Annotated in this window: 50 protein-coding genes (2 of these 50 cut by a window edge); 22 read left to right on the top strand and 28 right to left on the bottom strand. The window is 63.1% G+C overall.

Features of this window, described 5'->3' with window-relative positions; genetic code table 11:
• From AB0N65_RS00525 to AB0N65_RS00500, 6 genes are all read right to left on the bottom strand, one after another.
• Positions 1-542, bottom strand: the 5' portion of a protein-coding gene (locus tag AB0N65_RS00525; RefSeq protein WP_364156202.1) for a sugar phosphate isomerase/epimerase. 235 nt of this gene lie to the left of the window's left edge; only the first 542 of its 777 coding nucleotides appear in the window; its start codon is at positions 540-542; its stop codon lies beyond the left edge, outside the window.
• A gap of 75 nt (positions 543-617) precedes the next feature.
• Entirely contained in the window at positions 618-1457 is an 840-nt protein-coding gene (locus AB0N65_RS00520; protein ID WP_364156200.1) for a carbohydrate ABC transporter permease, read from the bottom strand.
• A complete protein-coding gene (locus tag AB0N65_RS00515; RefSeq protein ID WP_364156197.1) occupies positions 1450-2478 on the bottom strand; it encodes a sugar ABC transporter permease in 1029 nt (342 codons plus the stop codon). Before AB0N65_RS00515 ends, AB0N65_RS00520 begins: the two co-directional genes overlap by 8 nt.
• A gap of 63 nt (positions 2479-2541) precedes the next feature.
• Positions 2542-3867, bottom strand: coding sequence for a sugar ABC transporter substrate-binding protein (locus AB0N65_RS00510; protein WP_364156194.1), 1326 nt, complete (start codon positions 3865-3867; stop codon positions 2542-2544).
• Between the two features lie 45 nt (positions 3868-3912).
• Positions 3913-5052: a Gfo/Idh/MocA family oxidoreductase gene (locus AB0N65_RS00505; protein WP_364156192.1), complete on the bottom strand. Its 1140-nt coding sequence runs from the start codon at positions 5050-5052 to the stop codon at positions 3913-3915.
• Positions 5049-5789: a sugar phosphate isomerase/epimerase gene (locus tag AB0N65_RS00500; protein WP_364156190.1), complete on the bottom strand. Its 741-nt coding sequence runs from the start codon at positions 5787-5789 to the stop codon at positions 5049-5051. The genes AB0N65_RS00505 and AB0N65_RS00500 overlap by 4 nt, the downstream gene beginning before the upstream one ends.
• A 183-nt stretch (positions 5790-5972) precedes the next feature.
• Between AB0N65_RS00500 and AB0N65_RS00495 the strand changes: the two genes are divergently transcribed.
• Entirely contained in the window at positions 5973-7193 is a 1221-nt protein-coding gene (locus tag AB0N65_RS00495; protein ID WP_364156188.1) for an ROK family transcriptional regulator, read from the top strand.
• Between the two features lie 85 nt (positions 7194-7278).
• Positions 7279-8475 carry an MFS transporter gene (locus AB0N65_RS00490; protein WP_364156186.1) on the top strand — a complete coding sequence of 399 codons (1197 nt, stop codon included), beginning with the start codon at positions 7279-7281 and terminating at the stop codon, positions 8473-8475.
• Positions 8476-8768: 293 nt separating this feature from the next.
• Here AB0N65_RS00490 and aceB read toward each other — a convergent pair whose 3' ends face one another.
• Together aceB and aceA are read right to left on the bottom strand one after the other, a co-directional pair.
• Entirely contained in the window at positions 8769-10421 is a 1653-nt protein-coding gene (aceB, locus tag AB0N65_RS00485) for a malate synthase A (RefSeq protein WP_364156184.1), read from the bottom strand.
• A gap of 250 nt (positions 10422-10671) precedes the next feature.
• A complete protein-coding gene (gene aceA, locus AB0N65_RS00480) occupies positions 10672-11988 on the bottom strand; it encodes an isocitrate lyase (RefSeq protein ID WP_364156182.1) in 1317 nt (438 codons plus the stop codon).
• A gap of 154 nt (positions 11989-12142) precedes the next feature.
• Here aceA and AB0N65_RS00475 point away from each other — a divergent pair, with 154 nt between their 5' ends.
• Positions 12143-13657 carry a helix-turn-helix domain-containing protein gene (locus tag AB0N65_RS00475; protein ID WP_364156180.1) on the top strand — a complete coding sequence of 505 codons (1515 nt, stop codon included), beginning with the start codon at positions 12143-12145 and terminating at the stop codon, positions 13655-13657.
• A 154-nt stretch (positions 13658-13811) separates the two neighbouring features.
• Positions 13812-15113, top strand: coding sequence for a serpin family protein (locus tag AB0N65_RS00470; RefSeq protein ID WP_364156177.1), 1302 nt, complete (start codon positions 13812-13814; stop codon positions 15111-15113).
• Positions 15114-15129: 16 nt separating this feature from the next.
• Here AB0N65_RS00470 and AB0N65_RS00465 read toward each other — a convergent pair whose 3' ends face one another.
• Positions 15130-15744: a TetR/AcrR family transcriptional regulator gene (locus tag AB0N65_RS00465; protein WP_364156175.1), complete on the bottom strand. Its 615-nt coding sequence runs from the start codon at positions 15742-15744 to the stop codon at positions 15130-15132.
• Positions 15745-16054: 310 nt separating this feature from the next.
• On the opposite strand from AB0N65_RS00465, the gene AB0N65_RS00460 reads away from it, so the two are divergent.
• On the top strand, positions 16055-16987 hold the full coding sequence (locus AB0N65_RS00460) for a cytochrome b/b6 domain-containing protein (protein WP_364156173.1): 933 nt from the start codon (positions 16055-16057) through the stop codon (positions 16985-16987).
• 62 nt (positions 16988-17049) lie between these two features.
• Here the strand turns inward: AB0N65_RS00460 and AB0N65_RS00455 are convergent, their stop codons facing one another.
• From AB0N65_RS00455 to AB0N65_RS00435, 5 genes are all read right to left on the bottom strand, one after another.
• Entirely contained in the window at positions 17050-17886 is an 837-nt protein-coding gene (locus AB0N65_RS00455; RefSeq protein ID WP_364156170.1) for a hydroxymethylpyrimidine/phosphomethylpyrimidine kinase, read from the bottom strand.
• Between the two features lie 40 nt (positions 17887-17926).
• A complete protein-coding gene (locus AB0N65_RS00450; RefSeq protein WP_364156167.1) occupies positions 17927-18898 on the bottom strand; it encodes a TAXI family TRAP transporter solute-binding subunit in 972 nt (323 codons plus the stop codon).
• Entirely contained in the window at positions 18891-20303 is a 1413-nt protein-coding gene (locus AB0N65_RS00445) for a HAMP domain-containing sensor histidine kinase (RefSeq protein ID WP_364156165.1), read from the bottom strand. Before AB0N65_RS00445 ends, AB0N65_RS00450 begins: the two co-directional genes overlap by 8 nt.
• Positions 20300-20962, bottom strand: coding sequence for a response regulator transcription factor (locus AB0N65_RS00440; RefSeq protein ID WP_364156163.1), 663 nt, complete (start codon positions 20960-20962; stop codon positions 20300-20302). The genes AB0N65_RS00445 and AB0N65_RS00440 overlap by 4 nt, the downstream gene beginning before the upstream one ends.
• 207 nt (positions 20963-21169) lie before the next feature.
• Entirely contained in the window at positions 21170-22567 is a 1398-nt protein-coding gene (locus AB0N65_RS00435; RefSeq protein ID WP_364156160.1) for an MFS transporter, read from the bottom strand.
• A gap of 484 nt (positions 22568-23051) precedes the next feature.
• Here AB0N65_RS00435 and AB0N65_RS00430 point away from each other — a divergent pair, with 484 nt between their 5' ends.
• Both AB0N65_RS00430 and AB0N65_RS00425 read left to right on the top strand, forming a co-directional pair.
• Entirely contained in the window at positions 23052-23558 is a 507-nt protein-coding gene (locus tag AB0N65_RS00430) for an isoprenylcysteine carboxylmethyltransferase family protein (protein ID WP_364156157.1), read from the top strand.
• Between the two features lie 238 nt (positions 23559-23796).
• Positions 23797-24507 carry a queuosine precursor transporter gene (locus tag AB0N65_RS00425; protein WP_364156154.1) on the top strand — a complete coding sequence of 237 codons (711 nt, stop codon included), beginning with the start codon at positions 23797-23799 and terminating at the stop codon, positions 24505-24507.
• A gap of 90 nt (positions 24508-24597) precedes the next feature.
• Here the strand turns inward: AB0N65_RS00425 and tgt are convergent, their stop codons facing one another.
• The 8 genes from tgt to AB0N65_RS00385 form a co-directional block, all read right to left on the bottom strand.
• Positions 24598-25902, bottom strand: a complete 1305-nt coding sequence (gene tgt / locus AB0N65_RS00420) for a tRNA guanosine(34) transglycosylase Tgt (RefSeq protein WP_364156975.1) — start codon at positions 25900-25902, stop codon at positions 24598-24600.
• Between the two features lie 65 nt (positions 25903-25967).
• Positions 25968-26678 (bottom strand): SRPBCC domain-containing protein, encoded by a 711-nt coding sequence (locus AB0N65_RS00415; protein ID WP_364156151.1) that lies wholly within the window; start codon positions 26676-26678, stop codon positions 25968-25970.
• A 62-nt stretch (positions 26679-26740) separates the two neighbouring features.
• The gene (locus tag AB0N65_RS00410) at positions 26741-27730 is read right to left on the bottom strand and encodes a DUF6707 family protein (protein WP_364156149.1); all 990 of its coding nucleotides are present in this window, start codon (positions 27728-27730) and stop codon (positions 26741-26743) included.
• Between the two features lie 74 nt (positions 27731-27804).
• Complete coding sequence (locus AB0N65_RS00405; protein WP_364156146.1) at positions 27805-28344, bottom strand: NUDIX hydrolase family protein; 540 nt, start codon at positions 28342-28344, stop codon at positions 27805-27807.
• A 79-nt stretch (positions 28345-28423) separates the two neighbouring features.
• Positions 28424-29032 carry an RraA family protein gene (locus AB0N65_RS00400; RefSeq protein ID WP_364156143.1) on the bottom strand — a complete coding sequence of 203 codons (609 nt, stop codon included), beginning with the start codon at positions 29030-29032 and terminating at the stop codon, positions 28424-28426.
• Entirely contained in the window at positions 29029-29427 is a 399-nt protein-coding gene (locus AB0N65_RS00395) for a RidA family protein (protein ID WP_364156140.1), read from the bottom strand. Before AB0N65_RS00395 ends, AB0N65_RS00400 begins: the two co-directional genes overlap by 4 nt.
• Positions 29424-30809: an MFS transporter gene (locus AB0N65_RS00390; RefSeq protein ID WP_364156137.1), complete on the bottom strand. Its 1386-nt coding sequence runs from the start codon at positions 30807-30809 to the stop codon at positions 29424-29426. The genes AB0N65_RS00395 and AB0N65_RS00390 overlap by 4 nt, the downstream gene beginning before the upstream one ends.
• A gap of 144 nt (positions 30810-30953) precedes the next feature.
• Entirely contained in the window at positions 30954-32165 is a 1212-nt protein-coding gene (locus tag AB0N65_RS00385; protein ID WP_364156134.1) for a helix-turn-helix domain-containing protein, read from the bottom strand.
• 165 nt (positions 32166-32330) lie between these two features.
• Here AB0N65_RS00385 and AB0N65_RS00380 point away from each other — a divergent pair, with 165 nt between their 5' ends.
• Genes AB0N65_RS00380 through AB0N65_RS00360 form a run of 5 tightly spaced genes read left to right on the top strand, consistent with a single transcriptional unit; the run spans position 32331 to position 39709 of the window.
• Complete coding sequence (locus AB0N65_RS00380; protein ID WP_364156131.1) at positions 32331-33665, top strand: MFS transporter; 1335 nt, start codon at positions 32331-32333, stop codon at positions 33663-33665.
• Entirely contained in the window at positions 33662-35281 is a 1620-nt protein-coding gene (locus AB0N65_RS00375; RefSeq protein WP_364156128.1) for a thiamine pyrophosphate-dependent enzyme, read from the top strand. Before AB0N65_RS00380 ends, AB0N65_RS00375 begins: the two co-directional genes overlap by 4 nt.
• A gap of 17 nt (positions 35282-35298) precedes the next feature.
• Complete coding sequence (locus AB0N65_RS00370) at positions 35299-36696, top strand: gamma-aminobutyraldehyde dehydrogenase (RefSeq protein ID WP_364156125.1); 1398 nt, start codon at positions 35299-35301, stop codon at positions 36694-36696.
• Between the two features lie 8 nt (positions 36697-36704).
• On the top strand, positions 36705-38444 hold the full coding sequence (locus AB0N65_RS00365) for an amidohydrolase (protein ID WP_364156122.1): 1740 nt from the start codon (positions 36705-36707) through the stop codon (positions 38442-38444).
• A gap of 8 nt (positions 38445-38452) precedes the next feature.
• Positions 38453-39709, top strand: a complete 1257-nt coding sequence (locus AB0N65_RS00360) for a M20 family metallo-hydrolase (protein ID WP_364156119.1) — start codon at positions 38453-38455, stop codon at positions 39707-39709.
• A 77-nt stretch (positions 39710-39786) separates the two neighbouring features.
• On the opposite strand, the gene AB0N65_RS00355 is transcribed toward AB0N65_RS00360, so the two are convergent.
• On the bottom strand, positions 39787-41445 hold the full coding sequence (locus AB0N65_RS00355) for a prealbumin-like fold domain-containing protein (RefSeq protein WP_364156116.1): 1659 nt from the start codon (positions 41443-41445) through the stop codon (positions 39787-39789).
• 368 nt (positions 41446-41813) lie between these two features.
• Positions 41814-42527 carry a hypothetical protein gene (locus AB0N65_RS00350; RefSeq protein ID WP_364156113.1) on the bottom strand — a complete coding sequence of 238 codons (714 nt, stop codon included), beginning with the start codon at positions 42525-42527 and terminating at the stop codon, positions 41814-41816.
• Positions 42528-42604: 77 nt separating this feature from the next.
• Between AB0N65_RS00350 and AB0N65_RS00345 the strand changes: the two genes are divergently transcribed.
• Complete coding sequence (locus AB0N65_RS00345; RefSeq protein ID WP_364156110.1) at positions 42605-43210, top strand: YdeI/OmpD-associated family protein; 606 nt, start codon at positions 42605-42607, stop codon at positions 43208-43210.
• 64 nt (positions 43211-43274) lie between these two features.
• Here the strand turns inward: AB0N65_RS00345 and AB0N65_RS00340 are convergent, their stop codons facing one another.
• Entirely contained in the window at positions 43275-44456 is a 1182-nt protein-coding gene (locus AB0N65_RS00340) for a glycoside hydrolase family 76 protein (RefSeq protein WP_364156107.1), read from the bottom strand.
• A gap of 91 nt (positions 44457-44547) precedes the next feature.
• On the opposite strand from AB0N65_RS00340, the gene AB0N65_RS00335 reads away from it, so the two are divergent.
• Positions 44548-45354, top strand: a complete 807-nt coding sequence (locus tag AB0N65_RS00335; protein ID WP_364156104.1) for an SDR family NAD(P)-dependent oxidoreductase — start codon at positions 44548-44550, stop codon at positions 45352-45354.
• Entirely contained in the window at positions 45351-46652 is a 1302-nt protein-coding gene (locus AB0N65_RS00330) for an acyl-CoA dehydrogenase family protein (RefSeq protein ID WP_364156101.1), read from the top strand. Before AB0N65_RS00335 ends, AB0N65_RS00330 begins: the two co-directional genes overlap by 4 nt.
• Positions 46653-46677: 25 nt before the next feature.
• Here AB0N65_RS00330 and AB0N65_RS00325 read toward each other — a convergent pair whose 3' ends face one another.
• The 3 genes from AB0N65_RS00325 to AB0N65_RS00315 all read right to left on the bottom strand — a co-directional run bounded on the left by AB0N65_RS00325 (position 46678) and on the right by AB0N65_RS00315 (position 49928).
• Positions 46678-47505, bottom strand: coding sequence for a DUF1684 domain-containing protein (locus AB0N65_RS00325; protein ID WP_364156098.1), 828 nt, complete (start codon positions 47503-47505; stop codon positions 46678-46680).
• A gap of 245 nt (positions 47506-47750) precedes the next feature.
• The gene (locus tag AB0N65_RS00320; protein WP_364156095.1) at positions 47751-49139 is read right to left on the bottom strand and encodes an Ig-like domain-containing protein; all 1389 of its coding nucleotides are present in this window, start codon (positions 49137-49139) and stop codon (positions 47751-47753) included.
• A gap of 90 nt (positions 49140-49229) precedes the next feature.
• Positions 49230-49928 carry a hypothetical protein gene (locus AB0N65_RS00315; RefSeq protein ID WP_364156092.1) on the bottom strand — a complete coding sequence of 233 codons (699 nt, stop codon included), beginning with the start codon at positions 49926-49928 and terminating at the stop codon, positions 49230-49232.
• Between the two features lie 206 nt (positions 49929-50134).
• Between AB0N65_RS00315 and AB0N65_RS00310 the strand changes: the two genes are divergently transcribed.
• From AB0N65_RS00310 to ppc, 7 genes are all read left to right on the top strand, one after another.
• The gene (locus tag AB0N65_RS00310) at positions 50135-51718 is read left to right on the top strand and encodes a sigma-70 family RNA polymerase sigma factor (protein ID WP_364156089.1); all 1584 of its coding nucleotides are present in this window, start codon (positions 50135-50137) and stop codon (positions 51716-51718) included.
• A gap of 112 nt (positions 51719-51830) precedes the next feature.
• Positions 51831-52745, top strand: a complete 915-nt coding sequence (locus AB0N65_RS00305; protein ID WP_364156086.1) for a PIG-L deacetylase family protein — start codon at positions 51831-51833, stop codon at positions 52743-52745.
• On the top strand, positions 52745-53668 hold the full coding sequence (locus AB0N65_RS00300; RefSeq protein ID WP_364156083.1) for an ATP-grasp domain-containing protein: 924 nt from the start codon (positions 52745-52747) through the stop codon (positions 53666-53668). The genes AB0N65_RS00305 and AB0N65_RS00300 overlap by 1 nt, the downstream gene beginning before the upstream one ends.
• Positions 53665-54936: a glycosyltransferase family 2 protein gene (locus AB0N65_RS00295; RefSeq protein ID WP_364156080.1), complete on the top strand. Its 1272-nt coding sequence runs from the start codon at positions 53665-53667 to the stop codon at positions 54934-54936. The genes AB0N65_RS00300 and AB0N65_RS00295 overlap by 4 nt, the downstream gene beginning before the upstream one ends.
• The gene (locus AB0N65_RS00290) at positions 54933-56060 is read left to right on the top strand and encodes a hypothetical protein (protein ID WP_364156077.1); all 1128 of its coding nucleotides are present in this window, start codon (positions 54933-54935) and stop codon (positions 56058-56060) included. The genes AB0N65_RS00295 and AB0N65_RS00290 overlap by 4 nt, the downstream gene beginning before the upstream one ends.
• A gap of 53 nt (positions 56061-56113) precedes the next feature.
• Positions 56114-56443, top strand: a complete 330-nt coding sequence (locus AB0N65_RS00285; protein ID WP_364156074.1) for a hypothetical protein — start codon at positions 56114-56116, stop codon at positions 56441-56443.
• Positions 56444-56560: 117 nt separating this feature from the next.
• Positions 56561-57149, top strand: partial view of a phosphoenolpyruvate carboxylase gene (gene ppc, locus AB0N65_RS00280; RefSeq protein ID WP_364156071.1) — the 5' end (the start) only. The gene runs 2210 nt beyond the window's last position; the window shows 589 of its 2799 coding nt (coding positions 1-589); it begins with the start codon at positions 56561-56563; its stop codon lies beyond the right edge, outside the window.

Below are 57149 nucleotides of genomic sequence, written 5' to 3'. Positions count from 1 at the left end.
TGGATGAGCTTTACGCGGCCACCCAGGCGTTCCAGCAACTCCACGGGGTCCTGCCCGCCAAAAGCCGCCCAATAGGTGTCCACTTCCAGGACCAGCTCAGGGTCCAAGAGGGACTCGAGGTACTCCAAGGCCGTGGTGCCCTCGATAGTGGACTCCAGTTCCCACGCGTGGTTGTGGTAACCCACACGAATGCCATACTCGGCGCCCTTCTTTGCCGCGGCGTTAAGCTTGGCTGCCGTGGCCCGGATGTCCTCGGCGGACTGCCAATGCTCTGCAGGGAGATAGGGATCAATGACGGTTGCGATGCCCAGTTCCTTGGCCGCAGCGAAGATCTGGTCCTGATCGGCGGACAACAGGGGGGCATGCCCTGAAGGGGCCGCGAGCCCGTTCTCCTTCAATGCTGCGCCGAGCTCGGAAGCCGTGGCTACGAAGTTGTACGGCTCAACCTGGCTGAAGCCTATATCGGCGACCTTCTTGATGGTTCCCGGCAGGTCTTCCTGCAAGGCGTTTCGGACGGTGTAGAGCTGGAGTGAATACGTCATTGCTTTCCTTTGCGGTGGTGGCCGTCAGCAGGACAGTGGTGCTTGTACTTATGGTGCTTGTACTTAACAGTGAACCTACTTGACCGCCCCTGAGGACAGGCCTGCCACCAAATGTTTTTGGACCAGGATGAACCCGATGAGCACGGGCAGGCTGACCACCACGGATGCAGCCATGAGTTGGTTCCAGAAGACGTCCGACTCACTGGCGTAGGCCTTTAAGCCCAAGGACAACGTCTTGGTGGCCTCGTTGGTGAGGACGGAAGCGAACAGAACTTCACCCCAGGCAGAGATGAAGGAGTAGACAGCAACGGCGATGATGCCGGGCTTGGCAACGGGAAGGATCACCCGGAACAGGGCTCCCATCCGGCCGGTGCCGTCAATCATCGAGGCCTCTTCCAGTTCCTTCGGGATGGAGGCGAAGTAGCCGCTCAACATCCAGATCGCGAAAGGCAGCGTGAAGGTCATGTAGGTGATGATGAGGCCCAGGTAGGAGCCCTGTAGCTGGAGGCCGGTCATGTTCCGGATCTGCGTGAAGATGAGGTAGAGCGGCAGGAGGAACAGGATGCCCGGGAACATCTGGGTGGATAGGACCGTCAGGCTGAAGGCACGCTTGCCCTTGAACGGTAGCCGGGCGATCGCATAGGCCGCCAGGACGGCTACTGTCACGGAACAGACAGTGGCGCACACGGTGATGATGAGGCTGTTCTGGAAGTACTTGGCCAAGGGAACCGTTGTCCAGATGTCCACGTAGGGGGAGAGCGTGATTTCGCGGGGAATCCATTGGAACAGCCCGGAGACGTCCTTGAGCGGTTTCAACGATGTTGAGACCACCACGAAGAGCGGAATCGCTACCCAGAGCGACAGGACTGTCAGGACGATGTTCCGCAGAATCCGGAAGTTGCGGGTCTCAATCATTGTCGGCTCCCTTGGGCAGCACCATGCGGATGTAGAAGACGGAGGCTATGAACAGTGCGATCAGGAGCAGGACGCTCATGGCGCCACCGAGGCCGAAGTTCCAGCTTCCGAACGAGTTTTGGTAGATCAGCGGGGAAATGAGGGTGGCTTCCTTCGGGGACGACGCTCCGAAAAGGACAAAGGGAACGTTGAACTGGTTGAAGGTCCAGAGCGACATCACCATGAGCAGCACGCCGTTTGCCGGGCGGACCATCGGCAGGGTGATACTTCTGAACTGCTGCCAGAGGGTTGCGCCGTCGATGGCTGCGGCCTCGTAGACATCGTTGGGAACGTTCTGCAGGGCTGCCATCAGCATGAGGAAAGCGAAGGGCCAGAGTTGCCAGACGTTCACCACGACCATCGCGCCAAAGGAGTTCTCGCCCAGCAGCCAGAACGGCCGCTCGTCGCCGAAGAGCCGGAACGTGTCCACCAGGATCTGGTTCACGGCACCATCGCGCTGGTTGAACATGAAGGCCCAGGCGATGGTTCCGACGTAGGCCGGAAGGGCATACGGAACAAGGAAGAACGTGCGGAGGAGCGCCCGGCCCTTGAAATTGGAGGACAGGAAGACGGCACCGGCCATGCCAAGCACCCAGGAAAACCCGACAACCAGGACGGTATAGCCAAGGGTCCTGCCAACGGTGCTGAAGAAAGCCTGTCCGATGGTGCTGTCCGGGTTGAGGCCGTTGATAAAGTTCTGCAATCCGACGAACGGGGCGTTGAGCCAGTTGGTCAGGTTGAGCTGCGTCAGGGAGATGAAGGCGATCCAGACGCCGAGCACCATGGGCCCGATGTGAATCAGTAGTTCAAGGACGGCGGCGGGGGCGATCAGGCCGTAGGGAAGGAACGAACGGCGACGTTTGCGGACCGGTGGTGCGGAGGCGGCCTTCGGATGGCCGGGGCCGGGATCCACCGCAGGGGTGCTGGCGGCGGGGCCGCTTTCCACTGCTGAATGCGACCTGTCCAGTGCTGAATGTGACATGGAAACTCCTTTGCCGGAGTGGGGGCGTCGCTTTGACGTGGCGCCCCCACTCTCAGGGCCTGGTTACTGGGCCGCGGCCATCTGGTTGTTGGCGTCCTTGAGGGCCGCCCGGATGTCGTCTTCGGAAACAGTTCCGGTGGCTGCCTTGGCAAAGAGGTTCTTGATGGCCGTACCCGTGAGGGTTTCCATCTGTCCTTCCTTGGCGATCAGCGGCATGGGCAGGGAGTGGTTGGCCAATGCGTCATTCTTGGCTTTGACCTCTTCCGTCTGGAACGCAGCATCGCTGGACGCCGCGGTCACTACCGGGAGGGAGGAGTACGCCTTGTTGAGGGCGACCTGTTCTTCGTCACTGGTCAGGAAAGCTGCCAGCTTGATGGCATTCGCCTTGTTGTCGCTGTTCTTGAAGACGCTGAGGTTGATGCCGGCCACGTGGCTTTGCGTGGCCTTATCTCCGGTTGCGTCCGCCGTCATCATGGGGATGGGGGCCACGCCCCAGTCCTTGAAGTCGCGGGCGGCGAAGTTCTTCAGCGGGCTTTGGTCGAACATCATGGCCGCCTTGCCGTTGATGACGTTATCCACCTTCTGGCTTCCCTGGCTAAGTTCAGCGTCCGACGGCGACATCACCTTGTGCGTGGCCATCAGGTCGACGAACTGCTTGACGCCCTCCACTTGGGGATCGCTGTCAAAGGTCGGCTTTCCATCGGCGTCGAACAGCGTGCCACCGTTTTGGAGGCCACGGACGAACGCCTGGTGGGAGTTGGCTGAAACGGAGGCTCCTGCGGCGGTGAAGCCCCACTGGTCCGGCTTGCCGTCACCGTTGGTGTCCTTGGTGAGCTTTTTGGCCGCGGCGACGAACTCGTCCCAGGTTGCGGGTGCCTTCTCGATCCCGGCTTCCTGGAACATCTTGGTGTTGTAATACATGTTGTACGCCAGGCCGTAGAGCGGGATGGATGTGGGGGTCTTGCCCTCTGCTCCACCCGTGGACCAGCTGGTCTGCAGGAAGCGATCCTTGCCGCCAACCGCTTCCAGCAGCTCCCCTTCCACCGGTTCAAAGGCGCCGGTTTCCTGGAGGGTGACAGCCCATGTGTTTCCGATATTCAGGACATCGGGTCCATCTCCGCTGGTGACGGCGGTGAGGATGCGGTTGTAGAGGTCAGTCCAGCTGATGACTTCCAGCTGCACTTTCACGCCGGTCTTTTCGGTGAAGCGGTCCAGCGTAGGCTTCAACTTGGCGGCTGTGTCATCCAGGCTGTTCCCTTGGTCGGAAGCCCAGTAGGTAATGGTGTCGCTGGATGCCTGGGGGCTGCCCCCGCCTCCACACGCGCTGAGGCTAAGGGCTACTGCTGCCGTGGCGGCAAATGCTGAAAATGCTTTCAGTGGATTTTTCATGGTGCTCCGGTTTCCTCGTCGTCGAGCTGGCACTGTTGCCGGGGGCTAGGACAGGGTTGCTGCCGTGGGGTCCCAGTCCTCGGGCAGTGCCGGGACCTTGGACGCTGAACTTTCGACATCCACAAAGGCACGGTTGTCGATGGACTCCGAGATCGAAGCCATGGTGTCAAGGATGTGGAACGCCAACTCACCCTGTGCGCGGTGTGGGCGGCCCTCGCGGATCGCCCGCGCCATCTCGAGGACTCCCGCGCCGCGGCTGGCTGTAGACCCTACCGACGGGACAACCGTCCAATCGTCCGAGCCGAGGGCGCAAATGCGGATATCGCCGTCGAAGTTGTTCGGATCCGGCAAAGCGATGGTGGCGTCGGTTCCGGTGATCTCCACAAAGCCCGCGCGCTTGAGCGGCGAGTCAAAGCTGAAGATGCTTTGGGCCGATTCGCCGTTCTCGAACTGCAGGATGGAACTCACATGGGTGGGGACCGTGACGTCGAAACTTTCCCCTGCCTTGGGGCCGGAGCCGATGATGCGGCTCTCACGCGACTTTGAACCGAACGCAGCCACGCGCCGGATGCTGCCGAACGTCTGTACCAGCGTGGTGAGGTAGTACGGGCCGATGTCGAAGAGCGGGCCGGCACCGTCCTGGAAGAGGAACGCCGGATTGGGGTGCCACGACTCCGGGCCCGGCGACTGCAGCAGGGTCAAAGCGGTCAGCGGGGTACCGATGTCGCCGCGCTCGATCATGCGGCGGGCAGTTTGCAGGCCCGCTCCGAGAAACGTGTCCGGCGCACAGCCAAGACGCACGCCGGCGGCATCTGCCGCTTTGAGCAGGCCAAGGCCGCTTTCCCGATCCAAGGAGAACGGCTTTTCGCTCCAGACGTGCTTGCCTGCGTTCACTGCCTGGGTGGCAACTTCAACATGTGCTGCCGGGATGGTGAGGTTGATGACAATTTCGACGTCGGGGTTCCCGAGGACGGCGTCGACGCCACCATGGTTGGCGATTCCATACTCTGCGGCCCGCGCGGCCGCGGCCTCCTCGAAGAGGTCACCGATTGCGACGACGCGCACGTCCGGAAAGCTTGTGAGGTTGTCCAGGTATTGCTTGCTGATGACGCCTGCGCCGATGATGCCGACCCCGACAGGTCCCGATCCCAGAGGCCCAAAGACGTTGTCTGCTGCGTGGCTCATGCGGTGACCTTTCCGGCGGTGAGGAACTTGTAGCTGTCTTTCACGGCGTCGAACATGTCGCCCTGGAAGTCGTCCAGTTCGACGACGGCTGCTTCGAGGGAGCGGGCGGCGCCCAGCACGTCCCAGATGGGCATGCTGCCGTCGCCGACAGCCAGTTGGCTGGATGGATCCGGGGTGACGGGACCGTCCTTGATGTGGATGAACTTCACCCGGTCGCCGAGGCGGGCGAGGAGTTCGGCAGGGTTCTGGCCGCCAACGGCTGCCCAATACGTGTCGAGTTCCAGGACCACTTCGCGATCGAGGTGGTCGGCAAGGTGCTCGATCGCCGTCTTGCCCTCAATCACTGACTCAACTTCCCACCAGTGGTTGTGGTAGCCGACCTTCACGCCGTAGGTGGAGCCTTTCGCGGCTGCAGCATTCAGCTGTTCGGCGGTTGCCCTGATGTCTTCGATGGTGTTCCAGCGGTCAATCGGAACATGGGGGTCGATGACGGTGCCGATGCCCAGCTCCTGCGCCGCGGCAAAGATGGCGTCCTGGTCGTCGCTGAGCAGGGGAGCGTGACCTGAAGGGGCAGTGAGGTTGTTCTCGGCCAGAGCCTGCTTGAGCTCGGCGGCCTTGGCGACAAAGCGGTAGGGCTCCACCATGGTGAAGCCGATGTCCGCTAGTCGCTGGATTGTCCCTGGAAGGTCCTGTTCGAGGGCCTTTCGGACTGTGTAGAGCTGGATCGAGTATGACACTGTCTCTCCTCGTCATTGGCGGTAGAGGGGTGATTTACGCGGTTGATACATCGCATCGAGCGGCCTGATGTGCTGCTCATCACAACCTAAGGGGACTTTTGTCGATCGTCAAGCAAAAGTTGGAATGTTGCCGACAAACTTCTGCCGCATGACAGGCATAACCAATCGTGCTTCACTAATGACATGAGTTCAGGACCCGGAAACCAGGCTGCCAACGAGGCCTCCCAACAGGAGGCCGGGAGCCTCTCGCGTGCCGGCGACCTCTTTCAGCTTCTCCGGGATGGGCAGGCGCGCACGCGCGCTGAACTGGCCGTGACCACGGGACTCGCACGCTCCACGGTCGCCTCCCGCATCGACGCGCTCATCAGTTCCGGGCTGGTGGGGCCCGCCGGTGAGGCGAGCTCCAGTGGCGGCAGGCCGCCGTCGCGCTTTGCCTTCAACCCGGCCGCGCGCGTGGTGCTGGCGGTCGACGTCGGCGCGACCCACGTGATTGTTGCCGTCACCGACCTTGGCGGCAGTATCCTCGCCGAGCGCCGCCTCGCGCAGGAAGTCGCCGACGGGCCGGACGTTGTGCTGGGGCGCGTGATCGCTGCCGGCAAAGAATTGCTCAAGGAAGCCGGCCGCGAAATCGGCGACCTCGCAGGCATGGGCATCGGCCTCCCCGGACCCGTTGAACACGTCAGTGGCCGGCCCGTCAAGCCGCCGATCATGCCCGGCTGGGACGGATTCGACGTCGTGCCATACGTCCAGCGGTCATTGCCGGTTCCGGTCCTGGTGGACAACGACGTCAACATCATGGCGCTCGGCGAACGGACCGCGTATTGGCCGGAGCACGACAATTTTCTCTTCGTCAAAGTCGCCACCGGCATTGGCGCGGGCATCATCAGCAGCGGCGAACTCCAACGAGGCGCCAATGGCACGGCCGGCGACCTCGGGCACGTCCGTGTGCCCCGCGGCGACGACGTCCTCTGCCGTTGCGGCAACCATGGGTGCCTTGAAGCGCTCGCCTCAGGTCCCGCCGTCGCGCGGCAACTCAAAGCGCAAGGGCTGGAAGCCAGCACAGGAGCGGACGTCCTGCGGCTCGTAGGCGAGGGAAACCTGCAGGCCATCCAGGCGCTGCGGCAGGCAGGCCGCGACGTTGGCGACGTGCTGGCCACAGTGGTCAACCTGCTCAACCCGTCCATGATCATCATCGGCGGAAGCGTGGGCGAAGCGGGCGAGCACCTCGTGGCCGGTATACGCGAGGTGGTTTACCGGCGCTCGCTGCCGTTGGCTACCACGCACTTGCGCATCGGAATCTCCATGGCGGGCGACCGCGCCGCGATCCTGGGTGCCAGCCAGATGGTTACCCAGCATGTTCTTTCGCCGGCAGTGATCGAAGCCACGCTCCAAGCGACCGGCTAAGACCGACTTATGGCTCGTGGCGGGTCGGTGGCGTGATAGCAATGAAAGTGATGAAAACGCTTCCTGCCACGTCCCGTCCCACCCCATGAGCCAGTTCCTCGCGAAAGTTCCCCGCGGCTGGCTGATCCTCGCATGCATTGGGCTCATCGCACTCAACATGCGGGGGCCGTTCGTGGCCGTGGCGCCGGTGGTGGATTCCTTGCAGCAGGACCTCGGCTTCTCCGCAGTTGAGCTTGGGCTGCTGACTGGGATTCCGGTGCTGTGCTTCTCGCTCGCCTCACCCCTTGCGTCCTTCGCCGGTCGCAGGTTGGGCGCCGAGTTCGCCGTGATGCTCACGCTGCTTGGCGTGCTCTTGGGCGTGATAATCCGCTCCAGTGGAGGCGGTGTGCCGGTCATGGCGGGCACCGTCCTGATCGGTGTTGCCATCACCATCGGCAACATCGCGGTGCCCTTGATCATCCGGCGGGATTTCGCGCCGAGGCGGCAAGCTACGGCAATGGGCGTGTACACCGCCGCCCTGAACATCGGTTCCTTCCTCACCTCCGTGGCCACCGCTCCGCTCGCAGAGCTCGTGGGATGGCGCCTCTCCCTTGCTGCCAGTGCCGTGCTGGCAATGGCCGCGATCCTGTTCTGGGTCCCGACGGTGGGAGCTCGTCAAGCCTTCGTTCCTGCAGCCGTACCTGCTGTTGATCGCTCCGCAGCAGGGAAGTCCGCGGGCGTGGGTTGGCTGACTGCCGGGCTCACGCTCGGTTTCGCCGGGCAAGCCTTCTCGTACTACGGCGTTACCGCTTGGCTGCCGAGCTTCCTTTCCGACGAACTCGCCATGGGAACCGCCGAAGCCGGTGCCGGGTCCTCGCTTTTCCAGATCTTCGCGATCATGGGCGGCTTGGGCGTGCCGCTCCTGGCACGCTTTTCAGGTACGACGACGGTGGCGGTCACCTTGAGCGCGTTGTGGTTGACGGTTCCCGTCGGCTTGTTGTTGGCCCCTGACTTCTGGTGGCTATGGTCATCCTTGGGCGGGATCGCGCAGGGTGGTGGCATCACGGTCATCTTCATCGCCGTCATCAAGTTCGCGCGGGATCAGGCATCGGCAGGCAAAATGTCGGCCGTGGTGCAGGGCGTGGGCTACTGTTTCGCTGCTTTGGCCCCGACGATCGTCGGCTACGTGCACGACGTCTCCCTTGGCTGGACCGTGCCGCTGCTGGTGATCCTCGGTTCTGTGCTTACGTTCTGTGTGTGCACTACGTTGTCCGTGCGCTGGGTGGCCCGCCAAGGAAGGTAGCTGCGCGGGAAGGTGAGCCGTGGGGAAGGTGAGCCGTGGGGGAGATGCGCCGTGGGGGAGGTGCGCCGCCGGCGTTGGTGACTGCCGCCGTCGTGCCTACCCAACTGGGTCGCATTTAAGCGCGTTATGAACGGTGTAAACGCGCTTAAGTGCGACTCAGTTGGGTGCGGAAAAGCCCCGGTGCCGGGCTGCCTCCCCGGCCTTCGGGGTCACTTGTTGCGAAGAGTGCAGGCAGCCCAGCGTCGGGGCTATGTGTCCGCGGCGTGGTGTCGCGGGGCTTGACGTGCCGCGGGTCAGGCGGCCACGAGTTCTTCTTCGGTTGCCTCTTCCTTGGCTTCGGTGAGGAAGCGGGCGTAGGCAGGGATGGTCAGGAACGTCGGGAACTCCTCCGTGAGGGTGACTTCCTCAAAGATGCTGCGGGCATCGGCGAAGCGGTCACCGTCGAAGCGCTCCAGACGGGCGAATTCCTCGTCCAGCATGTCTTCGACCCATGCACGGGTGATGATATCGCCGTGCTCGGTGATCGCGTGGGAGTGGATCCACTGCCACAGCTGGGAACGGGAGATCTCCGCGGTGGCGGCGTCTTCCATGAGGTTGTGGATGGCCACTGCGCCGTTGCCCCGGAGCCAGGACTCGATGTAGCGGATACCGACTTCGATGTTCAGGCGGATGCCGGCCTCGGTGATCGAGCCTTCCGTGCTGGCGATGTCGATCAGGGCGCGGTCGTCCGGGGTGACGTCCTCGCGGCTGCGGTCCAACTGGTTCGGCTTGTCACCGAGTACTGAGTCGAAGACTTCGCGGCACACCGGCACCAGGTCCGGGTGGGCCACCCAGGAGCCGTCGAATCCGTCGTTGGCTTCGCGGGTCTTGTCGGCCCGGACCTTCTCGAAGGATGCGGCGTTGGCTGCCTCGTCCTTGCGGTTGGGGACGGCGGCTGCCATCCCGCCGATGGCCATGGCACCACGGCGGTGGCAGGCACGGACCAGTTGCTCGGTGTAGGCGCGCATGAACGGCTGGGTCATTGTCACCTGGCCGCGGTCCGGCAGGACGAAACGCGGCCCGCGGGTGCGGAAGTTCTTGATCAGGGAGAAGATGTAGTCCCAGCGTCCTGCGTTCAGGCCGGAAGCGTGGTCGCGCAGTTCGTAGAGGATCTCTTCCATCTCGAACGCGGCCGTGATGGTTTCGATCAGCACGGTTGCACGGATGGTGCCCTGCGGGATGCCGAGCAGGTCCTGGGCGAGGATGAAGATGTCGTTCCAGAGCCGGGCTTCGAGGTGATTCTCGATCTTGGGCAGGTAGAAGTATGGTCCCTTGCCCTGGGCCAGCAGGCGGCGGGCGTTGTGGAAGAAGTAGAGGCCGAAGTCCACGACGCCGCCGGCGATCGGCTTGCCGTCGATCAGCATGTGCTTCTCCGGCAGATGCCAGCCACGGGGACGGACCACGATGGTGGGCAGTTCCTCGGCGGCCTTGAGCTTGTACTCCTTGCCCTCCGGGGAGGTGAAGTCGATCCGGCGCTCCAGGGCATCGGTCAGGTTCAGCTGGCCTTGGATCACGTTGCGCCACGTCGGCGTGGACGAGTCTTCCATGTCCGCCAGCCACACCTTCGCACCGGAGTTCAGGGCGTTGATGGTCATCTTCTTATCAACCGGACCGGTGATCTCCACGCGGCGATCCTCCAAACCCGGGGCCGGGGGAGCCACCCGCCACGACGGGTCATTCCGGATGCCCTCGGTCTCCGGCAGGAAGCGCGGGTCCTGGCCACTGGAGATCTGGTTGCGCCGGGCGTGCCGCGCCTGCATCAGCTCCTGCCGCCGATCGGCGACCGCCCGGTGCAGCTTCCCGACGAACTCGAGGGCGTCGGGAGTGAGGACCTCGTTCTGCCGCGAAATGGGCTGCGCGGTCAACGTGATGCCGTTAATAGTGAAGTTGTCGGTGAAGCTGTTCATTTCAATCTCTCCTATGAGAAGTAAATGTTCGACGGCGGCACTCGGCTGAGTCGGTTGGGCTTGGAGGGGAAACCCTCCGCGTGCTATTCGCCATCCCGGCCGCTTGGCCTCGCTGGGCTCGGCCGGCGACCGGGACAGGGCCCCTTTTACGCACGCTTCCGGGTTCCCCCTCCAAGCCGCTGCGGTCATGCTCGGGTGAGTCCCGCCGTCGTGCCTTCCGGTGAGCGGAAACTCACTGGGGGCGTGTTGGTTAGTGGAATTGGCCTTCTTCGGTCGATCCGACCAAGGCGAGGGTGGACGCGTTCGGGTTGAGCGCGGTGGCGATGTCGTCGAAGTAGCCGGTGCCGACTTCGCGTTGGTGCTTGGTGGCGGTGTAGCCGCGTGATTCGGAGGCGAATTCCTTTTCCTGGAGCTCGACGTAGGCGCTCATGCCTTCACGGGCGTATCCGTGGGCGAGGTCGAACATCGAGTAGTTCAGGGCGTGGAATCCGGCCAGGGTGATGAACTGGAACGTGAAGCCCATGGCGCCGAGTTCGCGCTGGAACTTGGCGATGGTGGCGTCGTCCAGGTGCTTGCGCCAGTTGAAGGACGGCGAGCAGTTGTAGGAAAGCATCTGGTCCGGGAACTCGGCCTTGACGGCTTCGGCGAACTTGCGGGCCAGTTCCAGGTCCGGGGTGCCCGTTTCCATCCAGATGAGGTCCGAGTAGGGTGCGTAGGCCTTGGCGCGGGCGATGCAGGGTTCGATGCCGTTGCGGACCTTGTAGAAGCCCTCGGCGGTACGTTCGCCTGTGATGAATTCCTGGTCGCGCTCGTCAACGTCGGAGGTGATCAGCGTTGCTGCCTCGGCGTCGGTGCGGGCGATGACGACGGTGGGGGTGCCGGCGACGTCGGCTGCCAGGCGGGCGGCGTTGAGAGTCCGGATGTGCTGCTGGGTGGGGATCAGGACCTTGCCTCCGAGGTGGCCGCACTTCTTTTCGGAGGCGAGCTGGTCTTCCCAGTGAACGCCCGAGGCGCCGGCGGTGATCATGGACTTCATGAGTTCGTAGGCGTTCAGCGGACCACCAAAGCCGGCTTCGGCGTCGGCGACGATCGGGACCAGCCAGTCCTCAACGGTCTTGACGCCCTCGGCGTACTCGATCTGGTCGGCACGGAGCAGGGCGTTGTTGATGCGGCGGACAACCTGGGGGACCGAGTTGGCCGGGTACAGCGACTGGTCCGGGTACGTGTGGCCGGAAAGGTTCGCGTCAGCGGCAACCTGCCAACCGGAGAGGTAGATGGCGCGGAGCCCGGCCTTGACCTGCTGCACGGCCTGGTTGCCGGTCAGGGCACCGAGGGCGTTGGTGTAGCCGCCGTTGGGTGCTTCTTCGGTGAGCTGCTTCCAGAGCTTTTCCGAACCGCGGCGGGCCAGGGTGTGCTCTTCGGAGACGCGGCCGCGGAGGCGGACGACGTCGGTGGCCGAGTAATCGCGGGTGACGCCCTCCCAGCGCGGGTTGGCGGACCATTCAAGTTCCAGCGCTGCGGCCTGCTGCTCGGCGGTCAACTCTGCTGGTTCAAACGAGGCGGTCATTGCATGTCTCCTAATATCCTGGCGGGGCTCCCCGGGGCCGGCCTCCGCTGCGCCTTTGCTGCTTCGGCCGGCTAATCCGGGTCTGTATTTCTTTTCGTGAGAACTACTTTTCTGCACTTTCAAGGGTCTTTCTAGAGGAAAACTATGGAAAGAAATGCAGTTCTTCGCGTATTCTCAAGAAATGTCGCCTGTGAGCTGGAGCCGCGAAGTCGCGTCGCCGTCGTCGTCCCCTGCGTCCCCTGAACTGGACGTGATCAGCCTTGGCCGCCGCGTGCGCCATCTGCGCAAGCAAGCCGGACTGACGCTCGATGACTTAAGCGCCGCCGTCGGGACCGCGCCGAGCCAGTTGAGCCTGATCGAAAACGGTAAGCGGGAGCCCAAGTTGGGGCTGCTCCAGCAGCTTGCAGCGTCGCTGAACGTCAGCATCGATCAACTCCTCGGCGCCGAGCCTCCCAGCCGCCGGGCGGCGCTCGAAATCGAGTTGGAGCGCTACCAGCGGGGGCCGCTGTATGAATCGCTGAACCTGCCGAAAATCCGTATCAGTTCGCGCCTTCCGCTCGATGTCCTGGAGTCCCAGGTTGGACTGCTCCAGGAGCTTGAACGCAAACTTAATGAGCAGGTCGCGACGCCGGAAGAAGCCCGCCGCGCGAACGGCGAGTTGCGTGCCATGATGCGCGAGCGCGGTAACTATTTTCCCGAGTATGAGGCGGAGGCGCAGAAGGTCCTGAAGGGCGTTGGCTACACCTCCGGTCCTTTGAGCCAGCACGTCATTGCCGATATCGCGGAGAACCTCGGTTTCAGCCTCCACCACGTGGGTGATTTGCCGCATTCAACGCGGTCCGTGACCGATTTGAAGAACCGCAGAATTTATCTGACGCAGAACCAGCGCCAGGACCACGACCCCCGTTCCGTGCTCCTTCAGGCTCTCGGCCACTACGTCCTGGGGCATGAGACACCCCGCAACTACGGAGATTTCCTGGCGCAGCGTGTCGCTACCAACTACTTCGCGGCCGCGCTGCTGTTGCCGGAGCACGCCACGGTGGAGTTCCTGCAGAAGGCGAAAGCTGCCAAGGAGATCGCGGTGGAAGACATCCGCGATGCCTTCGCGGTGTCCTACGAAACCGCGGCCCACCGCTTCACCAACCTGGCCACCAAGCACCTGGGCATCACCACGCACTTCCAGAAGACGCACCAGTCCGGCATCATCTACAAGGCCTATGAGAACGATGGCGTGACCTTCCCCCAGGATCACACCGGTGCCATTGAGGGGCAGCCCTCCTGCAAGGCTTGGACATCGCGGGCCGTGTTCGACGTGCCGGACAAGTTCAGCGCCTACAGCCAATACACGGACACGCCCTCCGGCACATATTGGTGCACAGCCCGCACCGAGCGTTCAGCCTCCGGGGAGTTTTCGCTGAGCATCGGCGTTCCGTACCAACACGTGAAGTGGTTCCGCGGACGGGAAACCACGGCGCGGGCTACCTCGAACTGCCCGGACCCGAACTGCTGCAAGCGCCCGCCTGCCGCGTTGGCGAACGAGTGGGCCGGGAATGCCTGGCCGTCCGCCCGCGCGCACTCCCACCTTCTCGCCGCGATGCCCCCAGGCGCGTTCCCCGGCGTGGATGAAACCGAGGTGTACTCCTTCCTCGCGGCGCACTCCGCCCGCTAAGCCCCTGGTCCCAACGCTCTATCACGGATGGGCCACTTTTGACGATCGCTCTCTCACGTTCGGGCAACAATCCGGCATCCCGCTCCCACTTCACGTGAATTTGGGCCGAAACTGGAGCACCATGAAGCCATCACGGTAGCGAGGGGGATGCATCATGGTTCGGGTTCGAAGATTAGTGGCGCTTGCCGCGGCAGCGGCTTTGGTGAGTGGCTCGGCGATGGTCAGTGCCTGTGCGCCCCAACCAGCCGACGTCGGGCTTCTCAAAGCCGACGGCGTCACGCGGCTTTCGGTCCAAAAAGCGGACTACGCTGCCCAACTTGAGACGCTCAAGGCGTCATCGCGCAAACTCGGCGCGGCGTTGTTGGCTGACGGTGGTGATGCCGCCAACGGCAATGTTGTCTCATCGCCGGCGAGCCTGTTGATCGCGCTCAGTATGCTGCGCGCGGGAACGTCCGGTGCCACCGCAGCGGAGCTGGACTCCGTTCTTGGCTTGCCTGCCGAGGGGCGCGACGAAGCGGTGAACGCCCTCCTTGCCGCTTTGGAAAAGTACGACGGCGACCCCGGCTCCGTGGACGAGGACAACCCGCCGCAAGAACCGGTCATGCACGCGGCCAACGGGCTGTTCGTGGACAAGGACGTTCCCACTGGAGAGGAGTACCTCGGGACGCTTGCCAGGCATTACGGGACTGGCGTGTACCCGGTCTCCTTCCGTGACGAGTCGGTCACCAAGCCGGTCATTGACCAGTGGGTCAACAGAAATACGGGTGGACGGATCAAGGAAGCCCCTGCCGGGTACGACCCCGACAACACTTTCAGTCTGCTCAATGCGATCTTCTTCGCCGCGGCGTGGCAAGCGCCCTTCGATCCGTCCGACACGCGCGACGCGCCGTTCACCAAGGCCGGCGGCGAGGTCATCTCCGTACCAACCATGGCCGCTACGGTCAGCATGAAGTACGCTGCGGCCCCCGGCTGGAAAGCAGTTGACCTCCCGTACGCAGAAGGTTTCGTGATGCGTCTGATACTGCCCGACGGCGACACCTCGGGTCCGGCGGGCGCAGTTGCGGTTTCGCCTGAGGTGCTTACCGAGGTTGCCCGGCGCCTGGACGACGCTCCGTTGGAGATGGTGACGATCAGCCTGCCCAAGTGGGACCACAGCACGATGTTCGAACTCAGGAAAGTTCTTCAAGCGATGGGTCTCAGGGAAACGTTGGCCACGGAGAAGGACTTCAACGCCATCCAATCGGGAATGAAGCTCACACAAGCGGCACAAGCGGCCAACATCACGGTGGCGGAGAAAGGGACGGTCGCGGCTGCGGTCACGCAGATCAATGCCGAAGCTGTTGCGGGTACTGTTTCCGAACGTCAGATCATCTTCGACCGCCCGTTCCAGTACGAGATCGTGCACATCGAAACCGGCATGCCGTTGTTCACGGGGTGGGTGGCGGATCCGCGGTGAGGCGGCCCGGTTTCGGCTAGCGCGCCAGCCGCGCCACCAGCACTGCCGCAGCGTTGACGACGTCGTCCGCCTCCCGCTTTGTGGCACTCAAGGCGACCTCGTGTCCGGCAACCGTGATGATATCCGTGATCACGGCGACGGTGAGCCGGCCCAGGGTATCCTCGCTGGTTCCGAGGAGGACTGAGTTCTGCCGTATCCACTCGCGTCCACGCTGGCGTCGGAGGACCTCGAAACCCGGGGGAGTGTCCCCCTCGATGAACACGCGTTCCAGGTCGCGGTGCTTCCAGGTGTAGTCGAAGTAGGTCCGGCTCCCGACATTGAACAGCGTCAGGGGATCATCCTCACCGTTCTTCCGTGCTTTCGCTACTGCTGCCGCCACGAGCCTCTCGTGTTCGTTCTGGTAGTCATCCCACAGCGCCAGGAACAGCTCGGTCTTGCCGCCGAAGTGGTGGTAGAGGCTGCCAACGCTGGAGCCGGAACGGGCCACGATGTCAGAAATCCCGGCGTCGGTGAATCCATGTTCTATGAAGACCGAGGACGCCGCGTCCAGGATGTTACGACGGGTGGAGGCGGTTCGCGTCCACTGCCAAGAGCCTGAAGCCGGTGCTATTTGGGATGTTTTGCGAACCACGGACGCCTTCCTCTCGCAGACGCCCGAAGCGGCGCAGGTACGGCGCGTCGCCGAGCGGTATTTTGGAATCGTACTCCCCACTTTATCCACAACCCTCGTCTCAAGCCTTGACGATGCCTTCTGGGCGCGGAATAATTTTAGAAGTTTGTTCTAGAAATATGTGTTGCAGTATGTATCCAAATGCTGCGATTTTTGACGTCCAACGCACCAAAACCCCGGTGTCGTTTTCACCGTCGGGGAGCAACTGGTTGAATCACTATGAGAGCGCCAACTGGTCGCACGCCAACAAGCCAGAGAGGAACGCGGCCTGATGTCCGTTTCAAGCAAGTCGTCCGGGATCACATCACGCAGGTGGTTCAAACCAGCGGTCATCACCGCGGGGGCCCTTGTTGTGGCGTTGATTCTGGTCCTGGTTGCGCAATGGTTGAGGAGCCTGGCGCCTGTCCAGCAGTTCCTCACGGATTACCCGGGGCACTCTGCCGTCCCCGAAGGCTCACCCACGGGCTTCCCGGCATGGCTCGGTTGGCAGCACTTCCTCAACATGTTCTTCCTCGTCCTGATCATCCGTTCGGGATGGCAGGTCCGCACCACCACTCGTCCACCGGCTTATTGGACGCGGAACAACAAGGGCTTTATCAAGACCAAGAACCCGCCCACCAAAATCAGCCTCGACCTCTGGTTCCACCTCACTTTGGATGCCTTGTGGGTGCTCAATGGCATCATCTTCATCGTGCTTTTGTTCGCGACAGGCCAGTGGCTGCGGATCGTGCCCACCAGTTGGGACGTCTTCCCCAACGCGGTCTCGGCCGGCCTGCAGTACGCGTCCCTGAACTGGCCGGTGGAAAACGGCTGGAACAACTACAACTCCCTGCAATTGCTGACCTACTTCACCACCGTTTTCATCGCGGCCCCGCTGGCCATCATCACGGGTATCCGCATGTCCGGTGCCTGGCCCAAGAAGGCCGCAATCAACAAGTTCTACCCGATCGAGCTCGCCCGCAAGATCCACTTCCCGGTGATGATCTACTTCGTGGCGTTTGTGATCGTCCACGTCACCTTGGTCCTCGCAACGGGAGCGCTCCGGAACCTCAACCACATGTACGCCTCAACGGACGACGCCAACAGTTGGTGGGGCTTCGCCATTTTTGCGGCTTCCATCGTGTTTACGGCCGCCGCGTGGTTCCTGGCACGCCCCCTGTTCCTGCGCCCCATAGCCTCGCTGATGGGCAAGGTCTCGCGCTAGCCCTGAAACAAGACAGCCGCTCCGAAACCCACGGTTTCAGAGCGGCTGTTCTACTTGGGGAGCTAGCTCAGTGCGCCGCCCTGCCACAGGGCATCGAACGGGGCGCCCGACGCCACGCGGTTCCTGATGCCCGCAGTGACGAAAGCCTTGGCTGTGCGTGCAGCCTCCAACGGCGACGCACCCTTCGCCAACTCGGCCGTTATCGCGGCAGCAAGCGAGCAGCCCGCACCGGACACGGCAACCTCGCCCACCTTGGGTGCGCGCAGGACTTCCAGCGTTTCGCCGTCGTAGTAGACGTCGACGGCGTCTGGGCCTTCCAGCCGCACCCCGCCTTTGGCGAGGACCGCTGCGCCGCTAAGTTCGTGGATGCGGATGGCGGCGGCCTTCAGGGACTCTTCGTCCGTGATGGTGACACCGGAGAGGGACTCGGCTTCGAAGTGGTTCGGCGTGACGAACGTGGCCAGCGGGAGGATCTGCGCCTTCAACGCCTGGTCGGTGTCCAGTGCATGCCCGGGTTCCTGTCCCTTGCAGATCAGCACGGGGTCCAGAACGATGTTCGCGAAGGAACCGCCGCCCAGGGCTGCCTCAACCGTGCTGATGGTCGCAGGGCTTCCGAGCATCCCGATCTTCACCGTGTCCAAAACGGAAGGTGCGCCGGAAGCGGCACCATATGCCGCCGTCGTTGCTTCCAATTGGTCGGCGATGACCTGCTGGTCCACCGGTACAAAGCGGTGGGTCCAGTTGTCCTGGGGATCGAAGGAAACGATGCAGGTGAGGTTGACGATGCCAAAGACTCCCAGTTGCTGGAAGGTTTTGAGGTCGGCTTGCGCACCGGCGCCGCCGGTCGCTTCCGAGCCGGCGATGGTCAGTGCAATGGCAGGGGAAACGGCTGAAGTCATGGCTTCCATTTTGCCAGTTCCCTGACGATGCCTTGGTTTCTCAGCCGTGCAACGCCCTGTAGGCACCCTCGGCCGACGGATGCAGCGGAACGTTTGCGGTGTTGATGAGGGTCTCAGGACTGAGGAACTGCACGCCCGTGCTGGAGGCCGGAACAAGATTCTGCGCGTGCTCCACCAGCAGCTCAACCGTCTTTTCCACGATCTCATCGGACAGGTCCCGGCGGCACAGCAGCAGGTTGGCCACCCCCACCGTCCACACAGCCGGTGCGTCGCCGTAGCTGTTGGCCGGGATCAGCACCCGGTCGTAGAAGAATCCGGACTGCGCGCGGGTCTCGGGAATCAGGCCCGAGAGGTCCAACAGCCTCAGTCGCATGTCCTTGGCGGCCGTCACAACGGGAGCCGTGGGGACACCGCCGGACTGGATCATCACGTCGATGGATCCGTTCTTCAAGGCCGTCAGGGCCTCATTCAGGCCCAGGTTCACTTGTTTCACTGCGCGTTCGACGGGGACCTGGTCCGGCGCCAGTCCTGCCGCGGCGATGATCCGGCCTGCGGTGAGGGTGGTCCCGGAACCAACCTCGCCCACGGCTGCGGTTTTGCCCGCCAAATCCGCGAAGGTGTTGATTCGGCTGTCGTCCCGCACAATGCAGTGGACATAGTTTTCATACACCTTGCCGAGGGCAACCAGCTGGCCGCCAGCCTGCCCCGCGGACGTTTCGGTGAGGGCCGTATCGGCCAGCGCGACGGCGAAAGTCGCCTCGCCGGAAAGAACCCGCCTCACGTTGTCCAAGCTTCCGCCGGTCACCACGGGCGACGCGGTTGCCGCTACGCCTTCGCGCTCAAGCAGGTCAGCCAGGAGCGTTGCGAACTCCAGGTAGAAGCCGCCCGGTTCCCCGCCGGCTACGGTCAGCTGCTGCGGCCTGGATCCGGGGGTGCAGGACGCCGAAGGTATCAACACGCCAAGCGCCAGCCCGGCTTTGAGGACAGTACGGCGGGCCATCAGCTCAGCCATCCGAACCACCCTTGAACTCGAGCCGGGCAATCAATCCGTGCGGTTCCTGCGTTTCAAGGATCAGCCGCCCGCCGTTTGCCTGCGCAAGCCTCTGCACAATCGTCATGCCCAAGCCGTTTCCAGGAATCGCGCTATGCTCCGGTGCACGCCAAAACCGAGTGGTGGAGGCGGTGCGCTGCTCAGCTGTGAGGCCCGGGCCGTCGTCGGAAACTACCACGGCGGCACCCTCCCGGGTGGGCTTGGCCGTCACAGCGATGTGGCCGCCGGGAGCATACTTGACGGCGTTGGCGAGGAGTTCGCCCACCATATGCGCTAGTTCCTCGGGGTTGCACTCCAGCTCCAGCGGCGTGTCCGGCTGGTTGAGGGTGATTGTCGATCCCGCCAACCGGACTGCGGGAGCCACACGTTCCACTTCGCCTTGCAGGACAGGGAAGGGATCGATGACGGTCGGTCGACTGTGCTCAGACGCGGGCCGGGTTCCAGCAGCCCCCTCGAAGGCGCGGTGTTCCGCGGCCGCCAGCTTCAGCACGCCGTCGAGGATTTCCTCCACGCGCTCCAACTCAGCCACCACGCCGTCCGCTGCCTCCTTTTCCTTTGCGGTCTGAAGCTCAAGCCGCAGCAGGTCGATCCGCAACCGAAGCGCACCCACAGGGTTCCGCAGCTGGTGTGAGGTGTCCGCGATGAGCTGGCGTTGCGACTCGATGCTCTGACTGACAGTGGTGGCCATCGTGGAGAATGCACGGCTCAACTCCCGGAGTTCGGGCGGCCCGGCCTCGGGGAGTTGGCTGGTCTTGCCGGTGGCTTCCAGCTGGTGGACTGCCCTGCTGAGCCGATGGACCGGCCGCAGGACCCAGCCGCTGACGCGCGCCGCTGCAACCAGCAGCAATGCACCCATCGCCACAGCTGCCACTCCGACGGCGATCCAGCGCTCCCGCAGTTTCGTCCGGGCTGCGCCGAGGTCTACTTCCAGGACGACCTCGCCGAGGACCTGGCTGGCCGTTCCAAAAGAGCGGGAGATGGTCTCTGTGCCCGTGTTGGGGGAGAAGGGGCTGATGGTGCTGATGGTTGTGTCGCTCAGGTTGAGGCTTGCCCGGTTGAGGGCGCTGCGGACGTCGGGCCGGTCCTCGCTGAGGCCGCCGGAACTGAGGGTTTGTTGCTGGAGGCGGATCAGGATCCCTTCGCCGTAGAGCTGCGAGTACCTGTCCATTTCGCGTTTAAGTTGGGTGGTGTCGTTGTCGTTTGAGGCGTCATTGGCCAGTTGGGCAAAACGGTTCAAGGCGGCCACCCGGTTGATCTGGACTTCCTGGGTGAGCTCCCTTGCGGACGACGTAAGGATCACGCTGCAGACCGTCGCCACAATGAGGACCGCGATCACGCTCAGGATGCCCAGGACCCGGACTTTCATCCCTGCTCCACGCGGTAGCCGACGCCCCGGACGTTGATGATGAATCCCGGGAGTTGGAGCTTGGACCTGAGCCCGGTGAGGTGGACGTCCAAGGAACGGGAGTGCGCCAGGAACGCGTCGCCCCACAGCGCATCCAGGATCTGTTCCCGTGTCACCACCGAACCGGCGTTCCTGACGAGGAGGCCCAGGAGGTCGAACTCGGTTGCCGTTAAGGCAAGGTCCCGCCCTTCCACTGTGGCGACGCGCCGGTCCAGGTCCACGATCAGCGGACCAAGCACGATCAGCTGGGGAGCACTGGGGCCGGAGCGGTTGGTGCGACGTGTCACCGCTTCGATTCTCGCGAGCAGTTCCACGAGCTTGACGGGCTTCACCAGGTAGTCGTCCGCCCCCGACCTGAGGCCCAGCACCACGCTGCGTTCATCGTCCCGCGCCGTGAGGATCAGGATGGGGACGAGGGTCACTTGGCGGAGTTTTCGGAGGACGTCCAAGCCATCCAGATCGGGAAGCCCAAGATCCAGCAGGATCACCTCGTGGTTCCGATGCTCCAAGAGCGCGTCCTCGCCACGTGCAACCCTTGTGGGCTTGTGGCCTGCCGACGCAACGGCGGCGCCGAGGGCTGATGCCATGGCGTCGTCGTCCTCGACGATGAGCACGTGCACGGTGGTCTTCCTTTGGGTCGCGGGGTTTGGTCCGTCTTGGAGGTTACTCCTTTCCCGGCGCATCCGTCCCCCCGACGCTCTCTCACCTCTGGCCGCCTTTCCCGGCACGCTCGCTCACCAGCCGACCGCCATTAACGGTGTGAGGCCCGCTCTGCGTCCTTCGGAGCATTCAAAGGGCGCAGAGCGGGCCTCACAACAGTAGGAGAACTAGGCGTTGACGAGGTCCTTCTTGTCGTCGCCGTCCTTCGTGGAGCCCTTGTCGCCGAACGCATCGCCTTGTTCTGCATCCAAGTGCGTAGCCTTCTTGTTCTTCAAAGCGAAGATGTAGACCAGCAGCGAGACGAAGATCGCAACCGTGACGTAGGTGAAGAACATGTCCACTTGGCCGGCCTTCTGCAGCGCCGCGCCGATCAACGGCACCGTCCCGCCGAACAGCGAGTTGGCGATCGCGTAACCAAGGCCCACGCCCAGTGCCCGGATGGAGGCAGGGAAGAGTTCTGCCTTCACGAGTGCGTTGATGGACGTATATCCGCCAACCATCAGCAAGCCGCCCATCATGAGCAGGAACGCCATCAAGGGATCCTTGGTGCCGGCAAGTGTGGACAACAGAGGCCACGTGAACAGGACGCCGGTCACGCCGAACCACACAAGGAGTGGCTTGCGGCCGATCTTGTCGGAAAGCAGGCCATAGACGGGCTGCAGCAACATGAAGATGAACAGCGCCCAGAAATTGATGACGGAGGTGTCGGTCTTGGCGATGCCCGACGTATCGTTCATGAACTTCAGGATGAAGTTGGTGTACGTGTAGAACGCGACAGTTCCGCCCAGGGTGATTCCGATGCAAATCAGCAGAGGCTTCCAGTGCTTGGTGAACAGCAACTTCATGGTGCCCGGTTGGGCTTCGCCTTCCACCTTGACGTGAGCGGCCCTGATCTGGTCCGCCGAGACCGTCTCTTCCATGGAACGGCGCAGCCACAGAACCACCAGCGCGGCAAGCCCCCCGATAGCGAACGGAATACGCCAGCCCCACTCAGTCAGGGCTTCCTTGCTCATGGTGTTCTGCAAAATCACAAGCACCAGGAGGGCAAGCATCTGGCCGCCCACGAGCGTCACGTACTGGAAGCTGGAGAAGAAACCGCGGCGCTTGGCGGTTGCCGCCTCCGACATGTACGTAGCGCTGGTCCCGTATTCACCACCAACCGAGAAACCCTGCACCACTCGGATGAACACCAGCAGGATCAGCGCCCACAGGCCAATGACATCCTGCGTCGGCAGGATTGCGATGCCGAACGAACCGGCCGACATCAACGTCACACTGAGTGTCAGTGCAGCTTTCCGGCCCTTGCGGTCAGCGTAACGGCCGAAGAACCAGCTGCCGATCGGGCGCATGAGGAACGACGTCGAAAAGACCGCCATCGCTTCAAGGCCGGCCTGCAGGTCATCCGAGGAGTTGAAAAAGTGCGACTGGAAATACGCTGCGAACACTGTGTACACGTAGAGGTCGAACCACTCCACGAGGTTGCCCGCGGAGCCCTTGAGAATGTTGCTCACGGCCTTGCGGGTCTGCGCGGCCTCGCTCAGAGGCGCAGCTTGTTGGGTGCTCATCAATGAACCTTCCTGGACAGCTGCACAGGTGGCAGCCGTGTCTTGCATGAGTTCGTTCTGTCCATGAAGCTCGTGCTCATGGCGTCCTTGCGCATGGCTCTTCGTCGACTAAGAAAGGCCCTATTGGGTGAAGAGGACATGTTCCAAACTATGGGTGATGCAGGGCACAGCCAACGCGGGAGCAGTTTTCCTAACACTTCCTTAGGTTTTGGGTTAAGTCCGGGGCCGTCGCTTGAGTCTCGGGGCCGCACCGGTTGGGTCTCGACGGCGGTCCGCTCCGTCCGCTGAGCCCGGGGGCGTCGGTTGGTTAGGGCTCGACGGCGGTCCACCGGGTTGGGTGCCCATCGCTGCATCCGCTGTGCTCTCGCACCCTCTCTCACTGTTGGCCGCTTTTTGGCGATCGCTCTCTCACCGTTGGCCGCGTCTTGGCGATCGCTCTCTCACCACTGCAACCCGACCATGGCAATCGGGAACCGGCCGGATTATGGTTCATGGCATGGGTGCAGTTCGGCGGACGGCTCTTGCTCTGAAACAGGAAGCAGGCAGGATACCTCTACCGCCTGGTCAAGTGCTGGGACTAGTTATTGATGCGGTCCTTCAACGCAGGTATCCCACCCCGCCCCTCCCAGCCCGGGGCCTACGCCGAGCACTTGGAACTTGCATAGCGGTGACTGGTGCAGGCATCACTGTCTGGGCTGTTGTCGAACGCCGGCGACACACCACGGGCAGCTTTGTCCTGGGACACCCTGAGGAACTCGTGACCACCGGTCCCTATGCCGCCAGTCGACACCCGATGTATCTAGGGTGGTGGTTGATCCACTCCGGGGTGGCACTTTCCGGAGGTTCAGCCTCTGCCTTGGCGACCTTGCCCGCCGGGATCCTTGTGGAACATATGGGCGCGTTGTGGGAAGAGAAAGTGCTCCTCAAAGAATTTGGACAATCTTACGCTGACTACTCGGCAAGGGTTCCGCGCTACTTCGGCATTCGGTAAGGCACCACACCCCTCACCCGCGCGCAAGAACCGCCATTGAGGGTGACCCGTCGGCGCTTTCGGGTGGTTTGGTGCTAGAGGGTTGGCCGGTGGGGGTGGTTTTGGTGCGAGAGGGTTTACCTATCGGAGTGGGACAATGGGAACGGTGCCGGCCGAGTGCCCACCACCCACAGTGCTAATACAGCGGGGTGCCCCAACAGCTGGGTGCCTGCGCGAACCACTACGAAATGGATGACCCATGCCCTCGCCCTCCGGCTCCAGTACTTTGAGCAAGCCCACGCCCAGATTCGCTTCCATCGGCTCTCCTTATTTCGGCATCATGCTGGCCGTCATGGCCGTGGTGCTGATCCTGTCCAATATCGGTGCTTCCAAGGGCGTGGCGTTCGGCCCGATCATCACTGACGGCGGCTTCTTCCTCTTCCCGTTGGCCTACATCCTGGGCGACGTCATGAGCGAGGTCTACGGCTTCAAGGTGGCACGCAAGGCCATCATCACGTCCTTCGCCCTTTCCGTGTTCGCCTCGCTCTGCTACTGGGTGATCATCATTCTGCCCGGCTTCAACGACGAGTACGGCGTCGCCAAGCAAGCCGCCATCGAGGGTGCACTCGGCCCAGTGCCTCAGATCGTGGTGGCGTCGCTCCTCGCGTTCCTTGCCGGGCAGACCATCAACTCGTGGATCCTGGTGAAGATGAAGCAGCGGACGGGGGAGAAGACCCTCTGGGCGCGGCTCATGGGATCCTCCGTGGTGGGCGAGTTCGTGGACACCTTGATCTTCTGCAGCATCGCGGCGTCCGTCATCGGCATCACGGATGCGGGCTCGTTCGTCAACTACGTCCTGGTGGGCTTCCTCTACAAGACCGCAGTGGAGTTCATCTTCGTCCCGATCACCATGGCCGTGGTCGGGTGGATCAAGAAGCGCGAGCCGAGCTACGGGGAAGTCGCCGCGTAGCAGCCACCCATTTCGACGGCTCGCGGCGCATTAGATGGTCCTGCCGTCTAGTGCGCGGCGGTCCGCCCAAACGGGCGCACCTAGCAACACCTACGAGTAGTACCGGCCCAGCGTCTCTGCCTTGAACTCGAAGAAGTCTCCGGATTCGATGGCCAGGCGGGCATCGTCCACCATCTTCACCACGAAGCGCTCGTTGTGGATGGAGATCAGGGTTGCGGAGAGCATCTCCTTGGCCTTGTACAGGTGGTGGATGTAGGCCCGCGAATAATTCGAGCACGCGTAGCAGTCGCAGCCTTCCTGCAATGGCCCGAAGTCCTTCTTGTACTTCGCGCCGGAGAGGTTGAACCGGCCGTAGGGCGTGTAGAACGCGGAGTTCCGGGCCACACGCGTGGGGGAGACACAGTCGAACGTGTCCGCACCGTTTTCGATGGCCGTGAAGATGTCATCCGGCTCGGAGATCCCGAGCAAATGGCGGGGCTTGTCCTCGGGAAGTTCCTCGTTGCACCACCGCACGATCGTCCCCAGGTTTTCCTTCTCCAACGCCCCGCCAATGCCATACCCGTCAAAAGGCATGGCTCCGAGGTCCCGGCAGGCCTTGCGCCGCAGGTCTTCATACTGCGCACCTTGAATGACGCCAAACAACGCCTGGTACGGCTTGCCCACCCGGGAGGCCGTCAAAGAAGCATGCTCCTCCAGGCACCGGAGGGCCCACAACCGCGTTCGCTCCAGCGACTCCTCTTGGTACGCCCTAGAGTTCTGCAGCGTAGTGAGCTCGTCGAACGCGAACATGATGTCTGCGCCGATCTGGTGCTGGACCTGCATGGAGATTTCCGGGGAGAAGCGGTGCCGGTCGCCGTTGAGGTGCGACTTGAACCACACACCGTCGTCGTCGATGTGCGCGAGCCGTTCCTTGCCCGGTGCCACGGCGTCATCAGGCCCGGAAGTGTCCACATGCTTCATATCGATGACCTTCTTGAACCCCGAGCCCAGGCTCATCACCTGGAACCCCCCGGAATCCGTGAACGTCGGCCCCGGCCAGTTCATGAAGGCGCCCAGCCCGCCCGCAGCGTCGAGGATCTCCGGCCCTGGCTGAAGGTACAGGTGGTAGGCGTTGGCCAGGACAGCTTGCGCCCCGAGGTCTGCGATGGACTCGGGCAGCACTGCTTTGACGGTCGCTTTGGTCCCGACGGCGATGAACGCGGGCGTCTGTATGGTTCCGTGCGGTGTGGAGATGGTTCCGGTCCGGCCCAGGAAAGCGCCGCCGTTGGCGTCCACCAAGGCGTCCGACGGCGGGCACGTTTCAGTCAGGCGCCTGCCCACCTGAAAGCCGAACTCGGTTTGCCGCTCGGGAAGACCGGCGGGCGATTCGGCAGGAGCGGTGGACGACGAAGACAAAGAAGCGGAAGCTGGCACGCTACAAGTGTGCCAGCTTTACCCTTGGTAACCTGCCCGGAGGCCGGTCAGGAACTGTAGTTCGCTTCCTTCCAGTTGTCCCACGAAGACCGGATATCCGCCAGAGTGTGGGCCCCCAGATCGTACGTGGAGGCAATCACCATGGAGCCGCCGTCGGGCCTTTTCTCCGGGATTGGCAGCTGCTCGGCCACGATCAGCAGGCCATCTCCGTGGGCCGCGTAGCTGTGAACAGTGAGGCCCACTTGGTGGCGGCTCTTGAACCAGACCTTGCCGGAAATTTTCTCTCCGGTCCCCAGGGTGAGTGAGTATTCGTCGCCGACCGGCGGAAGGTCGCCCAGCCCCAGCTTTTCGATGGCCGGCCCACCCTTGCCCGGGAGTGAGACGAAGTGGGTGCGACGGTGCCCGTGCGGGTGCCGTTCCAGGGCGAAACGAAGTTGGTGCAGGAACGTAAGCCAGCCTTGGGTGATGTCCTCGTCCCATTCGGCCCACTCGGAATTGTGGTCGAGCGCAGCCCGGGTGACCTTGACCTCGGTGCCACCGGAGACGGGGTGCAGTTCGAACTCGTCCCCACCGTTGACGGTCAAACTGGTGTGGTCCGGTCCTTCCACGACGTCTGTGTTGAAGTAGATCTGTTTGATTTCGTCGGCAAGGTCATCGGCTTCCCAGCCATGCCATTGAGCCACCAGCGACGGTTCGCGCAGCATAGTCCAAACCTGCTGCGCGTCAGCATTAATCACAACGCTCAGATTGTTCGTCATGGGCCCGAATCTACCGCCGTTCGTGCCTATAAAACAGGGCTTGAACTTCGCTGCCGACAGGCCTAGGCACGCACCGCTTCCAGTTCGTTTCCAATCCGTCGGCCCAACTCTTCCTCGCCGATCGTCTTCGATCCGCCGTGGGCGCGCAGGAACAGCAGCGCGTCGAGCCGCAGGTACCGCCATTCACGTTCGGCTTCGTGATTGCCGTTGTCGATCGCGCGGAAGATTTCTTTGTCGTAGAGGTTGGGTTCGTTGAGCGCGCGTTGCCGGACGCGGGCATTGATCCGGGCTTTGAACGGGTCTTCTTCCTGGGATTCGGGGGCGCGCAGGAGTTTCTCGTACAAGGCGGCGCGTTCCGTTTGCCCGGATTCGCGGCAGATGAAACTGGATAACGCCAGGGCCCGCTCGATTGACGCCCAGCGGTCCAGATTACCGTCGAACGGCAGGACGTTCAGGAGGTCGGCGACCGCGAGCGCGTGGTCGGGATCGCGGAGCACGACGCACAGGTCGAACGCGAGGTCGCTCAGGTCGCGGAGGCAGCTGCCGGACTTGGTGTTGATGCCTTTGGTGAGCCGATCGGCCAGTACCTGCACGCCGTTCTTGCCCTTGTGGCTGGCTGCGGCCGCGCGGACCACGGCTTCGGGCGTCCCGTCGGGCCCGGGGATCAGGGCGAGTTCTTCGGCGGTCGGTCCGGTATACGCGGGCGGGGCAGCGGGGCGGGGAGGTACGACGACGGCGGGGCTGGCCGTTGCTCCGGCGTCCGGTTCTTCGGAGGTGCTTGAGTCCGGGGCGGCATCCGCTGCGGGCTCGGCGGCGGCGCCGGGCGAATTTCCCTCACCCACAGGAACACTGGACCGTGCAGCGATCCGCAGGCTGCCGCCGTCGAGCGTTGTGACGAGGACCAAAGCGGCGACGCCGTAATCGTCGTCCTCAACGTCGATGCCGGCGATTTCCCGGGCGGGACCGTCCCCTGGAGGGTACACAAAGTCTCCGGGTTGCAGGTCCCCAGCCTGCTTCTCGCGGTACTGCTCTGAGGCTGGGCTGTGAGTCATCGGAAGTCCTTTGGTTCTCTTACGGTCCGCCGTCCAGTCTACAAAAGGGGACCGCCCGGAGCCCCGAGGACCCGCTAGACGACGATGCCGGAGAACGCCAAGGCCTGGCGTACGAGGTTGCCGCGGCCACCTTCGAATTCCTGCTGCACGCCGTCGCTCAGGACTTCCTGGGGCGTCATCCAGGTGAGTTCCAAGGCGTCTTGGCGGGGTTCGCATTCGCCGGTGACGGGGATGATGAACACCAGCGACACGGCGTGTTGACGATCGTCGGTGAAGCCGGTCTGGGAGGGCGCCGGGAAGTATTCCGCCACCGTGAAGGGCACCGGGCTGATGGGCAGCTGCGGGAACGCGAGGGGGCCGAGGTCCTTCTCCATGTGACGCAGGAGTGCTGCCCGGATGGTTTCGCGGTAGAGGACCCGGCCGGAGACGAGGTAGCGGACCATGTTGCCGTCGGCGTCCCCCTGGAGGAGGGAGCCGACTTCGTTGACGTACCCGAGCGGATCAAGGCGGACGGGGACAGCCTCCACGTAGACCATGGGGAGGCGGCCGCGGGCTTCGAAGAGGTCTTCGTCGGAAAGCCAGCCTGGATACGGGTCGGGTGTACGTACGCTCATGGTTAAGTTCTACCGCATCCCCGGCCGAAGTTCCCTTGGTGTCATAACGGGCACGGGGGAGTCACGCTCTGGGCGGAATTTACAGCGCAAGGATCGAATCGAGGGCTTCGCCCGAGGCAATGCGGGCCAGGATCGCCGGTTCGGCTGCGTCCGAGGCCATCGCCTGTTCCACCACTCCACGGGCGGTTTCGGGGGAGAGGACGATCAGCCCGTTGTCGTCGCCCAGCACCAGGTCACCCGGGTTGACCTCGACGCCGCCGCAGCGGACGGGGACGTTGACGGCCGACCCCGTTCCGCGCAACTGCTTGGTGGTGAGGCAGGTGGTCCCGCGGGCGAATACGGGCAGCCCGGCCTGCCGCAGTTCAGGGAGGTCCGTCGCCCTTCCGTCAATCACGACGGCGGCAGCACCTTGGGCGATCGCGGCGGCTGCCGTTACGGCGCCGATGGGCGCGTGCCGGTGGTCGCCGAGCATGTCCACCACGAGCACGTCGCCGGGGCGGAGGGCCAGGAGCGCCCGGTTGATTGCGATGGCGTCGTGGTCGGCCACCCGCACTGTGACGGCGGGTCCGGCTATCTTGACGTTACCTAGCAGGGAGCCGATGGCCGGGTCCACGAAACCGTCTTCGAGGAAGTGGCCGATGGTGGGGTAGCTGACTTTCGCGAGGTCCTGAAGCAGTGTGGTAATCATTCGGCCCCCTGGACGAGCACGGCCACGCACTCGATTTCCAAGGACACACCCCACAGGCTCACGCACACCGTGGTCCGGGCGGGCTTGGCGTCGCCGAAGTACTCCACGTACACGCGGTTGTACTCCTCGAGCTGTTCCGGCTTGGTCAGGTAAGTGTTCACCTTGACGACGTGTTGCAGGCTGGTTCCGGCTGCTTGCAGGACGCCGGCGAGGTTCTCGATGGTCCGGCGTACTTGTCCTTCGAATGAGCCGGGTTGATCGTCCAGGCCGGTAATCGCAGGGATTTGACCGGACGTGAACACGAATCCATTGGCGATGACCGCAGGAGAGAAGGGCCCGACGGCGGGCGCCTGGCCGGGGATGCCGGCCAGGCGCGCGATGGTGGTTTGGGTCACTTCGCTGCCGCCGCTTTCGGGGAACCGGCTTCCTGAGAATCAGCGACAGCGGCGGGTGCTTCGTCGACAGAGTCGATGTTGCCGTGGCGGGTCTCGGTCAGGACGAACAGTGCTGCCAGGGACAGGATGGCGGCGGCCATGATGTACCAAGCGATCGAGGAGCTCTGGCCGGTCAGTCCCAGCAGCCAGGTGGTGATGAACGGGGTGGCTGCGCTGCCCAGCAGGCCGGACAGCATGTAGGCGACGGACAGGCCGGAGTAACGGACCTTGGATCCGAACAGCTCGGCAAGGAAAGTGGCGATCGGGCCGTAGTTCGCGGCGAAAGCGGTCATCATCGCGAGGTAGGCAATGAAGAGCAGTGCCACGGACTTGGTGTCCATGAGCCAGAACATCGGGAAAGCCAAGGCCGCTTCGGCGGCAACGCCTGCGTAGATGATGGGTTTGCGGCCGTACTTGTCTGAGAGCTTGCCGAAGAAGGGGATGAGCACAAAGCAGAGGGCGCAGGCTGCGAGGACCACCCACAGCATGAGGCTCTCAGAGTGGCCCAGTTCCTTCTTGCCATAGGAGACGCCTGACGCCACGAGCAGTGTGAAGGTGCTGCCGGTGGAGAGGGTGGCGACGCCGCCCAACACAACCTGCTTCCAGTACTTGGCCATGAGCGAGGCGAACGGCATTTTGGCTTTGGCGCCGGCGGTCTTGACGGCTTGGAAGGACGGAGTTTCTTCGATGTTCAAGCGAATGTAGATGCCGACGGCCACCAGCAGGACGGACGCCAGGAAGGGTATGCGCCAGCCCCAGGAATGCAAGTCGTCGGTGCTCATGGTGGAAGCAACGATGAGGAACGCGACGTTGGCGATGAGTGTTCCGGCCGGAACGCCCACCTGCACCAAGGAACCGTAGAAACCGCGCCGCGTGGACGGTGCGTGCTCAACGGTCATCAGCACGGCTCCGCCCCATTCGCCTCCGAGGGCGAGGCCTTGGATCACGCGGAGCAGGAGGAGGAGCAGCGGGGCCAGGATCCCGATGCTCTGGTAGTCGGGAAGAAGGCCGATGGCGAATGTCGCCGCTCCCATGGTGAGGAGCGAGACGAGAAGCATCGATTTGCGGCCCAAGCGGTCACCGAAGTGGCCGAAGATGATGGCACCCACCATGCGGGCGATGTACGCCGACGCGAAGGTGCCGAAGGCGAGCATGGTGCCCACGATGGGATCGAAGCTGGGGAAGAAGATTTTGTTGAAGACCAGCGCGGACGCTGTTCCAAAGACGAAAAGGTCGTACCACTCGACGGTGGTGCCAATGACGCTGGCGAGGGCAATCTTGCGCATCTTGGCGAGGTCCAGCCTGGCTGTGGATGCGGAATCGGTATCTACCGTTTGGGCCATCAGATTCTCCGGATGGGTGCGGGGACGAGTGTCCGGTGCAAGGTAGCTACAACTATTCTGTGTTGCTGATCACAGCTTCAATGGCAAAAACCCCAGCAAAATCACCAGGGGAATGTGAGAACACACACCGGCCCAGATCTGCGTCTAGGCCCAGGCCACCACCAGCCGCGCCGCGCTCGCGGGCACTGCGAGGTCGATCCCCGTGAGTTCCTGGAAGCGGTTGAGTCGGTTCAAGATGGTGTTGCGGTGGCAGAACAGCTGCTCGGAGGTCAGTGTGACATTGCCCGTGGTCAGGTAGTTTTGTACGGTTTCCAGCAGGCGTTCGCGCTCGCCGCCCTTGCAGTCGGCCAGGGCTTCCTCAAGTTCCGCTGCGAGGTCCAAGCCGGCGTCCTGCAGGTTCTGCTGGGCCAGCCGCGCCCACGCCGAATCGGCCGACAGGGGTCCGGAGTCCCGGGGTCGGAGAAGTGCCGCAAGGCTTTCAGCCGTCCGGGCCGCTGCCGGGAGGGCCCGCAGGCCAAGGACCTCGGGGACGTAGCCGCAGGGAACATCCACGACGCCGGGCGGCAGCTGCTGCGCGGCGGCTTCAGTGCCGTGCGCCTCGCCTCGGGTTCCCGAACCCCTTGAACGGACTGACGTTAACGCCCAGAACACGTAGGTGTTGCCGCCGGACTCGTGCAGGAACAGCCGCTGCCGGGAATGCTGGCTTGATCCGAACTGGGATGCGGCCGCCCTCAGCCGGGCGCCGGGTTCGCCGCTTGCGGCCACCAGGGCGAACCGCGAATCCGGGTTGATGCCTAGTGCAGAGCCCACCTGCGCCGAGGTTTCGACGGAAGGAGTGCTCTGGTTGAAAAGGCGTGCGATGAATTCCCGCTGGATGCTGGATTCTTCCTGGGCCATGCGGACGCGCTCGGTGAGGTAGCTGGTGTGTGTCCGGGTGGCGAACTCGTCCACTACCCGCCACACCTGGTCCACTCGGGACGCGAGCAGGATGGCGTCCTGGGGCTTGGCGATTTCCAGTAGCTCGGCCCAGAGGATGCTGAAGTCCAGGCGCACGGCCGAGGTGAGTGACTCCGGAGGGATTCCGGCCCGGGCCCGCTTGGAACCCAGATCCGAGGCGAAATCGAGCAGGCCGTCCCGGCCCTCGCCCCGCCCGTTCTTCAGCCCCCGGATCAGGCGGCGGAAGGTTTCCCGCGCCGTTTCCGTGATTTCCTGGACCGTCACCTGGCTTTCGCCGTACTCGGGGATCTCACGGACCCGCGTGGTGAAGGTTTGCGCCAGCTCATCGAGCCGTCCATCAAGCTGATCCACCAGTTCGCTCCAGCGGCTGGTCTGCCCAGATGTCTCTACATTGTGCATTCACACATCCTAACCGCACTTTTGCGTGGTGGATCGCTAGTTATTTTGGGAAAAACTACTGGCACTATGGAGTGAGTCACTGTGGAGTGAACCCCCTCACAACAAAATCCACATCACCTTCCGGGTCCACGTACCCGGTCCCGTTTTCGCACTTTTGGAGCATCAATGGCAAGCACGGTCAGCGGAGCCCCGGACACCAGTCCGGTGGCAAAACGCGTCATCGACGAAAGCGTCACCAAGAAGGTAGCCCTCGCGGCCCTGGTGGGTACGGCCTTGGAGTGGTACGACTTCTTCCTCTTCACAACGGCCGCTGCGTTGGTGTTCAACGCCCAGTTCTTCGTGTCGCAGGACCCGTTCGTGGCAGCCATGGGTTCGTTCGCCACACTTGCAGTGGGCTTCGTTGCCCGGCCGATCGGCGGCTTCATTTTCGGCGCACTGGGCGACAAGGTGGGCCGCAAGAAGATCCTGATGGTCACGATCGTGGGTATCGGCATCGTTACCGGCATGATCGGGCTGCTGCCCAACTACATGAGCATCGGCATCGCTGCCCCTATCCTCCTCGTGGCGTTGCGGATTGTCCAAGGCCTCGCAGTGGGTGGTGAGTGGAGCGGCGCGGTGATCATCGCCGTCGAGAATGCACCGGTGGAGAAGCGCGCACGGTACGCGGCCTTGCCGCAGGTGGGTTCGCCCATCGGCACCATCCTGTCCTCCGGTGGATTCTTCGGCATGTTGTTCCTGGTGGGCCAGACCAACTTCGACGCTTGGGGGTGGCGTATCCCGTTCATCGCCGCCATTCCGCTGCTTGCCGTGTCCCTCTGGATCCGGAGCAAGCTCAGCGAATCCCCTGAATTCGAGGCGCTCATGGAGTCCGGCGAAACCGAGCACGCGCCCATCCGCGGTGTCCTGAAGAATAGCTGGCGGCAGATCCTCGTGGGCATGTGTTCAGCACTCTTGGGCATCGGCGGCTTCTACCTCATCACCAGCTTCGTGGTCTTCTACGGCACCAAGATCCTCAAGCTGCCCTCTGAGTTGCTCTTGCTCGGCAGCCTCCTCGCCGCCGCGTTGGAGATCGGTGCGCTTATCTGGGCCGGACGCCTCGGTGAGAAGTTCGGCGCCAGCAAGGTTATCCTCTGGGGTGGCGTGGCATCCGCAGCGGTCGCCATCCCGGTCTTCCTCGCCATCGATAGCCGCAGCCCGTTCCTTGTAGTCATCGGCATGATGATCGGCGTCGCCGTCCTCTCCATTCCTTACGCTGTTTCCGGCACGGCCCTGACCGCACTGTTCGCCACCAAGGTCCGCTACACCGGTGTTGCCATCACGTCGAACACCGCCGGCGTCATCTCAGGCTTTGTCCCCCTGATTGCTACCGCTCTGGTGGCCGCCAACGGGAACTCCTACTGGCCCGGCGCCATCATCCTGCTGGTCGTCTCTGCGCTCACCGCACTCTCCGGCCTGTTCCTGCCCGCCCTCTCCATCAAGGAAGAAGGAATGAAGCATTGAGCACCACCACAGCAGGCCACCTGATTGTCCGGCAACTTGAGCGGGCAGGCATACAGCGCGTCTATACAGTCCCCGGAGAGAGCTTCCTCGACGTCCTTGATGGTCTCCACGGCTCAACCATCCGGAACGTGGTGGCCAGGCAGGAGGGTGGTGCGGGCTTCATGGCGCTGGCCGAGGGCCGCCTGACGGATCTGCCCGGTGTTGCCATGGTGACCCGTGGCCCGGGGGCGGCAAATGCTTTCATCGCCGTCCATACGGCATACCAGGACGCCACGCCGATGATCCTCTTCGTCGGGCTGATTCCGGTAGCGGACCGCGGCCGGGAGTCGTTCCAGGAATTCGACATCAACGCCTGGTTCGGCAGCACCGCCAAGAAGGTGGTTACCCTCGATGACGCCGCATCCGCCGCCCGCGTAGTGGACGATGCGATCTTCACTTCGCTCAGCGGCCGGCCCGGCCCGGTGGTCATAGGCCTGCCGGAGGACGTCCTGGTGCACGCTGTCGAGGACAGCACGGTTGAGCCGCGAATTGTTGCCCGTCCGGAGCCGGCAGCCGCGGACCTTGGGCAGCTCAAGCAAAAGCTGGACCAGGCGCGCAGGCCGCTCGTGGTCGTCGGCGGCGAAGGCTGGACCCAGGAATCCGGTGGGCAGCTTGCCACCTGGGCGACCCGCCACGGCGTCCCCATAGTGGCGGACTTCCGCGCCTACGATGCCGTTCCGCACCGCAGTGACGCCTACTCGGGCTTCCTCGGATACGGCCGCAGCGACGCGACCGCCCAAAGGCTGGACGACGCCGACCTGCTCATCTTCGTTGGTTGTGTCCGCGGCGACGTCCTGTCCGACGGTTACAAGCGCGGACTCAACGCCCGGACTGTTGTGGTGAACGCCGACGCCAACCTCCTCGGCCACTTCGGCAGGGTGGACCAGCACATCATCGCGGATGTCACGGCCTTCGCCCGTGCCTTGTCAGCCGTGGAGGCGGCCGGCAGGGTGGACGACGGCTGGTTCGCGACCGCCCGCGCCGACCACCTCAAGTTCGCGACGCCAGAGCCCGACGGCGGCATCGGCGTTGACCTCGGCGTGGCCATGGAGGTCCTCAAGAAAGAGTTGGACGACGATGCCGTCCTCACTTTCGGCGCCGGAAACCACGCCCTGTGGCCCGCGCGCTACCTGGAGCACAACTCCGCAAACTCCCTGGCCGCGCCCCGCAACGGCGCCATGGGCATGGGTATCCCGGCAGCCGTGGCAGCGTCCCTCGTGTATCCCGGCCGCCAGGTAGTCTCCGTGGCCGGTGATGGCTGCTTCATGATGAACGGCCAGGAAATCGCCACGGCCATGGGCTACGGTGCCAAGTTCATCGTGCTGGTGGTGGACAACGGCATCTTCGCCACCATCCGCGAGCACCAGGAAGCACACTACCCGGACCGGCCTTCCGGTACCCACATGACCAACCCGGACTTCGCCGCCTTGGCACGTTCCTACGGCGGCTTCGGAGAGCGTGTGGAACGCACGGAAGACTTCGCAAGGGCATTCCGCCGTGCCGCGGACTCCGGCCTCCCGGCGTTGCTGCACCTGCCGCAGGATCCCACGACGCGCTCGCCCAAGACGTCCAACTAAGAGTCAGGACCCCTTTTGTGATTCAGCTTCAGAACATCATCAACGGCCAGGCTGTGGACGCCGCGGCCAGCCTGCCGTTCTTCGACCCCGCCACGGGTGAACAGATCGGCACCGCCCCGGACAGCGACGCCGCCACCGTGGATGCTGCCTTCCAAGCTGCCGCGGCAGCTTTCAAAAACTACAAGCGTACGACGCCGGGCATCCGTCAGTCGCTGCTGTTGCAGCTCGCGGACCTCATCGAGGCAAACGTCGACCGCCTGCTCGAAGCCGAGGTTGCCTGCACCGGCAAACCCGCAGCCCTGACCAAAGAGTTGGAGATCCTGCGCGGCGCCGACCAGTTGCGCTTCTTCGCGGGAGCCTGCCGGGTGGTGTCCGGCACGGCCCAGACCGAGTACGTCGAGGGCTTCTCCTCCACCATCCGGCGCGAACCGGTTGGCGTAGTCGCCCAGATCACTCCGTGGAATTACCCTTTCATGATGGCGATCTGGAAGGTCGGCCCGGCCCTCGCCACGGGCAACACCCTGGTCCTTAAGCCAGCCGACACAACCCCTTGGTCCACCGTGATCCTGGCTGAGCTCGCCCAGCAGGTGTACCCGGCCGGCGTGGTGAACGTGGTGTGCGGAGGTCGGGACGCCGGGGCTGCCATGGTGGACCACGAGATCCCGGAAATGGTGTCCATCACGGGCTCCACCCGGGCCGGTGCGCAGGTCATGTCCGCGGCATCGAAGTCCCTCAAGGATGTCCACTTGGAGCTCGGCGGCAAGGCACCCGCGGTGGTGTTTGCCGACGTCGATATCCAACGGAGCGCACGGGAGATCGCCCTCGGCGCGTTTTTCAACGCAGGGCAGGACTGCACGGCCGTTACCCGTGTTCTGGTTCATCAGGACATTCACAAAGAGTTCGCTGCGGCGGTGGCGGACGCTGCCTCAGCGTTGACGGTCGGTGAAGATCTCGGCCCGCTTAACAGCGCCGCGCAGCTGGAACGCGTGGAAGGCTTCATGTCCCGGCTGCCCGCGAACGCCCGGATCCTGGCCGGCGGGAAGCGCACCGGTACCGGGTACTACTTCGAACCGACAGTCATTGACGGTGTCTTCCAGACTGACGAGGTGGTGTGCGACGAAATCTTTGGCCCCGTGCTGACCGTCCAGCCGTTCGCCACGGAGCAGGAAGCCCTGGAGCTCGCCAACGGCACCAAGTACGCACTCGCCTCAAGCGTGTGGTCGGAGAACCATGGCGTGGTGACCCGGGTTGCCAACGAGCTCGACTTCGGAGCGGTGTGGATCAACTGCCACCAGGTCATCCCTGCCGAAGCGCCCCACGGTGGTTTCAAACACTCCGGCACCGGCAAGGACCTCTCTGTCTTTGGACTTGAGGACTACACCCGCATCAAGTCCGTCACCACGTCCCACCGCTAGAACGCATCATGAAACTCGATCTTCTCCTGCAAAACGCAGACATCATCACCATGGATCCGGAACGGCCGGCGGCACGGTCAATGGGCATCTGGCAGGGCCGTATTGTGGGCCTCGATGAGGACCTTTCCGGCGTGGACGCGGCCAAGGTCCTTGATCTTGGCGGAGCCACGGTGACACCGGGCTTCAACGACGCCCACTGCCACACCACGTGGTTTGGCCTGGGCCTCGCTGAGCTGGACGTGTCCGGTGCCCGGGGCTTGGGGGAGCTCTATGACCTGCTGCGCGCCGCCGTGTCCGAGGCGGCGGAGCCTGAAGGTGACGGCTGGCTGTTTGCCACCGGCTTCAGCCAGACCCGGCACGGCGGGCTTTTCCCGGACATCGCCGTGCTCGACCACATCACGGGGGACCGGCCGCTGTTCATGCGCCACAACTCCGGGCACATGGCGGTGGTCAACACTGCCGCGCTGCGGCTGGCAGGTGCGGACTCGCCGTCGTTCCCTGATCCCGACGGCGGGGCGATAGTCCGCGACGCAGCGGGACAACCCACGGGACTCGTGCAGGAGACGGCCCAGGAGCTCATCCAGCAACTGATCCTGCCGTACTCCCTGGAGGACATCGAAGGGGCGCTGGAGCGGGCCACTCTGCACTATGCGTCGGAGGGGATCACGAGCTTCACCGAGGCGGGCGTCGGCGGCGGATGGATCGGCCACAGTCCGGCCGAACTCGCTGCCTACCAGCGGGCAGCGTCCAACGGCCGCCTGCATGCACGGGCACAGGTCATGCCCGTGCTGGACGTGCTGCATTCCTTGCATGGTCACGCTGCGGACAGTCCCGGGGCGGCTCCGGCAGGGCTGGACCTCGGGATCAGCAGCGGGTTCGGCAGCGAGTACCTGTCTCTGGGGCCGGCGAAGGTGTTCCTGGATGGCTCTCTCTTGGGCGAAACCGCGGCCGTCAGCCACGAATTCTGCAGCCACGGACACAAGGACAACCGCGGAAACGTGGGGTATTTCCAAGCGGATCCGGCCCACATGCGGGAACGCATGGAGGCCGCGTATGCCGCAGGATGGTCCATTGCCGCCCACGCCATAGGGGACCGCGCGATCGACCTCGCACTGGACATCATCACGGATTGCCAGGCCGCTTATGGTCCACGCCGTGTGCCCAACAGAATTGAGCACGCGTCCATGACCCGGCCCGAGCAGCTGTCCCGCCTCGCAAAGGCCGGAATCGCCGTCACGCCCCAAGCCAGCTTCTTTCGCGACGGCGGGGACGGCATGACAGCGTCCCTCGGCCAGGATCGCCTGCCCTGGGCCTACCGGGCAGCGAGCTTCCTCGACGCCGGGGTGACACTCGCCGGAAGTTCGGACCGGCCTGTCGCTGATGGCAATGTCCTGCGGGGTATGCAGGCGTTCGTCGACCGTCGGACAGCGTCCGGGGCCGTGTTTGGAAATCCTGCGGAGCGGCTCACTCCGTTCCAGGCATTGGCGGCTTACACCAGCGGCGCGGCCCTCGCCACCGGAATGCTGGGCGAGAAGGGAACGCTGACCCCCGGCAAACTTGCGGACTTCACGGTCCTGTCCGCCTCACCTCTGGAGGCACCCGACATCAGCGAACTACGGGTCCTGGCCACCGCCGTCGGAGGCCGCTTCACGTACCAATCAACCGACTTCCACATGGCACTTTCGCCGGAAAGTCCATTCGCGGCCCATCTTTCAGCGGCCCCAGTTTCAGCGACCCACAGTTCATAGGGGAGACCATGACAACCACTACAAGCTTCACTGCCCAGGACACCGCCTTCGTGCAGGACTTCCGGATCATGAGCGCCTTCGGTGCAACGGAGAACGGCGGCGTCGACCGGCAGGCAGCAACCATCCCCGACGGCGAACAACGCCGCTGGCTCACCGGCCTCCTTGAAGAGCGCGGCTTCACTGTGAAGTTCGACCACGCAGGCAACCAGTGGGGACTGTACGAGGCAGTCCCGGGAGCGCCCTTTGTGGTGGTTGGCTCGCACATGGATTCACAGCCGACGGCGGGACGTTATGACGGCGCGTACGGGGTCCTCGCTGCCGCGCACGCTGCGTTCCGCTTGGTGGAGCGCTGGGAAGCCGGCGCTCCGGCGCCCAGCTTCAACCTCGCCGTCGTCAACTGGTTCAACGAGGAAGGCAGCCGCTTCAAGCCGTCCATGATGGGCTCGTCCGTCTACACCGGCAAGCTGGACCTCGAGGATGCACTCAACACCCAGGACACTGCGGGGGTTACTGTGCGGGACGCCTTGGATGCCATCGGGTGCAGGGGATCGTATGAAGGGCCGGAGGCCGCTTACTGTGCCGAGATCCATATCGAACAGGGCCGCAGCATGGAGCGAGAGGGCATCACCATCGGCTTGGTCAGCTCAAACTGGGCGGCCAACAAGTACGAATTCGTGGTCCACGGCGAGCAAGCACATACCGGTTCCACCGTGATTGCGGACAGGAAAGACGCCCTCCTCGGCGCCTCGATGCTGGTGGTGGCAGCCCGCGAACTCGCCGACAGGTTCCCGGGTGTCCTGCACACTTCCGTTGGCCAGTTGAATGTCTATCCGAACTCGCCCGTGGTGGTGCCCTCCCGCGTCAACCTTCTTTTGGACCTGCGTAGCGCCGACGAAGCCGTACTCGCAGAAGCCGATGCCCTGCTGCACGAGCGGATTGCCGAAATCGAACGCGCTGCCAACGTCTCCGTGGAGAAGCACCATTCGCACTCCTGGGCCGTCACGCCGTACCAGACCGAGGGCGTCGAGCTGGCGGCCAAGGTCGCGGCCGATTTGGGACTGTCCAGCAAGGAAGTCATGACCCTCGCGGGGCACGACTCCACCAACATGAAGGACATCGTGCCCACGGTGATGCTCTTTGTGCCCAGCGTGGACGGCATCTCCCACAACGAGCATGAATACACGACGGACGAGGACATAGTGGCGGGGCTGACGATGCTCACTGAGGTCGTCAGCAGGCTGTGCTCGGGGGCATTGGCAGGCTGACGCACTCATAGGCAGGGTATCCCTGCCCGGAGGCGGGGATACCCTGACTGTTCATTCAGGAGAGGTGACCGTTCCCGTTACTGTGGGATCGCCACATTGGCAGGGTGGTTGCCGACCTTCTTGTCCTCGTAGGCAGCTCCGCCGAGGCCACACAGTTGGGCGGCCGTGAAACCTGCCGGTGCTGTGCCCAGCGAGGTTAGGTCGACGCCGTCCACCGTCACTGTGCTCGGATACAGCGAGTTGTCCGCCGACTTGCAGACGAGCACGATGATCTTGAAGTCGCGGGGATCCGTGAACGTCAAGCTGACCGTACCGCCCGCCCCAACGGTTGCCCGCTGGTCTGCGGCTGTGTCATAGCCCGGGGGCGTGGTGGTTTCAACAACCCAGTATTCGCCAGCCAGGACATCGGTGAAGGAGCAGTTTCCACTGGCATCCGTGGTGCAGGTGAGTCCTGTAGTGGTGTCCTCCGCTCCACGCGTTTCAAGCGGGGCCGCGTTGTTGAAGAGTGTAAAGACGGCGCCACTCAGGGACGCTCCACTGCCTGTTCCATCGTCCCTCTTGTGGACGTTGATGGTTCCCTTGGCCGTGTTGGTGTACGTGCAGTCAACACTGCCTTGGAATCCCAGGACGATGTTCACCGTAGCTCCGCTCCGGCTGGTGGACGTGCCGGTTCCGGATGACGTGCATTGCAGGTCCGTCAGCGTCCAGCCCGAGGGCAAAGTGCTTTCAGTGACGCTGTACGTTCCGGCAGGTACCGAGGAGCCGAAGTCCCGCAAACCGCCGTTGCTCAGGTTGAACGTTGCCGGAGTCAATCCACCGGTGGTGGTGTAGCCGAACGATGCGTCGCCACCCACGGTGACCTTACGGATCTTGATGGATCCACACTTGCTGAAATTCAGTGGAACCGGGGCGATGAAGTCCTTTAAAGCTGCCGTGAAGGAGTCGGAGGAACGGCTCTTCAGGTAGGCTCCGCTGAAGGTTTCGCATGAATCGGCCGGGATGATGCCGGCGTCAGTGAGGTTGATGGCAGCTTCGCCGAAGGTGCGGGCACTCAAGTTGCGTGGTGCGTTCGGGGCGATTGGGTCGACGACCTGTGCGCTGTTAATGGAGCCTTCAAAGTCGCCGGTCAGATCCTGGACCGTTCCCCAGCAAGGCACGGAATTGGCCGAGTCGCATTGCGACTTGTCTCCCGTGGTTACCCACCTGTGGTAACCGAGAACGGGGTTGGTCCCGCCTTGCGCAAGGTCGTATTTGATCAGGACGTCGCCGGCAGTGCGGACCGGCGTAATGCCGTTGGCGGACTTCACTGTGCTCTTATTGAACTCGAAGTCCATGTTGGTAGTGCCGGTCGGTTCCTGCACGCGTTCCCATGCGAGGTAGGCGTAGTCGTCACCGTTGGCTTCAGTCTTCAAATAGGCGTAGAAACGGAGCAGGTCGCTCTTGTTGTTTGGAATGGATCCGGTCACTACGGACGGGACTTCTGTGTCTTCCTTGGTGCCTTGGCCGAATGAATTGTCGTTCTGGCCGGTGTCCAAATCGATTCCGCAACCGGAGATGGGAACAACGCAACTGATGGGCGCGTTGGCCCAGTCCTGTGTTTCGTCGTTCAGGACAAGGTTTCCGTCAGCCGCGTCAAAGGGGCTTCCGGGCAGGTTGGCTTGGGCAGCTGTTGCTGAGAGGACCAAAGCCAGACAGGCTGCGGCCGCGCCGATCGAGGTGAGTTTCTTGTTTTTCATTGGGATGCCTGAATTCTGTAATCCATACGGCCCGGACGGGATTATCCGGAGCCGCGACATTCCCCCGTGTTTTGGGCAGCCCGTTTGCTCAAGCTGCTTCCGTTGATGAGGTACCGCCCCGAGACCGTGGAGCGATGGCGCTGCCGGGCTTGCGTCGCCGACTGCGAAGATGCGAAGTGCATGCGAGTGGTAGTGGCTTTGCACGAACGAATCGCCCTACAAAGGGCGTTCGTAGTTTCGGCCCCAAACGCCGAAAGATTCGTCCCGACTGAGCCTCGGGGCGCGCGTACCGCTGTCCCCAATCGATCCCAGCGACTTGATAGTAGGCTCGGTTAGCGTCAAATTCAATGACTTTTTCGTGCCGCGCGTCAGACGGGTCGTTGCTCAACCACAATCGAGGCCGGCGCGGCGCCGCTCGCGGCGTCCGGGTTGGCGATGTACAACACGTTGTCGCTGATCCGCGCCTCGATGCCGGCGTCGATGAGCCGACGCAGCAAAGGTTCCAGGCCGCCGTCGTACTCAAACGCCAAGTCTCCCGACTCCGCAGCCGCGCCGTGAACAATGCGCAGAACGCCGCCGTTCTTTGTAGTGAAAGTGGCTGATTCGTCGTCCGACGTTCGCGGCCGGGCACCGATGTTACGGAGTTCCTGGGCGGAATCTTCGACGCCCGGACTCACCCAAGTGGCTACCACCGTGAGTGCTTGGTCGGCTTTGACCGACGTGGCCCACGTGCCGTCTTCGGCCCGCCGGGCCGGATCCGCGAGGAAAGTGAAGCCGTCCCGGGCCGTGACCTGCACTGTTTCGCCGTGGGCCGCCTCGGTGACTTCCGCGATGGTTCCGTCTTCCCGGGTGCGGCGCGCGAATTCGTCCAGCACGCCCACCTCGACGCCGAAAACGGTGGCACCATCCCGCGGCCCCGCGAGGTCGTGCGCGGCCACCCGGTGCAGCGCGAGGCGACCTGAACCGGCGTCGAACTCGAACCAATCCTTGTCCTCGAAGGTGGAGACCAGGCCCAAGGCTTCCAACAGTTCAGCCCACTGCTCCGGCCGGGAGGTGAAGTGGATAGGGCGGGCTCGCAACATGGATCCTCCTGCGGGGTTGGCGCGGCTTCTGCGGTCCAGCCTATGCCGGTCGGGCGCCTACGCAGCAGAATGGGGCCATGCCTGTTGAGCTTGAAGAACTGACTGTCAAAGACGCCGCGGAGTGGCGTGACTGGTTGTCGGCGAATGCCGCGGACAGCCCCGGCGTGTGGCTGGTCCTGCACAAGAAGGGCGGCAACGTCACTGAGCTCGACTACGACGCAGCACTGGATGAAGCGCTGTGCTATGGCTGGATCGATGGCCAAACCAAGCGCCGCGACGCCGAAAGCTACCTACAGCGCATGACACCGCGGGGGCGCCGCAGCGTCTGGTCGGCACGGAACGTTGGACATATCGGTCGGCTCGAAGCTGAGGGCCGGATGACCGCTGCCGGACGTGCCGCCGTCGACGCCGCCAAAGCCGACGGCCGCTGGGAAGCTGCATATGCCGGGCCGGCCGACTCGGTGGTGCCGGACGATCTTGCCGCTGCCATAGCTGCCGTGCCGGAGGCGCAGGCCATGTTCGATGTCCTGACCTCCCAAAACAGGTTCGCCCTCATCATCCGCACCAACAGCGTGAAGCGGGCAGATACGCGCGCGCGGAAGATCGCGGGCTTCGTGGAGATGCTGGCCAAGCACGAAACACCGTACCCGCAGAAGAAAAAACCCTCCTCAGCACCCAAGTAAGTACCTCCGTACCCAAGTAAGTAGCAGTAGTGCGCGTTTTGGCGGCTCAAAACGCGCACTTCTGCTACTTAGTTGGGTCCAGGGTTGCAGCCGCTTCGAACGTCATCCAGGCCTGCAGTTGGGTGGAAAGTTCGACGGCGGCACCCGCCGGATACGTTTCGCTTGCCGGCCGCAGGGGGTCGGGAGAGAACACGAGGTCCGGGCGGGTTTTTGCTCGGATCGGGGAACTTTGCCGCTGCGGCCCGGAGTCGCTCCGGCCTGACCAGAAGGCTTCTGCCGTGTTCTGAACCATTGCGCCGGCGGCGTGCCTGGCGGCCTCCGGCAAGCGTTGGTCCCGGGCGGCCAATGCCAGATAACGGATCAGGATGCCGGTGAAGAGACCCCCGTCGCCGACACCGTGGCCCTTGATGACGAGCGTTCCGGGCAGGGTTAGTTCACGGGCGACGGCATGGACCAAGTGCGCGGCACGGTCCAGATTGTCCTGTCCGCCCAACTCCAGCAGCGCTCCCAGAACCGGCCCTTGGTTGTATGTGTAGACGGCGTCTTCCAGCACGACCTTGCCGTTGCGGAGCCGGAGTCCATCCAAATAGACCCCGCGTCCGGCGTGGAAAAGTTTCGCATTCAGCCAGTCCACGAGTGCCTGGGACTGTTCCCGGCGGCCGGTTCGGGCGAAGTACAGGGCAACGGGAGCCGTAGCGGGCGTGTTCTTGAAGTCCCGCTTAGTGCTCCAAAACGTTCCGCCGCCCAGGTCTTCGGTGGATGCCGAGTCGAATTGCAGCGTCAGGCTCTTGTGGACATACGCATTCCTGCGGCGCCCCGGTTTTTGCGTTTCTTCCGCCAAGGCCTCCAGTCGGAGCGTGGAAAGGGCCAGCCATGCCATGTCGTCGTAGTAGTCGTTGACGAAGCGGAAGAAGTTTCTGATCCGGATGGTGGTGACCAGCCGCGAAGCGAGGCGCCCGGCGCTGGGGCGGGAGGCGCCGTCGAACCTTGCTTTGGCGGCGAGTTCGCGGCGGCCGGTGTCCACGAGGCAGTCGACGTAGTGAGCCTGCCACCAGTAGTGCCAGGGCCCCAGCATCCCGCGGATTCCCTGGTGGGGAAGGCTGACCGCACCTATGTGCGTGGCGGGCAGGAAGAACAGTGGTCGGCCAAAACCGCGGGTGACCGCCCGGGCAGCCAGATCCGCGCGTCGTGCCCATTCCGTGGCGCCAGTGATGGGAGGCGGGGACGCTTGGGTGTCTGTGGGCATGGAATCAGCCTATCCGCCGGGCAGAGGTGCGCTGGATCACAATTCCAGTTAACATGCATTAACGGATTTGGGTCTGCATCAAGGAGGATGGATGGACATCAGGGGCACGGTTGCGTTGGTCACCGGGGGCGCGTCGGGCTTGGGTGCTGCAACGGCCAAGCGCTTTTTCGACGCCGGTGCCTCGGTGGTGCTGGTTGACTTGCCGCAATCGGCGGGGGAGGACTACGCGGCAGAGTTGAACGCGCAGGGTGGCGGTGACCGTCCAGGCGCGCCCCGTGCAGTCTTTGTCCCGGCCGACGTCACCAACGAGGACCAAGTCCAAGCCGCCGTCGACGCCGCAGTGTCGCTGGGTTCCCTGCGGATCGTGGTTAACTGCGCAGGTGTTGCCACTCCAGGCAAAGTGCTGGGCCGCGATGGCGTGCTGCCCCTCGAAACCTTCACCAAGGTCATCCACATCAACCTGGTGGGAACGTTTAACGTCATCCGACTGGCGGCAGCGGCCATGGTCCAAAGCGAACCCGTCAGCACCGAACTCGGGGGACCGGAGCGGGGAATCATCATCAACACAGCGTCAGTTGCAGCGTTTGAAGGGCAGATCGGGCAGCCGGCCTACGCCGCATCCAAGGGAGCAGTCGCGGCGATGACACTGCCCTTGGCGCGGGAATTCGCACGATCCCTGATCCGCGTGGCCACCATCGCCCCGGGCATCTTCGAAACACCCATGATGGCCGGTCTGCCGCAAGCCGCCCAGGAATCCCTCGGCCAGCAAGTGCCCCACCCCGCACGCCTCGGCCGAGCAGCAGAATATGCCAACCTCGCAGCCCACATCGTGGAGAACGCCATGCTCAACGGAGAAACCATCCGATTGGACGGCGCCATCCGGATGGGACTCAAATGATGGGCGACTACAGCGGCGGTTCAGTACCAGCGCCCGGCCAGGTACCGGCGTCGGGCGTTCCCGCTTCCGGTCCTTCCGCTCCTTCCATCGGTGAGTTGCCCACCGCGGACTTCTTCGACTTCGAGTCGCTCCTGAGCGTCCAGGAACAACGCAAACTCAACGAACTGCGTTCCTTCCTGGCCTCTGAAATTGCACCGTATGCCGGGCAATGGTGGGAGAAGGCGGAGTTTCCCGAGCACATCCTGCCCAAGCTGGCCGCTTTGCGCCTCAGTGCGCCGGCCCAGCGTGGATATACGCATCTCTTCGCCGGATTGGTGATTGCCGAGATGACCCGCGTGGACACATCGATCGCGACGTTCTTCATGGTCCACCACGATCTGTTCGTCGAATCCCTGTACGACTTCGGCAGCGATGCCCAGCAGGACAAGTACCTCGACGACGCCTCCAACCTCCGTACCACAGGCGCCTTCGCCCTCACCGAACCCGATCACGGATCCGACGTAGCGGGCGGGATGCAGACCACGGCGCGGCGGGTCAGCAGGTCAGAGTCCGACGGCGGCGACTACTGGGTAATCAACGGCGCCAAACGCTGGATCGGGAACGGGACGTTCTGTGACTACATGCTGGTATGGGCGAAGGATGAAGCCGACGGCGCTGTTCGGGGATTCATCGTGGACGCATCATTGCCTGGAATCACCCGGAGCCGCATCGAGAACAAGATCGCGCTGCGGACCGTGCAGAACGCCGACATTCGCCTCGACAACGTCCATGTGGCTGAAGCGGACCGCTTTGCCGGCATCAACAGCTTCGCAGATACCAACCACTTGTTGAGGGGCTCCAGGATCATGGTGGCGTGGCAGGCCGTGGGTCAGCAGCTGGCTGCCTTCGACGTCGCACGGCAGTACGCGGTGGAGCGCATGCAATTCGGACGTCCCCTGGCCAAGTTCCAGCTCATTCAGCAACACCTCGTGGACATGCTCGGAAACGCCGTGGCCTGCATGGGGATGATGGTCCGGATCGCACAGTTGCAGGAGGACATCTTCACTGATGCCCAGGGCGTTCGGCACGGTGGGGCGGACATGGCCCAAGTGGCGTTGGCCAAGGCCTATTGCAGTGCACGAATGCGTGAGACAGTGGCCCTTGGCCGCTCCATTCTTGGTGGAAACGGAATAGTCACGGACTACCGGATCGCCAAGATCTTCGCTGACGCCGAAGCCATCTTCACCTATGAAGGTTCGTACGAGATCAATTCCCTCATCGTCGGCCGTGCCGTGACAGGCGTTTCAGCCATCGTGTAGGCGGAGCCGCAGAGGTCCGCGGGCTCTAATCCTGCGGGATCTTCTCGCCGGCCTCCACCCGAACGTCCACGGAATTGCCGCGGACCGGCATGGGGCAGGTGCCGTACGGAGTGAACGCGCTGGGATAATTGATGGCCCGGTTGAAGTCGATGACGACAGATCCGTCAGGACGAGGCCGGGGGATGAAGACCTTCCGCCACTCATCGGTGGTGTCGCCATTGGTTTCATCATGGAAGGTCACGTTGAGGGCACCGAGTTTTTCCTCTTCTGCATGCAGCCGGATTTCATGCGGGACGCCCGGAACCCGGAAGACGATCTCTCCGACGGAACGGTGCACGCCATCTACGAGCGGGTTTGCCGTGCCGATGGGGACGTCCACCGGTTCGGGGTAGGCCTCAAAGCGTCCCTCCACAACCCAGTCCGGGTTGTAATCGTAGGTAGGAACACCCGCGAACTCCGTAAAGACAGGGGAGCCACCGTCGCGGGTCCGAATCGCAAACTTGTTGGCCCGCATTGCCAGCTCAACGACTACCTGCTTACCGTCCTCGCCGCCGAACTGAACCCACATGAGGGACTCTTCATCCCGGAGCGACGCGGAGATGGTCCCGACCACGACTTCGCCTGATTCAACCAGGGTGAGACCATCCGCGGCGCTCGCGGTGAGGCTTGCAGTTGTTCCGTTCGCGGACCAAAGTCCGGGAACCAGTTCCATCTCGGACGGCTCGGGATCAAGCCACTGAAAGGAGGTCAGGGTGAGCCAGCCGTGTTCCGTTGCCAGCGCCGAATTCCTCCCTGTGCGGAACCGCTCCCATCGGGCACGTTGGGCATCTGTGGCGGCGATCGTCGAGCTCATGGTTCTCCTTGGCTGGGCTTGATGGCGCTGGCTCTGTCCTCAGCTTGCATTGTCCTCAACTAAGCGCCGAAGCCCAACATTCCCGGGGGGCGGAGCGTTGCGCGGAGAGGGCGTTTCGACGGAGCGCCAGCGGCCGGGAGCCCGGATGTGGCAAAGCCCGGCAACGTCGGGGAATGGTACGGCTCGCGCTGGCCCTCAACACATGCCAGCGCGAGCCGAGTTGGTGGTCGACCGGTTCCGGCGGCCTAGTGCTGGCGGCTGGCAGCCCGACGAGCTCCCACGAACGCCAGCAGGGAGCCGACGGCGAGCAGAACCGCAGCGGCAAGGATGAACGCCGAGCCCTGAAGACCGGTGCTCGCCAGCTGTTCGGGAGCGTCCGCAGCGGGCGGCGTAGGCGTTTCCGTCACGACGATCGCGGGGGTGGTCGGTGACCGAGTGGATGTCGCGGTGCTCGTGCTTGCGGTGGGCGTGGGCGTAGGTGACGCCGCGGTGGTGGTCGGAGTGGGCGTCGGGGTAGCGGTGCTTGGAGCGGGTGTCGGGGTAGCGGTCGCCGTTGCGGTGCTCGGGGTTGGTGTCGGGGTAGCAGTGGCCGTACTTGGTGCCGGTGTCGGGGTAGGCGTGGGGGTCGGTGTCGCAGTAGTGGGCGTTGGAGTTGGCGTGGGAGTTGCCGTTCCGTCGCCGGTACCTCCTGCATGCGTCCGCTTGGTTTCTGCGCTCACGGGTGTGTCCGTGCCGGCGATAGTCACAATCCCAGTGTTTTCGTACTTGTTCAGCTTCGGGTCAGTCACCTTCGTGATGACAAACAACTCAACACGTTCTCCGGCAGGGAGCCCGGTCCAGCTGACCGTCACTTCCTGTGGAGTGCACTTGATGCTGGCAGGGTAGGCGTCGTTGTCCATGGGATCGATGATGTTCCCGTCGCTGTTGACAGTGCGTCCAACCCGCGGGGTGATCTGCCCGCAGTCGATTTCCATGCCGGCCGCGGGCATGTCCTTCACAACAACATCGTTGGTCTCCGACTCCATGGGAGGCATGTAAAAGATGGATTCCAAAACGGTCTGCGAGGCATCAGCCCACCACATTGCCTTACCGGCGGACGTTGGTGGGGTCGGACCACAATCGCTGACACAAGGACCCTCGATGTCCAAGGGGACGCGAACAACGCTGGAACCGACTGTGAACTCCAGGTCCACGCTATTCCCGTTGCCGGGCTCAGCAGCATACTGCGTGGTGAAGTTGCATGTCCCGCCCACATTGAGCGGGTGCGAAGAGACGAAGTCCGTCAAAGTAATGACCACAACCCCGGAGTCGTTGGCCACTGCGGTTGCCACAGTCTCGCCCGCCTCGTTATTGAGGTCGAATGCCGCTTCCCCGAACCAGCGAAGTTGCGGGGGAAGCTGGAGTTCGAACGAATCACCGGGTTGTGAGTGGTCAGGAACAGACCACTCACAGCTCAGATCTACTTGATCCCATTGGTCCGTGACCACTGAATCTGTACTGATGGTGACAACAGCTCCCGGGATGGTGGCGGCGGTGGCGGGCAAGGCCGACCATGTGAGTCCCAAGGCAGTCGTGACGACAGCCATCAGTGCGGCCACCAAGGAGGCGGTCTTTAGGTGGAACTGTTTATTCATTTGCAGGTGGGTCCTTCGAATCTTCGGTTTATCTAGTCGATTGATGAGTGTCTGCCCACAGATGTTCATGACGCCATCAATCGACTCTGCTCACAAGGGCTCCGGGAAGGGACTTGGCGGCATCATCTCCGAAGGAACAGACGAGAGGGGGTAGAACATCATGCGGGACGGTCTCAGGACCCCTTCGCCCACTGTTTCCACGGCTGTCCGGCATTTCATGAGGCGCTCAAGGTTGCTCTCCGAGAGAGGGAACAGCACGTGGACCGCAGAGCTCCGGTACATGGCGATCGAGCCGGTCCCGCTCAGCTGGCATTGGACGGTTTCTCCCAACCGGGCCAGCAGCGTCCAGCCGTGCCGCCGGCTTTCCAAGGATTCGGGCAGGGTAATGACGGCGAGGGCGTGCGGCCGGGAGCCTTCCGGACCTGCAGCCGAAAGTTCATGGATCCGTCGCACGAAGTGGGCCTTGGTGGCCAGGCCTGTGTAAACGTCCGTGCATGAGATGGGAGGAGCTGTCTCGGCCACTTCGGCCCAACCTTCGGCCAAGGACTGGAGGGCGTCAATATCCAGGCTTTGCTCGGCCGCCATGAAGAGGGAGCGGAAGTCCGTCATGGTTTCGCTGATGCTGACGCCATTCCTTGCCCGCGCCGCGCCCAGGGAGCGGGCGGTAGGAGCAGGGACCGTGGAACGGGAAGCAAAGGAAGTCACCACCGTCCGGACTTCCGGAAGGAACCAGTCGGCCCGGAACCGCCAACCCTGTTGGTAGCTGGTGGTCTGCCATCTGCGCAGCAAAAGGTGTCGCGAGAATGTGCATTCGGCGAATGTTTTTGTCCGGAACGATGTCATATGCCACTAGTACGCGGGTTGTGGATTTCGTGACGAAGTTTGCTCACTTTCAGACGTTGCTAAAGACTATGTATAAATTCGCGTCATGACGTGGTGGCTCGGAGCACTCCCTATGTATGGGCACGATATTAGACATTGTGGGGATGCCCTAAATGGCATCCAGGGCAAGTACGGGCAGTAATTCCAACGCCGAGGTTGAGAGCGACGGCCAACTCATCGAGTTGGTGCGTGGTGGTGACCTGTCCGCGTTCGACGAACTCTATGAGCGCCATCTGTCCATCGCGTCGACCGTGGCCAAGCGCAATGTGGACAACTTAAGCGACGCCGAGGATGTTGTCGCGGACGCTTTTCAGTCAGTACTCCAGAGCCTCATGGCAGGGAAGGGGCCGGACAATTTCTTCCGGGCGTACTTGTTGTCCACGGTGACACGGCTCTCACACCATCGGAACCGGAAGGCAGGCAAGACGCTCCCCAGCGGCGATGACTCCGTGCTGGACCACTCATTGGCGGAACCGGACGCCGTACTTAAGGCCTTCGAGTCGGAGACCGTGGCCAAGGCTTTCCGCGCTTTGCCCGAGCGATGGCAGGCGGTGTTGTGGTACTTGGATGTGGAGCGTATGAAGCCGGCTGCTGTCGCTCCCATCCTGGGTCTATCCGCCAATGCTGTTTCAGCCCTGGCCCTCCGAGCCAGGGAAGGTCTCAGGAGGCAGTACCTGCAGGCCCACATCGCCGAAGAATCCAACGGGGAGTGCTTGGAATTCGCCTCCAAACTCGGAAACTTCATCCGGGGCGGACTGTCCAGCGTTGCGGAGCGGAAAGTGCGTGCGCATTTGCAAGGGTGCGCCAAATGCACCAGTGCCTTGGCGGAATTGAAAGACGTGCAGGGAACCATGAGGGCTGTACTCGTGCCCCTGATCACGGGCATCCCGTTGACGGCGTGGGCGGGCAAAGGGGCAGGCCTGGGGTTCCTTGGTGGTTTGGTTCCGGTCAAGGCGGCTCTCGTCCTCCCTGCAATCGCTCCGCCGACGGCAATGGTGATGGTCGCTGCCGCGGGTCTTGGCCTCGTATTTGGCGCTTTGGCAGTTACCGACCAGCCGGCACCCGATGCCCGTGTGGAGCAACCCGTCGTTGAACTGACAGCTACCGGGACTTCTCCCACTTCCGCGGCGCCCTCGGCCACGGTGGAAATTCCCGAGCCCAGCCCTGTGCCATCAGCACCAATGATTGCTTCTGATCCATCGCCCGCCCAAGTACAGTCTCCAGCGCAAGTACAAGAGGAGTCCGTGCCGGCGGCGCCGTCTGTTGAACCGGTGGCACCACCTGAGGTCCGTGAAACCCGGCCTCCCTCCTTATCTCCGTCCCCCGTTACCAACTCCCCGGCACGTCCGGCGTTCATCAGCGCCACGGTGCGGGAAGAGAGGGCCGGTGATGTCAAGCTCTCCGCTTTGCATGTGGATTTCACTACGGAAGGTCCCAATCCTACGGGCGCGGGAAAGGCCGTATTCAGGGTCGGGGAAGACACGAGCATCCTTGGCCAAAGTGTCACGGCGCCGGAGGGCTGGCGGTGCGACTTGGAGGAAAGCACAACTTTGACGTGCGTGACCAACTCGATGAGCCGGAGCGATCTCCATTTCCACATCACTACTGAGGCCCATCGTAAGAGGACGCCAGGCCTTCTGACGTACTCCCTGAGCGGGGAAGGCCTGGTGTCCAGCGAGTTTGTCTACAGCTACTAAGCCTGAATTCGATGCCCTTCCGGCGTCATGTTGGCCGTGCGGCATGCACTGATCCATGGGCAGGGCCGAACGCGGCTACTGGACATCTTGATTTAGGAAATATGGGGGAAGAATGAGCGCAGCGTTGTATGCCGTTGCTGGTTTGTTGGGGGCCTTGGCAGTTGTCTGGGCAGTAATTCCGGTGGGACGGAACTGGTATGTTCGCAAATTCATCACGCCGCACCGGTTGCGTCTTGCCATGGCAGGTACAGGAGCAGTGGTGCTCCTTGGGCTGATCGGCTGTGTCTTGGGTTCATTCAAGAACCCTTGGCTTGAAGTTGTAGTACTCCTGGCCGCCGCCGGGCTCATCGTGGGGTGCCTCGTTGCGTCTGCCCTGAGGATCAATCATGGAGTTGCCACGCAACCGCGGCGCGTTCTGGCCATTGGGGCGCACCCGGATGACCTTGAGTTGGCCTGCGGCGCAACGCTTGCCAAGCTTGCGGACGCAGGGCACGAAGTCCGCACGATGGTGATGAGCTCAGGCAGCCAGGGTGGAGACAGCTCCATCCGCGCAATGGAAGCGGAGTCCGGTTCGGAGTTCATGGGGGCATCCGAAGTGCAGGTCCATGATTTCACGGACACGAGCCTGTCCGACCACGGACAGGAAATGGTCAAAGCGATCGAAGCCCTGATGGAGGATTTCCGACCGGATGTAGTCATGACCCATTCAGGTCATGACTACCACCAGGATCATCAGGCGGTGCACAGCGCCACCATGCGGGCGGCCCGCCAGCATTCGTCCATATTGTGCTTCGAGAGTCCCTCGTCCACCCGGCAATTCAATCCCAGTGTTTTCGTGGATATCGATGGCTACCTGGATGTGAAGATCCACGCCGTGTCGATGCACCGAAATCAGAAGGGAAAACCTTACATGTCTGCCGAAAGGGTCCGCAGTCTCGCGGCTTTTCGGGGTTCCCAAGTAAAGACCTCCTACGCGGAAGGCTTTGAGCCCGTTCGCCTGCTTGGCTCAGCCGTGGGGGAGTTCTGATGGCACGATTCCTTATCACCGGGGTCGGAGGCCCTGCCGGCAAATCGCTGGCACGGCAGTTGATGGATCAAGGACACTGGGTGGCCGGTGCAGACATGCAACAGGTTCCGCGGGCTGCGGCCCATGCCGTAGCGGTGGTCTCCCGGGCAGATTCGCCTGGATACCTTTGGGAATTGAGGGGGCTCGTGGCCTCTCACGGCATCGACTTCCTCATACCCACGGTCAGCGATGAGCTTGTCCTGCTGTCTGAGTCCAGGGAGGACATTGCCCCTGGAGTCGGGGTGATCGTTGCAGCTCCCGGGCCAGTCCGAACGGCCAACGACAAGTACCTCACCATGACGTGCCTGGCCAATGCCGGCGTGAGTGTTCCGCCATTCGGCCTTCCCAGTGACTTCGATTCAGTGTTCGAGGCGATGGATCTCCTTGGTGGACCGCTGGTGGTCAAGCCGCGTGTGTCCCGAGGCGGACGAGGGGTGCACTTGTTGGAACGGACAGGTGGCCGGAGTGCACTCGCGGAAAGGTTCTGGTTATCGGTGGACGATTCGTGGATCGTCCAGCGATTTGCCCCCGGAACCGAATACGCCCCCGTTGTCCACCGATCTGCCGAAACTCCCCGGCCGGAAGACACGGTGGTGGTCCTGGAGAAGACGGAACTCAAGGACGGCCGGGTGGGGAACGCAGTTTCCGTGCGCAGGGTCGGCGGCACAGAGGCTCTTGACGTGGAGCAGTTGGCCCACGCCGCGGTCGAGGCGATGGGCCTCACCGGGCCCGTTGACCTGGATATCCGGCGAATGCAGGATGGCATGCCGGTGGTGCTGGAGATCAACGCACGCTTTGGAGCAAACAGCGCGCACGCACCGGAACTGCTGGAGGGCATCCTGGATCTTTATGTCGGGCGCCAACTGTCCGGACGGTCTGTGTGACGCTGGTCGATGTTGCCCTGGCTTTTGTCAACATTGGTGGTCTCATCATTCTGGGCTTTGGCGCTGTGAAGCTGGGCTACGTCCCGCTGGCGCTGTATTTCAACAGGTTGTACCGTCACAACGCTGCAAAGCACCGGTACTTGGCGCTGAATGACACGCCGCTGGTTTCCGTTATTGTCCCGGGCTACAACGAGGCAGTGGTTATTACCAAGTGCGTGGAATCCATCCTCGCGAGCCGCTATCGCCGGCTGGAGGTCATATTGGTTGACGACGGGTCCAGTGATGCCACGCCGGACATCATGGCCGAACTCGCGGAACAGCATGACCGTGTGAGGTTCTTGTCCCAAGCCAATGCGGGAAAAGGCGCGGCATTGAACCGTGGTATCAATGCGGCCGATGGCGAGATCCTGATGTTCGTCGACGCTGACGGTATCTTCGCTCCCGACACCGTCCTCCACATGCTGGAGGGTTTCGATCACCGGGATGTCGGTGCCGTCTGCGGCGATGACCGCCCCGTCAACCTCGACAGGGTGCTGACCAGGATGCTTGCAGTCCTTAGCCATGTGGGCACGGGACTAGTACGGCGGGCGTTGTCGCTTTTGCATTGCCTGCCCATCGTGTCCGGAAACATCGGGGCTTTCCGCCGGGACCTTGTCCGTGAAGTCGGCGGGTTCCACGAGGATACGCTCGGTGAAGACCTTGAACTGACGTGGCGGATCTACGAGGCCGGCTACCGTGTCCGTTTTCAACCCAAGGCACTCGTCTACGCCGAGTCTCCCTCTACGCTGCATGGCCTGTGGCGCCAGCGGGTGCGTTGGTCCCGCGGCCTTCTGCAAACCCTGCGGATGCACGCCAAGATGCTGGGAAGGCCACGATATGGCCCCTTCGGACTGTTCCTGGCCTTCAATGCGATGACCATGGTGGTCATCCCCGTCCTGCAATTGTCCGTCCTGGCCGTCATGCCGTTCCTCTACATAGCCGGTGCTGGCCCAATCCCCGGTGAAATATTGGCCATCCTCGGGTGGCTCGGCCTGTTCGTATCGCTGACGCTGATCATTTTCTCCATCGGGCTCAACCGTTCATGGCGTGATGCGCGTTTCCTGTGGACACTACCGTTGTGGCCGCTCTATTCGGTGTTTGTTGGTCTGGCCCTGACCAGCGCAATCGTCAAGGAAGTGAAGGGCAGTCCTGCCGTGTGGAACAAGCTTCAACGGACAGGCGTCATCTCAGTGACCGCCACTGAAGCGTGCGACAGGAAGCAAGCATGAACATGAGGTTGTTTCGAGGTCTTCTCATTGCCGTGCTTGTTGGCACGGTTTCCACAACTCCGGTGGCGTCGCCCGCGCCGGTTCCGCCCAGGGTCGAGGAGACAATGCGGCCAGCCGATCGAATGGTCAACCTTGGCTTCGAAGATGTTGTCCGGAGCGATCCCCGGTATCTTGACGAGTTGGCTGCGCGTCTTGAGGCAGTGGACGCGACGGCCGTATCCATCAGCGTTGGACGGACGGACTGGACTGCTTTCCCATGGTCCGGTCAGGTGCGGACGGATTCCAGCCAGGTGACCGACACCGGCCAGGACTTTGTGGCTGGAGCCATCTCCAAACTGGGAGTTGCAGCCAACGGAAAACGGCGGGACATCGTCCTGACCATCGACGTCCTGCTGGAACGGGCGTTGCAGGAAGACCCTTCGCTTGCCGGAATCAGCGCTACTGGCGCAAAGTCTTCCAGCTTTGCGAGTGTATCGGCGCTTCGTCGGGGAGAAGCCGGGAACAAGCTTGCGGCGTTGGCTGCCGAGGTTGCCAAAAGATATCGGCCCACCGCGGTTGACCTGACGGAATTGATGTTTGATGGCTTCGCTTTCGGCACAGATGATTTGGTGGACTTCAAAGCCACAACAGGCGAGCCGGACTGGCCCCGCCTGGACAACGGTTCCATCGACCAATCAGACCCCCACCTTCGGACGTGGAAGTGTGAAGCGGTGGCGGACATTGTCCGAAAGGTGAGTGCCGCCGTCGAGCCTTTTGGCGTCAGGGTGGAGATGGATGTGCGGTCGCCGCGCAAAACCGCAGCCGGGGACCGGGCGGAGAGCGGGCATGATTACGAACTTCTCCTCAAGCAATTGGACCGCCTTCACGTGTGGCAGTACGTGGGGCTTAACGGGAGGCGCGCTCCGGGGACACAGGAATTGGTTCGTGCTTTGAATGAACGGGCGAAGGATCGCTTGTCGCTCTCGCTGGGCCTATGGTCCGAGGACGGCACCATCTCCGCCGAAACGTTCGCGGCGAACTTGGAGGAGGCCGAGCTTGGAGGTGCCACTTCCGTGTCGGTGACTCCCGCGAGCCTCATGAATGATGCCCATTGGGAGGTTTTGAAGCACGCCTGGGCGGAGTAGCGGGCCCGCCGCCAAGGCTGGGCTGCACCTGCTGGGCGGCGTAACCTGATCGCATGGGGATGGATGCGGTTCTCGCCGGAATTGTCAGCGTTGCGCTGATTCTAGGATCCATCTGGGCCGGTACCAGGGTTGTTCAACGCGGTGTGCCGACCAAGGGTGCCACGGGAACCCTGGGAAGCGTTTTGTCCATGATCGATCCGTCAACCGGCGCGCCAACAAAGGTGGAATCCGCCGCTGCAGTGGAGGAGTTGCGGCAGCGACGACATGAGCGGTATTCGGAAGGTCCGGGCGTACCGGGCGGTGACCCATACGACGGTAAAGTCACGTTAAGGCGCACCAGCGGCACCTCGGGGAACGTCAATCCGGGTGACGTCAAGATCTGAGACGCATTCCCGCTGTTGATCCCGGTGAGGGTAATATCCCGTAGGAACACTAGTAACCCGGCTCACAGTATCCAGCGCAGTGTACGAGCCAAAACCAGACCCCGAAGGTAAGTATCCATGGTTCACACTGCCCATCAAGACACCGATCTCGCGGCCGAACTGCGAGCCGATGTTCGTCGCGTTTCCACCCTCCTTGGTGAATCCTTGGTGCGACAACACGGCCCGGAACTGTTGGAACTCGTTGAACAGGTCCGCCTGCTGACCAAGGAGTCGAAGGAAGCTGCGCGCGGCGGCGCCGATGCGACCGGCCCTTGGAGCGCGCACGACGTCGTTGCCCAGGTCCGCGAACTGCTCGCCTCCCTGCCACTTGAGCAAGCGACGGACTTGGTCCGGGCTTTTGCATTCTATTTCCACCTCAGCAACGCTGCCGAGCAGGTCCACCGGGTGCGCGGGTTGCGGACCAGGCAGGAAAAGGACGGCTGGTTGGCGAAGGCAGTGGCCGAAATCGCGGGGCAGGCAGGACCGAAGGTTCTGCAGGACGTCGTGAACGAGCTCGACGTCCGGCCAATTTTCACGGCCCACCCCACCGAGGCGTCACGGCGTTCCGTGCTGGACAAGATCCGCAAGCTCTCCGATGTCCTGGCCCAGCCCACCCAGGAAGGGACGTCGGCACGCCGCAGGCAGGACCGCCAGCTGGCTGAGATTA

The organism is Paenarthrobacter sp. NPDC089322, assembly GCF_040684895.1.
GTDB lineage: Bacteria > Actinomycetota > Actinomycetes > Actinomycetales > Micrococcaceae > Arthrobacter.
This window is presented reverse-complemented; position numbering and strand designations above follow the sequence as displayed.

Coding starts and splice junctions, on each gene's coding strand:
- AB0N65_RS00520 (WP_364156200.1), bottom strand. CDS start 1,457: ATGATTGAGACCCGCAACTTCCGGATTCTGCGGAACATCGTCCTGACA.
- AB0N65_RS00515 (WP_364156197.1), bottom strand. CDS start 2,478: ATGTCACATTCAGCACTGGACAGGTCGCATTCAGCAGTGGAAAGCGGC.
- AB0N65_RS00510 (WP_364156194.1), bottom strand. CDS start 3,867: ATGAAAAATCCACTGAAAGCATTTTCAGCATTTGCCGCCACGGCAGCA.
- AB0N65_RS00505 (WP_364156192.1), bottom strand. CDS start 5,052: ATGAGCCACGCAGCAGACAACGTCTTTGGGCCTCTGGGATCGGGACCT.
- AB0N65_RS00495 (WP_364156188.1), top strand. CDS start 5,973: ATGAGTTCAGGACCCGGAAACCAGGCTGCCAACGAGGCCTCCCAACAG.
- AB0N65_RS00490 (WP_364156186.1), top strand. CDS start 7,279: ATGAGCCAGTTCCTCGCGAAAGTTCCCCGCGGCTGGCTGATCCTCGCA.
- aceB (WP_364156184.1), bottom strand. CDS start 10,421: ATGAACAGCTTCACCGACAACTTCACTATTAACGGCATCACGTTGACC.
- aceA (WP_364156182.1), bottom strand. CDS start 11,988: ATGACCGCCTCGTTTGAACCAGCAGAGTTGACCGCCGAGCAGCAGGCC.
- AB0N65_RS00475 (WP_364156180.1), top strand. CDS start 12,143: ATGCAGTTCTTCGCGTATTCTCAAGAAATGTCGCCTGTGAGCTGGAGC.
- AB0N65_RS00470 (WP_364156177.1), top strand. CDS start 13,812: ATGGTTCGGGTTCGAAGATTAGTGGCGCTTGCCGCGGCAGCGGCTTTG.
- AB0N65_RS00460 (WP_364156173.1), top strand. CDS start 16,055: ATGTCCGTTTCAAGCAAGTCGTCCGGGATCACATCACGCAGGTGGTTC.
- AB0N65_RS00455 (WP_364156170.1), bottom strand. CDS start 17,886: ATGACTTCAGCCGTTTCCCCTGCCATTGCACTGACCATCGCCGGCTCG.
- AB0N65_RS00450 (WP_364156167.1), bottom strand. CDS start 18,898: ATGGCTGAGCTGATGGCCCGCCGTACTGTCCTCAAAGCCGGGCTGGCG.
- AB0N65_RS00445 (WP_364156165.1), bottom strand. CDS start 20,303: ATGAAAGTCCGGGTCCTGGGCATCCTGAGCGTGATCGCGGTCCTCATT.
- AB0N65_RS00435 (WP_364156160.1), bottom strand. CDS start 22,567: ATGAGCACCCAACAAGCTGCGCCTCTGAGCGAGGCCGCGCAGACCCGC.
- AB0N65_RS00430 (WP_364156157.1), top strand. CDS start 23,052: ATGGTTCATGGCATGGGTGCAGTTCGGCGGACGGCTCTTGCTCTGAAA.
- AB0N65_RS00425 (WP_364156154.1), top strand. CDS start 23,797: ATGCCCTCGCCCTCCGGCTCCAGTACTTTGAGCAAGCCCACGCCCAGA.
- AB0N65_RS00415 (WP_364156151.1), bottom strand. CDS start 26,678: ATGACGAACAATCTGAGCGTTGTGATTAATGCTGACGCGCAGCAGGTT.
- AB0N65_RS00410 (WP_364156149.1), bottom strand. CDS start 27,730: ATGACTCACAGCCCAGCCTCAGAGCAGTACCGCGAGAAGCAGGCTGGG.
- AB0N65_RS00405 (WP_364156146.1), bottom strand. CDS start 28,344: ATGAGCGTACGTACACCCGACCCGTATCCAGGCTGGCTTTCCGACGAA.
- AB0N65_RS00400 (WP_364156143.1), bottom strand. CDS start 29,032: ATGATTACCACACTGCTTCAGGACCTCGCGAAAGTCAGCTACCCCACC.
- AB0N65_RS00390 (WP_364156137.1), bottom strand. CDS start 30,809: ATGGCCCAAACGGTAGATACCGATTCCGCATCCACAGCCAGGCTGGAC.
- AB0N65_RS00385 (WP_364156134.1), bottom strand. CDS start 32,165: ATGCACAATGTAGAGACATCTGGGCAGACCAGCCGCTGGAGCGAACTG.
- AB0N65_RS00380 (WP_364156131.1), top strand. CDS start 32,331: ATGGCAAGCACGGTCAGCGGAGCCCCGGACACCAGTCCGGTGGCAAAA.
- AB0N65_RS00365 (WP_364156122.1), top strand. CDS start 36,705: ATGAAACTCGATCTTCTCCTGCAAAACGCAGACATCATCACCATGGAT.
- AB0N65_RS00360 (WP_364156119.1), top strand. CDS start 38,453: ATGACAACCACTACAAGCTTCACTGCCCAGGACACCGCCTTCGTGCAG.
- AB0N65_RS00355 (WP_364156116.1), bottom strand. CDS start 41,445: ATGAAAAACAAGAAACTCACCTCGATCGGCGCGGCCGCAGCCTGTCTG.
- AB0N65_RS00350 (WP_364156113.1), bottom strand. CDS start 42,527: ATGTTGCGAGCCCGCCCTATCCACTTCACCTCCCGGCCGGAGCAGTGG.
- AB0N65_RS00345 (WP_364156110.1), top strand. CDS start 42,605: ATGCCTGTTGAGCTTGAAGAACTGACTGTCAAAGACGCCGCGGAGTGG.
- AB0N65_RS00340 (WP_364156107.1), bottom strand. CDS start 44,456: ATGCCCACAGACACCCAAGCGTCCCCGCCTCCCATCACTGGCGCCACG.
- AB0N65_RS00335 (WP_364156104.1), top strand. CDS start 44,548: ATGGACATCAGGGGCACGGTTGCGTTGGTCACCGGGGGCGCGTCGGGC.
- AB0N65_RS00330 (WP_364156101.1), top strand. CDS start 45,351: ATGATGGGCGACTACAGCGGCGGTTCAGTACCAGCGCCCGGCCAGGTA.
- AB0N65_RS00325 (WP_364156098.1), bottom strand. CDS start 47,505: ATGAGCTCGACGATCGCCGCCACAGATGCCCAACGTGCCCGATGGGAG.
- AB0N65_RS00320 (WP_364156095.1), bottom strand. CDS start 49,139: ATGAATAAACAGTTCCACCTAAAGACCGCCTCCTTGGTGGCCGCACTG.
- AB0N65_RS00310 (WP_364156089.1), top strand. CDS start 50,135: ATGGCATCCAGGGCAAGTACGGGCAGTAATTCCAACGCCGAGGTTGAG.
- AB0N65_RS00305 (WP_364156086.1), top strand. CDS start 51,831: ATGAGCGCAGCGTTGTATGCCGTTGCTGGTTTGTTGGGGGCCTTGGCA.
- AB0N65_RS00300 (WP_364156083.1), top strand. CDS start 52,745: ATGGCACGATTCCTTATCACCGGGGTCGGAGGCCCTGCCGGCAAATCG.
- AB0N65_RS00290 (WP_364156077.1), top strand. CDS start 54,933: ATGAACATGAGGTTGTTTCGAGGTCTTCTCATTGCCGTGCTTGTTGGC.
- AB0N65_RS00285 (WP_364156074.1), top strand. CDS start 56,114: ATGGGGATGGATGCGGTTCTCGCCGGAATTGTCAGCGTTGCGCTGATT.